The 57,671-nt window shown below is 53.1% G+C and carries 38 protein-coding genes and 1 tRNA gene (2 of these 39 cut by a window edge); 23 read left to right on the top strand and 16 right to left on the bottom strand.

Translation table 11 applies throughout. From position 1 onward, the window contains the following. A protein-coding gene (gene accD, locus H6G13_RS19090; protein WP_190485724.1) for an acetyl-CoA carboxylase, carboxyltransferase subunit beta crosses the window boundary here: on the bottom strand, positions 1-794 show its 5' portion. It extends 133 nt beyond the left edge of the window; only the first 794 of its 927 coding nucleotides appear in the window; it begins with the start codon at positions 792-794; its stop codon lies beyond the left edge, outside the window. Between the two features lie 152 nt (positions 795-946). Beyond that, positions 947-2,704, bottom strand: a complete 1,758-nt coding sequence (gene argS / locus H6G13_RS19085) for an arginine--tRNA ligase (protein WP_190485722.1) — start codon at positions 2,702-2,704, stop codon at positions 947-949. 39 nt (positions 2,705-2,743) lie between these two features. Here argS and H6G13_RS19080 point away from each other — a divergent pair, with 39 nt between their 5' ends. The 3 genes from H6G13_RS19080 (at position 2,744) to H6G13_RS19070 (ending at position 4,083) form a co-directional block, all read left to right on the top strand. Beyond that, positions 2,744-3,253, top strand: a complete 510-nt coding sequence (locus tag H6G13_RS19080; protein WP_347277508.1) for a cupin domain-containing protein — start codon at positions 2,744-2,746, stop codon at positions 3,251-3,253. Further along, positions 3,250-3,651, top strand: coding sequence for a GFA family protein (locus H6G13_RS19075; protein WP_190485720.1), 402 nt, complete (start codon positions 3,250-3,252; stop codon positions 3,649-3,651). Before H6G13_RS19080 ends, H6G13_RS19075 begins: the two co-directional genes overlap by 4 nt. Before the next feature lie 111 nt (positions 3,652-3,762). Beyond that, a complete protein-coding gene (locus tag H6G13_RS19070; protein WP_190485718.1) occupies positions 3,763-4,083 on the top strand; it encodes a Uma2 family endonuclease in 321 nt (106 codons plus the stop codon). Here H6G13_RS19070 and H6G13_RS29225 read toward each other — a convergent pair. Further along, positions 4,052-4,558 carry a DUF1643 domain-containing protein gene (locus tag H6G13_RS29225; protein ID WP_190485716.1) on the bottom strand — a complete coding sequence of 169 codons (507 nt, stop codon included), beginning with the start codon at positions 4,556-4,558 and terminating at the stop codon, positions 4,052-4,054. The genes H6G13_RS19070 and H6G13_RS29225 overlap by 32 nt on opposite strands. A gap of 120 nt (positions 4,559-4,678) precedes the next feature. On the opposite strand from H6G13_RS29225, the gene H6G13_RS19060 reads away from it, so the two are divergent. Continuing rightward, positions 4,679-5,971, top strand: a complete 1,293-nt coding sequence (locus tag H6G13_RS19060) for an MFS transporter (RefSeq protein WP_190485714.1) — start codon at positions 4,679-4,681, stop codon at positions 5,969-5,971. Between the two features lie 260 nt (positions 5,972-6,231). Here H6G13_RS19060 and H6G13_RS19055 read toward each other — a convergent pair. After that, positions 6,232-6,305: transfer RNA gene (locus tag H6G13_RS19055), tRNA-Arg, on the bottom strand. A gap of 65 nt (positions 6,306-6,370) precedes the next feature. Between H6G13_RS19055 and moaC the strand changes: the two genes are divergently transcribed. The 4 genes from moaC (at position 6,371) to H6G13_RS19035 (ending at position 8,236) form a co-directional block, all read left to right on the top strand. Continuing rightward, the gene (gene moaC, locus H6G13_RS19050; RefSeq protein ID WP_190485712.1) at positions 6,371-6,868 is read left to right on the top strand and encodes a cyclic pyranopterin monophosphate synthase MoaC; all 498 of its coding nucleotides are present in this window, start codon (positions 6,371-6,373) and stop codon (positions 6,866-6,868) included. Positions 6,869-6,905: 37 nt separating this feature from the next. After that, positions 6,906-7,187: a 2TM domain-containing protein gene (locus H6G13_RS19045; RefSeq protein ID WP_190485709.1), complete on the top strand. Its 282-nt coding sequence runs from the start codon at positions 6,906-6,908 to the stop codon at positions 7,185-7,187. Between the two features lie 3 nt (positions 7,188-7,190). Then, positions 7,191-7,499 carry a DUF3181 family protein gene (locus tag H6G13_RS19040; protein ID WP_190485707.1) on the top strand — a complete coding sequence of 103 codons (309 nt, stop codon included), beginning with the start codon at positions 7,191-7,193 and terminating at the stop codon, positions 7,497-7,499. A 359-nt stretch (positions 7,500-7,858) separates the two neighbouring features. Continuing rightward, a complete protein-coding gene (locus tag H6G13_RS19035; protein WP_190485705.1) occupies positions 7,859-8,236 on the top strand; it encodes a hypothetical protein in 378 nt (125 codons plus the stop codon). Between the two features lie 98 nt (positions 8,237-8,334). Here H6G13_RS19035 and H6G13_RS19030 read toward each other — a convergent pair whose 3' ends face one another. After that, positions 8,335-9,129 (bottom strand): aspartate/glutamate racemase family protein, encoded by a 795-nt coding sequence (locus tag H6G13_RS19030; RefSeq protein WP_190485703.1) that lies wholly within the window; start codon positions 9,127-9,129, stop codon positions 8,335-8,337. A 228-nt stretch (positions 9,130-9,357) separates the two neighbouring features. On the opposite strand from H6G13_RS19030, the gene glmS reads away from it, so the two are divergent. Then, positions 9,358-11,265 carry a glutamine--fructose-6-phosphate transaminase (isomerizing) gene (glmS, locus tag H6G13_RS19025; RefSeq protein WP_190485701.1) on the top strand — a complete coding sequence of 636 codons (1,908 nt, stop codon included), beginning with the start codon at positions 9,358-9,360 and terminating at the stop codon, positions 11,263-11,265. A 111-nt stretch (positions 11,266-11,376) separates the two neighbouring features. Here the strand turns inward: glmS and H6G13_RS19020 are convergent, their stop codons facing one another. Beyond that, entirely contained in the window at positions 11,377-12,726 is a 1,350-nt protein-coding gene (locus tag H6G13_RS19020) for an acetamidase/formamidase family protein (protein WP_347277507.1), read from the bottom strand. Between the two features lie 406 nt (positions 12,727-13,132). On the opposite strand from H6G13_RS19020, the gene H6G13_RS19015 reads away from it, so the two are divergent. From H6G13_RS19015 to H6G13_RS18995, 6 genes are all read left to right on the top strand, one after another. Continuing rightward, positions 13,133-13,810: a hypothetical protein gene (locus H6G13_RS19015; protein ID WP_190485699.1), complete on the top strand. Its 678-nt coding sequence runs from the start codon at positions 13,133-13,135 to the stop codon at positions 13,808-13,810. A 60-nt stretch (positions 13,811-13,870) separates the two neighbouring features. After that, complete coding sequence (locus H6G13_RS19010) at positions 13,871-15,763, top strand: hypothetical protein (protein ID WP_190485697.1); 1,893 nt, start codon at positions 13,871-13,873, stop codon at positions 15,761-15,763. Between the two features lie 26 nt (positions 15,764-15,789). Next, on the top strand, positions 15,790-17,178 hold the full coding sequence (locus tag H6G13_RS19005; protein ID WP_199306373.1) for a DUF1802 family protein: 1,389 nt from the start codon (positions 15,790-15,792) through the stop codon (positions 17,176-17,178). Between the two features lie 86 nt (positions 17,179-17,264). Beyond that, positions 17,265-17,603: a hypothetical protein gene (locus tag H6G13_RS19000; protein WP_190485692.1), complete on the top strand. Its 339-nt coding sequence runs from the start codon at positions 17,265-17,267 to the stop codon at positions 17,601-17,603. Positions 17,604-17,920: 317 nt separating this feature from the next. Continuing rightward, the gene (locus H6G13_RS29220; RefSeq protein ID WP_277882535.1) at positions 17,921-18,052 is read left to right on the top strand and encodes a hypothetical protein; all 132 of its coding nucleotides are present in this window, start codon (positions 17,921-17,923) and stop codon (positions 18,050-18,052) included. After that, complete coding sequence (locus H6G13_RS18995; protein WP_190485690.1) at positions 18,042-18,221, top strand: hypothetical protein; 180 nt, start codon at positions 18,042-18,044, stop codon at positions 18,219-18,221. The genes H6G13_RS29220 and H6G13_RS18995 overlap by 11 nt, the downstream gene beginning before the upstream one ends. A gap of 259 nt (positions 18,222-18,480) precedes the next feature. Here H6G13_RS18995 and H6G13_RS18990 read toward each other — a convergent pair whose 3' ends face one another. Next, on the bottom strand, positions 18,481-18,681 hold the full coding sequence (locus H6G13_RS18990; protein WP_190485688.1) for a hypothetical protein: 201 nt from the start codon (positions 18,679-18,681) through the stop codon (positions 18,481-18,483). 125 nt (positions 18,682-18,806) lie between these two features. On the opposite strand from H6G13_RS18990, the gene H6G13_RS18985 reads away from it, so the two are divergent. After that, complete coding sequence (locus H6G13_RS18985; protein WP_190485687.1) at positions 18,807-20,879, top strand: DNA phosphorothioation-associated putative methyltransferase; 2,073 nt, start codon at positions 18,807-18,809, stop codon at positions 20,877-20,879. A 55-nt stretch (positions 20,880-20,934) separates the two neighbouring features. On the opposite strand, the gene H6G13_RS18980 is transcribed toward H6G13_RS18985, so the two are convergent. Next, positions 20,935-21,798, bottom strand: a complete 864-nt coding sequence (locus H6G13_RS18980) for a bile acid:sodium symporter family protein (protein ID WP_190485685.1) — start codon at positions 21,796-21,798, stop codon at positions 20,935-20,937. A 747-nt stretch (positions 21,799-22,545) separates the two neighbouring features. Here H6G13_RS18980 and H6G13_RS18975 point away from each other — a divergent pair. Continuing rightward, positions 22,546-36,234, top strand: a complete 13,689-nt coding sequence (locus tag H6G13_RS18975) for a cadherin-like domain-containing protein (protein WP_190485683.1) — start codon at positions 22,546-22,548, stop codon at positions 36,232-36,234. A gap of 245 nt (positions 36,235-36,479) precedes the next feature. Continuing rightward, entirely contained in the window at positions 36,480-44,816 is an 8,337-nt protein-coding gene (locus tag H6G13_RS18970; RefSeq protein WP_190485681.1) for a cadherin-like domain-containing protein, read from the top strand. A gap of 99 nt (positions 44,817-44,915) precedes the next feature. Here H6G13_RS18970 and H6G13_RS18965 read toward each other — a convergent pair whose 3' ends face one another. Next, positions 44,916-45,866 carry a methyltransferase domain-containing protein gene (locus tag H6G13_RS18965; RefSeq protein ID WP_190485679.1) on the bottom strand — a complete coding sequence of 317 codons (951 nt, stop codon included), beginning with the start codon at positions 45,864-45,866 and terminating at the stop codon, positions 44,916-44,918. Between the two features lie 200 nt (positions 45,867-46,066). Here H6G13_RS18965 and H6G13_RS18960 point away from each other — a divergent pair, with 200 nt between their 5' ends. After that, a complete protein-coding gene (locus H6G13_RS18960; RefSeq protein WP_190485677.1) occupies positions 46,067-46,576 on the top strand; it encodes a hypothetical protein in 510 nt (169 codons plus the stop codon). 89 nt (positions 46,577-46,665) lie between these two features. Here H6G13_RS18960 and H6G13_RS18955 read toward each other — a convergent pair whose 3' ends face one another. The 5 genes from H6G13_RS18955 to H6G13_RS18935 form a co-directional block, all read right to left on the bottom strand. Then, a complete protein-coding gene (locus H6G13_RS18955; RefSeq protein ID WP_190485675.1) occupies positions 46,666-48,153 on the bottom strand; it encodes an alpha-amylase in 1,488 nt (495 codons plus the stop codon). Between the two features lie 121 nt (positions 48,154-48,274). After that, positions 48,275-48,904 carry a DUF1003 domain-containing protein gene (locus H6G13_RS18950; protein WP_190485673.1) on the bottom strand — a complete coding sequence of 210 codons (630 nt, stop codon included), beginning with the start codon at positions 48,902-48,904 and terminating at the stop codon, positions 48,275-48,277. A gap of 372 nt (positions 48,905-49,276) precedes the next feature. Continuing rightward, positions 49,277-49,897: an antibiotic biosynthesis monooxygenase gene (locus H6G13_RS18945; RefSeq protein ID WP_190485670.1), complete on the bottom strand. Its 621-nt coding sequence runs from the start codon at positions 49,895-49,897 to the stop codon at positions 49,277-49,279. Between the two features lie 184 nt (positions 49,898-50,081). After that, entirely contained in the window at positions 50,082-50,549 is a 468-nt protein-coding gene (locus tag H6G13_RS18940) for a GNAT family N-acetyltransferase (protein WP_199306372.1), read from the bottom strand. Between the two features lie 343 nt (positions 50,550-50,892). After that, positions 50,893-51,402, bottom strand: a complete 510-nt coding sequence (locus H6G13_RS18935; protein ID WP_190485666.1) for a GNAT family N-acetyltransferase — start codon at positions 51,400-51,402, stop codon at positions 50,893-50,895. Positions 51,403-52,040: 638 nt separating this feature from the next. Between H6G13_RS18935 and H6G13_RS18930 the strand changes: the two genes are divergently transcribed. The 3 genes from H6G13_RS18930 to H6G13_RS18920 all read left to right on the top strand — a co-directional run bounded on the left by H6G13_RS18930 (position 52,041) and on the right by H6G13_RS18920 (position 54,415). Next, positions 52,041-52,286 carry a hypothetical protein gene (locus tag H6G13_RS18930; protein WP_190485948.1) on the top strand — a complete coding sequence of 82 codons (246 nt, stop codon included), beginning with the start codon at positions 52,041-52,043 and terminating at the stop codon, positions 52,284-52,286. Between the two features lie 297 nt (positions 52,287-52,583). Continuing rightward, positions 52,584-53,639 carry a Rieske 2Fe-2S domain-containing protein gene (locus H6G13_RS18925; protein ID WP_347277506.1) on the top strand — a complete coding sequence of 352 codons (1,056 nt, stop codon included), beginning with the start codon at positions 52,584-52,586 and terminating at the stop codon, positions 53,637-53,639. After that, positions 53,627-54,415 (top strand): TIGR04283 family arsenosugar biosynthesis glycosyltransferase, encoded by a 789-nt coding sequence (locus tag H6G13_RS18920; protein WP_190485664.1) that lies wholly within the window; start codon positions 53,627-53,629, stop codon positions 54,413-54,415. The genes H6G13_RS18925 and H6G13_RS18920 overlap by 13 nt, the downstream gene beginning before the upstream one ends. Before the next feature lie 110 nt (positions 54,416-54,525). Here H6G13_RS18920 and H6G13_RS18915 read toward each other — a convergent pair whose 3' ends face one another. Both H6G13_RS18915 and H6G13_RS18910 read right to left on the bottom strand, forming a co-directional pair. Then, complete coding sequence (locus tag H6G13_RS18915) at positions 54,526-55,146, bottom strand: TIGR04282 family arsenosugar biosynthesis glycosyltransferase (protein ID WP_242028418.1); 621 nt, start codon at positions 55,144-55,146, stop codon at positions 54,526-54,528. 192 nt (positions 55,147-55,338) lie between these two features. Next, positions 55,339-55,761: a VOC family protein gene (locus H6G13_RS18910; protein WP_190485661.1), complete on the bottom strand. Its 423-nt coding sequence runs from the start codon at positions 55,759-55,761 to the stop codon at positions 55,339-55,341. A 151-nt stretch (positions 55,762-55,912) separates the two neighbouring features. Here H6G13_RS18910 and H6G13_RS18905 point away from each other — a divergent pair, with 151 nt between their 5' ends. After that, positions 55,913-57,671, top strand: the 5' portion of a protein-coding gene (locus H6G13_RS18905) for a GTPase (protein ID WP_190485659.1). It continues 146 nt past the right edge of the window; the window shows 1,759 of its 1,905 coding nt (coding positions 1-1,759); it begins with the start codon at positions 55,913-55,915; its stop codon lies beyond the right edge, outside the window.

Genomic DNA, 57,671 nt, shown 5'->3' with positions numbered 1-57,671 from the left:
ACATCGACAAAACCGTGATTGAGCAGATACTCAGCGGTCTGGAAATCGTCGGGCAACTTCTCGCGCAGGGTTTGCTCGACTACCCGCCGTCCGGCAAAGCCGATGGTGGCCTTCGGTTCTGCCACGATGATGTCGCCTAGCATGGCAAAGCTAGCAGTGACGCCTCCAGTAGTCGGGTGGGTCAGCACTGGCACAAACAGCAGTCGGGCTTCTTGGTGCCGGTGCAGCGCCCCTGAGATTTTGGCCATCTGCATCAGGCTGAGCATGCCTTCCTGCATTCTTGCGCCGCCGGAAGCGCAGACAATCACCACGGCGCGGCCTTCTTCGGTGCCGCGCTCGATCATGCGGGTCAGCTTTTCGCCCACGACCGAGCCCATGCTGCCGCCCATAAAACGAAAGTCCATCACTCCTAGAGCCACGGACTGGCCTTCCATCTCGCCTACTCCGGTCTGGACGGCATCGGGCAGCTGAGTTTTGTTTTGGGTTTCTCGAATGCGGTCGGCGTAAGCTTTGCGATCGCGAAACCGCAGGGGGTCTTTAGGAGAAAGCTGAGTGTCTAGCGGCTGCCAGGTGTCGGCATCAATCAGCTGGCGAATGCGCTCTTCGCTGAAAATCCTGTGGTGATGGCCGCAGTCCCCACAGACCCACTGGTTGGCCCGCAGATCCTTGGTGTAGGTGAGAACGCCGCAGGATTCACACTTGGTCCATAGTCCATCGGCAATCTCACGCTCTTGGCGCTCTTCGCTGATCGGACCAGATTTTCGTCGGTTGGCAAACCAATCAAACAGGGACATTTTAAAGAGGGATACTTAAGAAACAACCAATGCTGCTTGGGGCTGCTTGGGGCTGCTTGGGGCGGGCCTCAATGCAAAAACATGCTTTTCATCCTATCTGGTTTGGTTCCCCCCCGATATAGGGCCTAGGGTAGGGGAACCGAACCGAGGGACTACATCCGTTCCAGCACCTGAATTCCCAGGAGCGACAGGCCCAGCTTTAGGGTGCGGGCGGTCAAATCGCAGAGAATGAGCCGAGAGGTGCGTTGAGGCTCCTCGGCCTGGAGCACCGAGCACCGGTCATAGAACTGGTTGAACTTCTGGCTCAGCTCAAACAGGTACTGGCACAGCCGGTTAGGGAAGAGTTCTTTGGCGACTTCCTCTAACACTTCATCGAGCTGGAGCAGGTGTCGGGCCAGGGCAAACTCGGCCTCGTCTTCTAGATGCACCGTGGCATCGGGGGGCAGGTGCTCGAAATCAATGCCGCCCCTACGGCTAATGCCTCGCACCCGCACGTAGGCATAGAGCATGTAGGGCGCGGTGTTGCCTTGGAGGGCCAGCATTTTGTCGTAGCTAAAGATGTAGTTGCTGGTGCGGTTTTGGCTCAGGTCTGAGTACTTGACTGCGCCAATGCCCACCTTCTCAGCGACATCTTGAACAAACTCTGGCGACTCCTCCCGACTTTCTGCCTGAATTCGGCTGTTCATATCTGCCTGGGCGCGCTCGACTGCTTCATCCAGCAGATCCTTAAGCCGCACCGTTTCGCCGGAGCGGGTCTTAAACTTCTTGCCGTCTTCGCCCTGCACCACGCCAAAGGGAACGTGGATCAGCTCAACATTTTCCGGCACCCAGCCAGCCTTCTCGGCCACCTGAAACACCTGCTCGAAGTGGTTGGACTGGCCTGCATCTACTACGTAAACGACTCGATTAGCGCCTTCCTTATCGGTGCGCTGGCGAACTGCGGCCAAATCGGTGGTGGCATAGTTGTAACCGCCATCAGATTTTTGAATGATCAGGGGCAGCGGATCGCCGTCCTTATTAATGAAGCCTTCGGCAAAAACAACCTTGGCACCCTGGTTTTCTACCAGCAAACCCAGGTCTTCTAAGTCTCGCACTACGGCAGGCAGCAGGGAATTGTAAAAGGACTCACCCCGCTCCTCAATGCGAATATCGAGCCGGTCATAAATTTTCTGGAACTCTCTGCGAGACTGCTCACAAAGGGCATTCCAGGCTGTGCGGGCGGCTTCATCGCCTGACTGAAGCGCTACCACGGCCTCGCGGGAGCGGGTTTTGAAGGCGTCATCTTCGTCAAAGCGCTTTTTGGCCTCTTTGTAAAAGGCCACGAGATCGCCCATATCCACAGATTCTGGCGAGGTCAGCGCCTCTGGGGATGACTCTTTGAGGTGCGTGATTAGCATGCCGAACTGGGTGCCCCAGTCGCCGACGTGGTTGAGCCGCAGCACATCGTGGCCCATAAACTCCAGCACCCGCGCAATCGAGTCGCCAATGATGGTAGAGCGCAGGTGGCCCACGTGCATCTCTTTGGCAATGTTGGGGCTGGAGAAGTCTACAATCACCTTCTGTGGCTGCTTGGCCGGTTCTACGCCGAGCCGATCGCTGCCCTGGATAGCCTTGAGCTGGTGTTCTAAATACTCAGTTTTGAGGCGCAGGTTAATAAAGCCAGGGCCCGCTATTTCTGGCGGTTCACACAGATCGCTGACGTCGAGGTGGGCCAGGATTTTTTCTGCGATCGCACGCGGTTTATCCTTCAGCTGCCTGGCCAACGATAGGGCACCATTGGCCTGAAAGTCGCCAAACTTAGGATTGCTGGCGGGCACCAGCATGGGGTCAGCCCCTGCTAGGTCGGGGCCAAAGGCCGCTACCAGAGCTTGCTTGAGCCGGGCTTCTAGGGTTGCGATCGCAGCTTTCATGGATTAGCGTCCGCTTTACTAAAACTCTCGATTACAGTTGTGAACACCGTCATCCAGGCAGCCAATATGACCCCCGGAGATAACACCTTACCCCATCCCCTGCTCACTGCTGACGCCATTGCCCAGATGCCAGAGCAGGTCTTTGTTCATCCCCTCAATCCTAGAGCAATCCGTCAGACAAAGTCTTTAGGCGATGTCGTGGGCTTTCACCATATTGGGGTGCATTGGGTGCGCGTGGCTCCCGGTCACAATTCCACCGAGCAGCATGTGCATCAGCTAGAGGAGGAGTTTATCTATGTTCTGTCGGGCCGGGGCGAGGCTGATATTGGAGAAGAAACCTTTACTGTGGGGCCAGGAGATTTTCTGGGCTTTGCAGCCAAGGGAGTCGCCCACAGCTTGCGAAACCCTTATGACGAGGATCTGGTTTACTTGGTGGGCGGTATGCGGCTGGAGTATGACATCTGCGACTACCCCAGGCTGGGCAAGCGAATGTACAGGGCCGGAGAAAACCGGGATTATGTCGATTTAGAGGATAGCGGTTCTAAATGACTGAACTAGTAGGCGGCTGTTTTTGCGGAGCGGTGCGCTATCTCAGCACAGCCCCCGTCATTGATGCGGGCTACTGCCACTGCCGAATTTGCCAGGGCACCTGTGGGGCTCCTGCCGTTGTTTGGATTTCCGTTCCGGCTGCTGGATTTGCTTTCACTCGGGGAAACCCCTCAGCCTTTGAGTCTTCCCCCCGAGGCATTCGCTATTTCTGCCCGACCTGTGGCACTCAGGTCACCTTTCGCCGCCCCGATAGCGATGAGGTAGATATCAACTCGCTGTCGCTAGACGATCCGGAAGCGGTTTTGCCTGAATATCATGTTTGGATTAACACCCAGCTTTCCTGGTTCAAACTGCAGGATTCCCTGCCCCGCTATGAGGACGATGGGCCAGATCGGTAACGCTATCGAGACGGAAACTCGGAACCCGAACTGATCCCCCAACGGCTGCAGAAGGCTTTTCAGTCTTGTAGGATGGGCGAAGCAGAGCGTGCCCATCTTTGAAGGCTACAAGTGCTTGCGGTGCTGATGTGCGATCGCATGCGCCTAAACCACGAGAGCGACCCCCCACCCGATCTAGCAATCGAAGCTGATGTGACCTCCAGGACAACCCTTGACGTGTATGAAGTCATGGGCGTACCTGAGGTCTGGATTTACGAAGAAGGCAGGCTGAGAGTCTACGTTTTGCAATCAGGCGAATATGCAGAATCTTCGGCCAGCTCCACCTTTCCCTCTTTGGATGTGAGGGAGCTGATTCCTCAACTGGTGCAGCAGGCTTTTACAGAAGGCACTAGCACCATGCTTAAAGGGCTGCGTCAACGCCTGTCCCAATAAGCTGCCAGGGCAGGAGCTGGCTGTCTCGCTTGACATAGAGAGGATGCCGGGGCAGGCCGGTTTGGTTCAGCCCTAGCGAGCAACACTTCACCCAGTGCGGTTCTAAGAGAGTGAGGACGGTGCGATCGCGACCTAGCCGGCTGCCCCAGTTGCCCCAGGCCAGCAAGACTCGCTCCGCCTGCTCACAGGTAGAAAGAAGATACTGGTCATTCTCTGGCCCGATTGGGTCTTTGACCTGGGTTAGATCGCGAGGATGGGCGCTGCAGTAGGCAAACAGGTTGACCACCTCCAACCTGCCGTAGCCCCACTGCTGTGCTAAACCAATGCATCGCCGGATCGTTGGGTCGTTGTAGGCATCGTTGGCCTGACTCGGGTTGAGCATGACAAAGGCGATGGTTGGTCTGGCCTCATCCCACCTGCGGCTGAGGGTGTAGCGATAGGTGCCGCTGGTGTCAAAGCAGGCCGTTCCGTACACTGGGCTACCAATTCTGCAACGAATGTTTACAATTCCAGTATGGATAGGGGAGCGTCGTGAGCCGGAAACAACTCTCCTACTCCTATTGGAACAGGATGCCCTGCCAGGAGTTGAGCGACCTTGAGAATCTTCACAACCTTTAGTCCAGCCCTGCGGCGGGAGTTGCTGTTGCTGTTTGCGGCGGGCCTGTGTTTTTGGGCGGGGCTGGCCGGGCTGCTGCCCACCCTGCCCCTGTTTATCGAAACACTGGGGGCCAGCGGCCAGCAAATTGGTATCGTTATGGCCTCTTTTGCCGTTGGGCTGCTGCTGGCCCGACCTAGCCTGTCGCGGCTGGCCGATGTGAAGGGGCGCAAGCTGGTGCTAATTATTGGGTTGGTTGCGATCGCAATTGCCCCCTTCGGCTACCTACTGGTGCAAAGCCTGCCCCACTACACAACTCAGGTCTTCCTGTTTGGGCTGCCCGTTGCCGTAGACTTTTCCCTGCTGGCGATGATGCTGATCCGGGCCTTTCACGGTCTTAGCATTGCTGCTTTTGTCGTAGCCTACAGTGCTCTGGTCGTCGATATTTCTCCGCCCGCTAATCGGGGTGAGTTGATTGGCTACATGAGCTTGGTCAACCCGATTGGTCTGGCGTTGGGACCTGCCCTAGGCGGCTTTCTCTACGAAGGGTCGGGCTTCTTTTGGGCATTCCTGACCATGGGCATTTTGGGTATCGTCGGCTTGGTGCTGATTAGCCAGATTCAGGAAACTTACGAGCCTAGTCCTGCTGTGGCGGCGGGTGGACAGCCCCAACTTTTTTGGCGGCTGCTCTGGACGCCCCGCGTTCGCACCCCAGCTATTATCCTGCTGCTGGTGGGTCTAGCCTTTGGCACAATCAGCACCTTTATCCCGCTCTATGTGCGCGAGGCCGGAATTAGCCTGAATGTGGGCCTGATTTATGCTGCCTCTGCAATGGCCAGCTTCGGCAGTCGCCTGCTGGTGGGGCGGGCATCTGACCGTTATGGTCGAGGGCGCTTCATCACGGTGAGCTTGGCGCTTTACACGGTGGCTATGCTGGTCTTCTGGACGGCTCGCACAGCGCCCATGTTTTTGCTGGCGGGGCTGCTCCAAGGGGCTGCAGGCGGCACTCTAATCCCCATGATCGCAGCGCTGATGGGCGATCGATCTCACCCGGATGAGCGAGGCCGCATCTTTGGCCTGGTGATGGTCGGTTTTGATGTGGGGATTGCTTTAGCTGGGCCGATCTTTGGCGGTATTGCTGACCTGCTGAGCTACCGGGGAATCTTTGGCCTCTCTGGAATAATGACTCTGCTGGGGGTAGCAATTTTTGTGACGACTTCTAGCAAGGACTTGCTGCACTCGCTGCGGTTTTCGCTGAGTCGGGGGCAGGATGTGTATTCCGTAGATCCGTAGTTTTTGAGGGACTTGAGTTTATCCAGGCCCACCAGAACTGTAGGATGGGCAATAGCCCGTGCCCATCACAGCATGGGCCGCTAAAGATGGGCACGGGCTATTGCCCTTTGCCTACAAAAGCCTGAACCGCGCCTCAGCCCTATGCACCCCTCAGAGTGGGGATAGGCTTTTAGCGTTGCTGAATGGCATTTCTTTGCACAATGAAAATGCCAGAGCGTCAAGATGACCTCTGGCATTAGCACTATCAATTCAGGTTGTAACGGGCGAGGAGGGATTCGAACCCCCGACACCGTGGTCCGTAGCCACGTGCTCTAGTCCACTGAGCTACACGCCCTCATCGGCTCCTTATCATAACATACAATTTCCGTGGCCCAAAAGGTTTTTCTGAGAGATTTTGTCATGACCCATTCCGACGCCGATTCTCCCGCCAGTCTCAGCCATCTTGATGCTCAGGGGCAGGCCCACATGGTAGACGTTTCGGCCAAAGACCAGACGGTGCGAGAAGCGATCGCAACCGCCCACGTCAAAATGCAGCCCCAAACCCTAGCCCAAATCGAAGCAGGCAATGCCCCTAAAGGCGATGTTCTCGGCACCGCCCGCATCGCTGGCATTATGGCAGCCAAACAGACCTCAAACCTGATTCCTCTCTGCCACCCTCTACCGATTCAAAAAGTCGAGCTAGAAATCACTCCCGATCCCGCCTTACCCGGCTACCAGATTCAGGCCACCGTCAAAATCAAGGCCGAAACCGGCGTCGAAATGGAAGCCCTCACCGCTGTCTCTGTCGCTGCTCTCACGCTCTACGACATGGCCAAAGCCCTAGAGAAGTCGATGGAGATCGGCGGCATTCGGCTGCTGAAAAAGACGGGAGGGAAGTCGGGGGAGTATTGGGCGTGAGTACAATAAAAGAGGAGACATCACTGACAAATAAACTATGCCCCCTCGTTGGCCCCGTAAGCCTGACCGTAACGATCCTGCCTTTCGCCGGTTGGATGACCGGATGAACTTTGCAATTCATGTGGCGGTGTTTTCTGCTATCAACTCAGGGCTGTGGTTCTTTCATCAGATCGATCCGATGTGGGTGCCCTGGGTGAGCCAGTTTACGCCGATTTGGCTGGTAGCGTTAGGGGCTCATGCGGTGTATGTATTTGCGATCGCAGATTACTCAGGCACTTACACCCCCGAGGAGGATGCTGCGAGTAACAAAGGATCTTGAGTTATGGCTTATTCCACGACTTCAGAAGCGATCGAAGCCCTAGCGGCTGAGATTGGCGAAAATATCTACCTCGACATTGCCAAGTGGCACCTGTACTTGCGTGATGCCAAGCTGCACACGCCTTTAGCTGAGCGGCTTTATCCCCTGCTGCAAAACCGCAGCCTGTCCGAAAACGCGATTAGCGAGGCCCTGCAAAGCATGGTTGTGGCGATCGGTGGCGGGCGACGTCAGCTGCCTCTGGCTGAATTTCTGCCGTCGTCTGCTCAGCGTGACCTGCTGCGACTGTTGGAGGATTATCAGGACAAACTCTAGGGTTTGTTTGGAGGCAGAGGCTGTAAGGCAGAGAGCAGAAGGAAAAGCCTCTTTTTGAGGTGTGCTCTCGTTGCCATTTTGGTTAACCCCGGATCAGCTCGATCCGGGGTTTTGTTTTGGGGTGGAATTAATGTTCCTTTATGGGGCTTAACACTCCGGGGCGGGGCTCTCATCTTGGGTAAAGCTTCAGGGCCAGCCGGCAGACAGTGAGAAAAGACTGCGACAGCGAGGATTTCTATGCAGAACTGTCTGAAAAAAGGAAAATTTTGCCTGGGTTGTGTCTCAGGAAACCATTATTCGATGGGCAAAAGTTAATATAGAGACAAGTTGATTGTTGAGAGCGGACGCAGGAGAGGTTCATGACCGGATTTATTCGCGGTTTGTTTGGTGGTAATGGCAAAAAGAAGGAAGAGCAGCGGCCTCTTACCCCACAGGAAAAGGCAGCTTACTTTTTAGATGCTGATGATGCCAAGTCCTATGGCAACATCGAGTACATGCGCACCAGCAAGACGGTGAGGCGCACCTTTGCCCGCAAGAAAGGAGTGGCCGAGGAGCTAGCTAGCGTCAAGCAAATCTCTGCTATGCAGATGCAGCGTCTGCTTGAAGATGGCTCTCCTGAAATCACCTTGAATGGTCAGTCCAACGGATCTGCTGCGCCCAAGCAAGAGCAGTCTAAGCGGCAGCTCGACAGCAGCATGGACATGTTCCGCAATATGGCCCGGGACATGAAGAAGTAGGCATTTCGCTTACCCCAGCTTGAGGGCGAGGTATTGCAGAATGAGTCCACGCAGTTTTGCAAGGGTTTCATCAGCAGTGTTTCGCCCCTTTTTTCCCATTATTTTCCTAAAAACTGCTGCTCCTGCAGACATTTTGGCTGCATGTAGTCTGGATATCCCTGAATTGGCTTGAGTTCAGGGGAACGGTAAGTGAGCTGCTTGCTGGTGGTCTTGCCTAGCGCGACCAGCGACTCTGCTAGCTTGACGGCTGCCGCCACGGCATCAATCACAGGGACTTGTAGAGCGGCTTCTAACGCCTGATCGAGCCCGCTCATGCCGGCACAGCCTAGGCACAGCGCCTCGGCCCCGTCTTCTTCAATGGCGCGGCGGCCCATGTCAATTAAGGCTGCGAGGGTGGCAGTGCGATCGCACGTCTCCAGCACCGCTAGGTCTGTCGTTCTAACTGAGGCGCAACGGCTGCCAAAGCCCGTTTTTTGCACTGTTTTCTCAACCATGTCTCGCACCCGATGGGTGGTGGTCACCACGCTCCACTTAGCGGCCAGCATATTGGCAACGTACATACTGGCCTCAGCAATGCCGATCACTGGGCGGCGGGTGATTTCGCGGGCCGCTTCAATGCCGGGGTCACCCCAGCAGGCCAAGATAAAGGCGTGGGAGTCGGTATCTAAAATGATTTGCTCTAGAATGCCGGGAATCGCCAGATATTCGTCGTAGTAGCACTCAATTGAGGCAGGGCCGCTTTTGGGCTGTACGGTGGTGAGGGTGGTGGTGTGCGATCGCACCGCCTGTGCCGTTGCGTCAATGCTCTGGGTCATCTCCTCGCAGGTGTTGCCGTTGATAATCTTGATTTGAAAAATGGGCCGGTCAGCGACTTGTGCAGCTTGATCAAACATCGATATCTCCAGCCCCTTAGGGTTTCTATCGGGCTGATCTTTTATCTAGCAGGTTTGCCCCTTCAGAGAAGTCAGGCGAGAACAGTTGGCATTTAGATACCTCTATAAAACTGTCTCTCGATTAATCTTGAGGTCCAGTGCAGCGTGTATCCTATTGAGCAGCTAAAAAATGTGACGCAACGTTACTCATTAGGAAGTTCAGACATTCCATTTATTGAGGAATCTGCCATGTGTGGAATCGTAGGCTATATCGGTACTCGCGCCGCCAGCAACATCTTGATGGAAGGTCTCCGCAAGCTGGAGTACCGGGGCTATGATTCTGCTGGTATTGCCACTGTCTTAGAAGGCGAGCTGCACTGTGTGCGGGCCAAGGGCAAGCTGCAAAACCTCCAGGAAAAGCTAGACGGGCTTGATAATCCGGCTCGGCTCGGCATCGGCCACACCCGCTGGGCCACCCACGGCAAGCCGGAGGAATACAACGCCCATCCCCACCGAGATACCGAGGGCCGCATTGCGGTGGTGCAGAACGGCATTATCGAAAACTATCGAGAACTGCGAGAAATCCTCAAGGCCAAAGGCCACGAGTTTCGCTCCGACACCGACACCGAAGTGGTGCCCCACCTAGTTGCCGACTATTTAAACAAGCCGGTTGCGGGTGCCCAAGGCTTGACCGCTCAATCTGCCCTACTAGAAGCGGTGCGGCTAGCCTGCAAGAATCTGGAAGGAGCCTTTGCTCTGGCAATTATCTCGGTAGACTTCCCTGATGAGCTAATTGTGGTGCGGCAGCAGGCTCCTCTAGTCATTGGCTTTGGCCAGGGCGAGTTTTTCTGCGCTTCTGATACGCCTGCGATTGTGCCCTATACCCGCGCCGTCTTGCCGCTAGAAAATGGTGAACTGGCCCGTCTGACGCCGCTAGGGGTTGAGGTCTACGACTTTGAAGGGGTGCGGCTACGCAAGCATCCCCTCACCCTCAACTGGAACCCCATCATGGTCGAGAAACAGGGGTTCAAGCACTTCATGCTCAAGGAGATCTACGAGCAGCCCGGCGTAGTTCGCACCTGCCTGGAAACCTATATCGACAGCACCTGGACTGCGACTAACGCCGGTGCTTCACCGATGAAGCTAGGGCTGGCTGACGACTTGCTAGAGGGGCTAGAGCATGTTCAGATTGTGGCCTGTGGCACTAGCTGGCACGCCAGCCTGGTCGGTAAATACCTACTAGAGCAGCTGGCAGGCATTCCGACGATGGTGCAATATGCCTCTGAGTTTCGCTACGCGCCGTCGCCCCTAACTCGCCATACGTTGACCATCGGCGTTACTCAATCGGGAGAGACGGCTGATACGCTGGCGGCGCTAGACATGGAGCAGCAGCGGCGCACGCTCCACAGCAATGCAGATCTCAAGCCGCGTATGCTCGGCATCACCAATCGCGCAGAAAGCTCCCTCTCTCGCCTGGTGCCCCACATTATCGACACCCACGCTGGCATTGAAATTGGGGTGGCCGCTACCAAAACCTTCACCGCTCAGGTGATGGCCTTTTACTTTTTGGCGCTGGAGCTAGCCTATCGCCGTCAAACGCTGTCTTCCCAGCGCATTCAGGAAATTATTGAAGGGCTTTGGCAGCTCCCAGCTCAGATTGAGCAGGTGCTAGAGAGCCAGGAGCGCTATATCGAAGACCTGGCTCACAATTTCGCTGACACTCAAGACTTTATCTTCCTGGGCCGGGGCATTAACTTCCCCATTGCCCTAGAAGGGGCACTCAAGCTCAAGGAAATCAGCTACATCCACGCTGAGGGCTATCCGGCTGGCGAGATGAAACACGGCCCCATTGCGCTGCTAGATGCGAAGGTGCCGGTGGTTGCGATCGCAATGCCCGGCAGTGTCTACGACAAAGTCCTCTCCAACGCCCAAGAAGCCAAAGCCCGCGATGCTCAGCTCATCGGCGTTGTTCCCATGAATGACCCAGAGGCCGAAGAAACCTTTGATGAGCTGCTGCCGGTGCCTGTAGTGGATGAACTGCTCTCGCCTCTGCTGGCGGTGATTCCGCTACAGCTATTGGCCTATCACATTGCGGCCCGCCGTGGCCTAGACGTGGATCAACCTCGCAATCTAGCTAAGTCAGTAACAGTGGAATAGAGCTATGCTGAAGCCCTAGATCTCAGGCAAAGCAAGGATCTAGGGCTTTACTAGCAGCGGAGCATCTGCTGTGTCGTTCTTATGGCGGATTCAGACGAAAACCCGCTCAGACTAAGAAACCCAAACAGATTTGGGCATTAGGCAATGAACGTTTTGTGCTCCGGGTTCTAAAATACCGATGCGAGCATCTAGCGCCAGACTCGCCAAAGAGTAAGCATCTAGTGGGACTAGCCCTTTCTCTTCCTGAATCCGTTCGATCAGGGCTAGTGCAGATACGTTCATGGCCTCCATTGCGTCTGCATTTACTGCGTGCGTGACGTAATAGTCACGCGTGTCTGCTTGAGGGAGTGGCGGTAAAGCTGGGCTGGCTTCTTTAGGCAGCATGCAATAAACCCCTTTGAGTTGGTTTACCACTTCAGCAACTCGAATATCGCCATAGGTAGTCATATACTGACGCGCTTCACGGCTGTTCATTCCTTTCCATTCGGAGATGAACTTGATGGTTTCCTCCTCCAAAATCCGAATGGCGGTATTCATATCCCGGTCATAGCCCAAGGTCAACCAGTGTGTAGGCGATTCTACTCTAGGCCAAGTTAAAGGTTGGCCTTTGATTACCTCAACGGTGAGATTCAGCTCATTAAATGCCGACTCTACTGCAGTTAAGTTAATCTCACCATTTCCTTGAACAGCATGGGAGTCTCCCGACCAAAGCAGGGCACCCTCTACGAAAACTGGGATGTAGACGGTGGTGCCTTCTACTATTTCCCGGCAGTCCAAGTTTCCACCAAAAGGACCCGGAGGAACGGTACTATACTGGCCACTTTCAGGTCGAGCAACACCCAAAATGCCTGGAAAAGGGCGCACCGGTAATTCAATACCGGGTAGAAATTCTGTGACTCCCCGCCTCAAGTCAAGGTAGAAGTGTTTCGCTTGTGGTTCAGGAAAAAGCTGCGGAAATTGCCCTAGATTCAACTCACCTGGCAAGTTCCAGTTAGTGCCATAGGAGCGCGGTACAATCCGGTTGATCTTGATCTTAAGGACATCGCCAGGCTGTGCACCCTCAACGAAAATTGGCCCTGTCACAGTGTGTGGTCCGCGCCCTGGGTGATCTACCCGCAGTTTTGTAATTTCTTCAATAGAAACGCCTGGTAGAATTTGGTTCTGAGAAGCCATCATGGTTTCAAGAATGATGGTATCTCCAGACTGAATGCGAGCACGGGGAGTTTCAGCGTTATTAAACCAGCCCCATTGCACAGTTTCATTCGTCGCGGGAAGAAGATAAACTCCGCCTTGATACTGCCCGACAAAACCCTCTTGTAAAGCTTTAATTTCTTCTCGTTTGGTTTGAGCTTTAACGTTTGTTGTATGCAGTAGAGAAGTGGCAGCAGCAGCAGCAGCAGCACTGCCCACCAGAAAGTCGCGACGCTTTGGCATAAAAGTTTGGACGATAGGATAGAGCACTGGTCTTAGACCAAGCTTAATTATTTGTAGATTTGCGGAGGTAAAATGTATCTTTTGATACCGTTTTGGCTATAGCTGCGGAACTCAGCAGTTGAATCAGCAGACCTTCTACTCCTGCGCCCGACTCCTGCTTTCAAAGCTCTGGCTCTGCGATGCCCTATAGGCACTCCACAAAAAACTTGATAACAACGGCTCGATTCTAATTAAAACCTGATGTGTGAGGGCTTCTGCTTCAACAACGTCAGTACAATTGGCACTGTTGCCCCTCAAAACAAAATCCCTTATTCTAAGCTTTACAAAGACTCATCTAGACTTCAACAACTTTTGAAGTTTGTTCGTGATTTGATGGATGAACAGGGGCATTCTACTGAAGAAAGTGCTTGTCACAGGACTCAGGAGAATTGCTATGACATCAGCAACAGTTGCAGCCAAGAAATCTACAAGTATAAATACTCAAACTGCTAATAGCTCAACTCGGTTACTTCTAGCTTTATGGTCCTGGGGAGAGACAGAGGTTCCTAAAGGGAAGTTGACTGAGCGGCTTAAGCGTAAGGGCGAAAAGAGCAGCGATTACAATGATGTATTTTCTCAACTAGAAGATAAAGGCGCAATCAAAATCACGGCAGGGAAAGTCGCCCTTTTAAATGAAGGGAAAGACCTGTTGGGTCAGCACTTGAAGAACTCTGGCTTGGCGATTGAGGGAACCATCGTAGGAGCCTGGGTAGCAAGAGCACTAAACCAGTGGATTCAGCAGACAGGCGCAACGGCACAGGGAGCGGCAACAAACGGTAAGGCCGTAAGCGATGCCATTGGCTCTTATGAAGAATTCAAGCAGGTTGCACTAGAGATGTTTAATCATCTCAATCAAGATTACAACATGGGCAATATGGTGCCTGTTTACCGCATTCGTAGGGAAATCGGTAATCGAGTCTCGCGGTCTCAATTTAATGAGTGGCTGTTTGAAATGCAGTCTGAGAATCTTCTTCAGCTATTGGAAGAGAGCGTGGAAGATGGCGCTCCCGACAAAATCGAAGACTCTGTTACGACCAAACTGGGCAAGCTGCGCTGCTATGTGAAGCGTTAACAAGCTAGCTCAATCCTTTTACCGCTTAGCCATTCCTAGCCCACCTCCTCGCTAAATATTATGTCGGCCTATTCTTCCCCTGAAGCCCTCAACGAAGCTATTCAGGAATGCAATCCGTTTGAGAGCAATTTTGTTACCAAGTCTTACCATGTTTGGGATGACAATTTCCTAGACTTGCCCTGCTTGCATACCCATGCTTCAGAAAGCATCTTGGAAGCAATTCAAAAAATCAATTCTGGACAGTTGCAGAGTGGAACAGTTGGGTTTGCCATTCTAGCTCCTAAAGGGGTGGGGAAGACTCATGTTCTGAGTAGAATTCGTCATCACCTAAAGCGTAAGGGTGAAGGATTCTTCATTTACATGTGTGAATATGGCAACCTAAGCCTAATCAAGCACCAGTTTTTGCAAAGCCTAGCCTTCAGCTTGAGAAAGCTAGGAAATCAGGGAGTGATGCAGTGGCAGGAGTTGGCTACAGCTTTAGTCAATCTGGGAATGGAGAAAAACCTTGCACCAAAACAGCTAATTGAGCAGTTTCCAAAAGCGCTGGCAAAAAATCCTAAAGTTATTAATCACTTAACCCAGAAGATTCTGCAAAAATGTCCAGACGTTGATAACCCTTATATTGTCAAAGCAATTCTCTGGACTTTATCTCAGGCCCATGCTCCCTTTGCGGTTAACTGGCTTGCTGGTCGAGATCTATCTGAAGCGCAGGCAAACATGATGGACTTGCCTGACCTCAGCAAAGATGACAGAGATGTAGAGGCATCTAATACTGCTCGTCAAGTATTGGCTCTAATTAGCTACTACACAACGCCCGTCATCTGTTTTGATGAGCTAGATGGGACAGAACTAGCAGATGAATCAGATCCCATGCTAGGAGGCTACACCAGGGCGCAGGTAGTTGCTAGCTTGGCAAAGGACATCTATAACAGCCTAAAGCGTGGCATTCTGATAACTGCTTTGTACGCTCAAACTTGGAGAGAAGAGTTTCAAACTATCTCTAAGAGCAGCAGTGTCAAGGATCGAATGGCCCAAAAAGAAATAGGATTAAGCTATTTAAAGTCCAATGACGTTGTCATGTTAGTGGCGTTTTGGCTTGAGAAGTTCTATTCCGAAAGAGGCTTAACCCCTCCTCATGCTGTTTATCCCTTTGAAGAGAGCCAGCTTCGAGAATTTGGAGATGGAGCAGCGGTTAGAGATATTTTACAGTGGTGCGCTCAAAACTTTAGCTCGGTCAAAGCTGATCCAACTGAGAAGCTTGAAAGAATTTACCAACAAGTTGAAGCTACATTAGATGATTTCTTAGAGGACAATGAAAAGATTGCGAATGCCTTAGCTTTTGGCTTACAGCATTTGCAAGGAAAAACAGTAGAAGGCGTTACTCTCAAAGAATTAGATCGAGAAGTTTACCCTCGCTCAAAACATAGCAGACGTATTAACTTTAGAATTCTTGGTGAGGAGAATGGGAAAGAAGTCAAAATTGGCGTTTCTGTTGTGCAAGATGTTCACGGTAAAAGCGTTGGAGCCTGTATTAAGTATTTAACTTTATACAAGGACTTTGACTTGACCCGTGGTTGCTTAATTAGGTCAAAGTCAATCAAAAAACATTGGCAAGTTGCGAATGCGGGCTTAGAGCAACTTTTGGGAAGACAGGGTGGGGAATGGGTGTCTTTCAAGGATGAGGAAATCAAACCCCTTCTCACGCTTCATAAAATGTCTAGAGAACTAGATAGAGACTTTTTTACTGAGGCAGATTTTCACCGCTTCATAGATGAAAAACGGCCAATTCTTAAAAACCCGCTTATTCGTGATATTTTGAGTGACCCCTCAGGACAAAGTCCTCAGGAAGTCATTGACGAAGATAGTGGGCTTGGAGAACTGCTCTCTGGAGAGACTGCTGGTACATCTGATGATGAAGCATCTGAGGCTTTAGAGATTTTGTCGGTCGCTTAACTGCATAAATACTGATGAGTAACGCGATGTCGATCAACACTGCGCTTTGTTTGCCAGCTTTAGATGTCGCAGCACTCGGCAAAGGGCGAATGATTGCTGCTTTATCTCGAACGTTTATTGGTTCGATGCAGCAGTTTGCCCTTTGCCCTATTGAAGAACGAAATAGTAATCCCACTATTTCTATTAACCTTTGGGCAAAGCTTGAGTCCTGCAAAATCTATAGCAATCCTGAAGACATAGAAAAGCTTGCGCGGTTAACCATTTGGTCAAACGAAGAGCTACAGAGCGCTTTGCAGGAACGCCACAAGCTTTTTCTACTGTGCTTGCGTGTATTTCAAATACCCCAACCCGTTGAGCTGAAATCGGGAAACCTCAACTCTAACCGGATAGGGAGTTTTATTAAACTGCCTAACTTCCCATCAACTATTCAAAATAATCCTGTGTTGCCTGATGACTTCTTTTATCAGCGCAAGCAACAGCTAACGAATCTAGAGCTACCTCCACACCCTGAATTAGAAGAACTACAGAAGTCTATTGCAGAATTGGCTGCTAGAGACGAGAGAGCTAAGAGCCTAGACGATCTCGTCCAAAGTTTTCTAGGCTGGAAGAGTAAAACAGCTCTGAAGGAAAAAAAGTCAGAGTTGGACTGGATTCATGAAATTGTCTCTTTAGGCAATCGTAGTAAGGAAGACGACACAGGAAAAAGTAACTATCAGGCAGGTACAGACTTTGAGAACATCGTGCGGGATAGCCTTACCTTCCTCGGTTTTTCCATTGATCAAGCCCACAGGGGTGGGGCGGGCGGCCTAGATTTATATTGCTCGAAACCGTATCCCTTGGTGGGTGAATGCAAAGCGGGCAAAAAAATTCCTAGCGGAACAACTCAGGAATTGATTAGGCTTGGAGGAATGCATTTAGATACGGAGCAGTTCCTTAACTCTGCAAAGTTAGTTATTGGCCCTGGTCAACCTACTCAAGATGTTTTGACCGCAGCAGCAAAGTGGAGAGTTAGTATCATTAATCCTATGAGTTTGCAAAAGCTAGTTGAATTACAGGCCAAATATCCAGGTTCAGTAAACTTGATTCAGTTAAAGGACTACCTAGAGCCGGGACAGATTGACCATAAGATCGATGAGTATATTGAAAAGGTTTCAAAGGAAGTAGAGTTAAGATCATATATTGTTCAGACGGTTAAAAAGCACTTAGACTTGGTTGAAGAAGCAGACGTCAATATAGATGTGCTCTTTGGTGTTTATACTGCTTCCAATCCTCCTAAACGTTTACCTCAAAAGCAGTTTCACGAAATACTGATAGAGCTTTCCTCACCACTATTGGGCTACTTAGGGCGAGTGCAAAGTCAAAACTCGCAGAATGATCGCTTTTACTTCTTGCGTAATCTGGCCGAGTTCGATTGAAGCCTGATTGCAAGATGAGTAACTACGTAAAAGTCTAGGCTTTAGCCAATTTCAATAATCTACCCATTAATACCTGTGAAGGCATTATGCGATTTTTTTCCTACATCTTTGGACTAGCGTTGATTTTGTTGGGTATTTACTTCTTGGGTAAGAACATTGTATTTACTACCCATGCTTACCCTTGGTGGCGAGGTATTGCTGCCGACGTCTCGGTTCTTTCCCTCTGTATCGGTGTCTTTGCCCTGGTGTTTCTGCCATCGGCTGTTAAGTCTTTGGGTTGGGTAGCAGTGGCCTTTGGCATTATTTGTGTGTTTGCTAGCAGTCGCGCTATTTTGAGCCCCACTAGCCTGTGGCAGTTCTTTCTGTCGCTGACGATGATGGGCATTGGCTACAAGATGCTGACCAGACGGAGAAGATTGTTTTAGCCTTAGCCCAGCCTACGATTCTGGCTCCGGCTTCCACAGGTAAAACTTTGAGCTTCTGTGTCAATTGTTACTTGTGTTTGAGGATCAGATGACCTAATATCGATCCTCATAGCTGTTGCAGAGCAGCTTGCTTTTCCCCGAAAACTGAGTCCGACGCTACCGGCAAGTGCGACCAACACAAACCGGCAGCTAACCCGAAAGACAGTCCAAGCTGTCGCACGGGCTGTGCTAATTTTAGCCGCCCTGCTACTCGCTCATGTCATGGGTGGCCAGATTTCGGGGATTCCTACCCATTGATTTGAAGGAATCCCCTGATCATGCTGCAAATTCAATATTTTCTGTCGTCTCCCCTAGAGCCTACCTGGGGGGCGGCGACTCAGCCTGCTGCGCCCCAGATTCCTCTGGTGCAGCCCCGGCGTAGACGGTTACGCCTATTTAGTGGGATCTGATGCTGATACGCGAGGTGCGATCGCAAGTCTGCATCACCTCGGCTATGCCGAGCAGTTTGAGTGGAGCCACGTCGTTGACATCCCCGAAGGCGGCCTGCTGGTACGCCCCGATCCTGGTGATGTGCTGCGCTACCTCCAGCGCTATCCGTCAGTTAGGCCGCAAGCATAGTCTTGTAGCAGTGCGCCCACGTTTCAATTGTGGTTGAGACACTCGCTATAGGCTTTGCTGGGCGCGCTTTGCTTTGTCTGTCCTGCTAGTAGCGTGTCGAGACCCTTCTTGTAGGTTGGTATCGAGCTTGCGAGCCCCAACAAGCCCCTTAAACTGTTGGGTTTCGCCAAGCTTTAACCAACCTATGAGAGGCCGCTTGGCAGGACAATGTTCACCCTATGAATTAATTAACAGGCCTGTGGAAAAGCAGATAACTCAGTTAACTGGTCAACTCATCGATCAATGCGCCTGCAATGATGCCCGTTGCTAAAAGAGCCAGGATAAATAGAGCTGCATACCGCTCCAGCTCACCGAGGTCGCCTAGCAGCGTATTTGGCGAAATAGAAGCCGATATTGAAACGAAGGAAACCGGAAATGCCAAAGGAAACCAGGGGATAGGTGACGGCTGTCTCTGATTCATCTAATCCACTCCTTACGTAAGTGCCCCTCAGAGTTCCCATCTGTCTGCTTCAAGAAACATTCCCAATGGTTCGATAGGATAGGGAGCAGCTTAGAGATCCTTTAGAGCAGAGCTTTTCCAGAAACATGGTGAGCGTACCCGTTCAGTTAGAGTCCTATGTGGAGCTATGCCAGCGCAGCCCTGTGGGAAAGCGACTGCCGGAGGCGCTCTATGTTCATCTTTCTGCTCTAAATGCTCTCGCCTCAGAACTCCAGACTTTAGAGCAGCAGGCCAGAGCGGCCTCTCCTCAACTTAATGAAGCGACCCTCGTTAAGTTCAGCTTCAATAAGCCTCAAATTGTCTACCTTTTCTACCCAGATTTTGATACTGAGGCTCATCCTGCTTTGCAAAGCAGCATTCAGGTCAATCTAAAGACGCTGACCATTGGATCACGAGATTACAGTACGACCGACAATCCCCCGGTGCTTCACCGCAAGGAAGCCTTTGTTACCCCTGACTACCCGCTCTACTCGACCTTTGCCTGGTTGACCAAGCAGGAGGAAGTGCTGGGGCTGCTGGAGGAGTCTCGCGGTATTGGGTTTCGGCAGGCTTGGGAGAAGCGGGTGTGCGATCGCAACCTGATCATCCACGACCATGCCCTCGCCTGCCCCCTTCAACCAGGAGCCATCACACCGACTCAAGCTAAGCCCAAGATTCAGCGGCACAAAGCTGCGATCGCCCGCGTCACCGCCTCCAAACCCGTTCGCCTAGCGGTTGAAGCGGGCTTGTTTGAACCCAACACCACCTACTTTGACTATGGCTGCGGTCATGGGGCCGATATTGAGTACATCAGCCGTCTGGGGCACACCAGCGCCGGATGGGATCCCTACTTCCGCCCCGACAATCCCCGCACCGCAGCAGGTGTAGTGAACCTGGGCTACGTGATCAACGTCATTGAAGACACTGCCGAACGGCGAGAAGCCCTCATTAACGCCTGGAAGCTGGCTCAAAAGGTGCTGATCGTCGCCGCCCAAGTCTTGATTGATGACCGCACCCGTGGCGTGATTGCCTACGGCGACGGCATTATTACCAGCCGCAACACCTTCCAGAAATACTACGAACAGGAAGAGTTAAAGACCTACATCGATCAGGTGTTGGGGGTAGATGCGGTGCCGGTTGCGCTGGGCATCTACTTTGTATTTCGAGATGAGGCCCAGGCAGAGACGTTTCGCGCCTCTCGCTACCGCTCACGGGCCAAGGCTCCCCAAATCCGCTTAAAGGTCAGCCGATTTGAGGAATACCGGAACCTGCTTCAGCCCTTGATGGATTTCTATACCGAGCGGGGGCGACTGCCTGCCGTTGAAGAAGTCGACACCTATGGCTGTGAGCCATTACAGGCGCAGTTTGGCAGCCTCAAGCAGGCCTTCAAGATTATTCTGCAGGCGACCGATACAGGCGAGTGGGATGCGATCGCAGACAAGCGTCGCAACGATCTCTTGGTCTATCTCGCCCTCAGCCACTTCGGCAAACGCCCCAAATTCAAAGACCTATCGCCCACCATCCAGGCAGACATCAAGGCGCTTTTTGGCAGCTATCAGCAAGCCTGTACCGCAGCAGACCTAATGCTGATGAGCCTGGGCCGAACCGAGGTGATCGCAGAGCACTGCCGCAATAGCCCCATTGGTCAGCAGCGCCCCAACTCACTCTGGGTTCACGTATCAGCCCTAGAGCAGCTTGACCCACTCCTACGCCTCTACGAAGGCTGTGCCTCTCGCACCTTGGGGCGACCCGATGGAGCAACGGTTGTAAAGTTCCATATCCACAAGCCGAGAATTACCTACCTGTTCTATCCAGACTTTGATACAGACCCCCATCCGGCTCTGCACACCAGCATGTCTATTGGCCTGCGGGATTTACACGTCCGCTATCAAGACCACGACCCGGAGGATAATCCGCCCCTGCTGCATCAAAAAGAACAGCTCATCACGCCAGACTACCCGGGGTATGCCAAGTTTGCCAAGCTCAGTGAGCAAGAGCGGAAATGGGGCCTGCTAGATGACGTGACGAAAATTATGGATCGACGTGGCTGGCTGCGGTGCTTAGAGGATCATTGCGCCGATCTGCAAGGCCACCGTATCGTTTGGCGCAAAGATGCCGACCCTTATCAAAAGAAGGTAATCAGTGCTGCAATGCGCTCAAAAGGTGCCGCAAAGCAATAATCCCCACTATTAAATAGTGGCATAGCAGCTCAAGCCGATTCTAACGGGCAAAAGATCATCTCTGCCTAGCAGCCCAGCCTGCAAAGAGACCTCCCGTGACAAACATCAGTAGGCTATAGATAGCAGCAGGAATTGCCAAAGTGGGTTGATTGAGCAGCGATGGGGCGCTGGCAATTGCGATCGCAAGTGTCCCGTTCTGAATTCCCACCTCCAGGGTAATCGCTGTAGAACTGGGCCGATCCAGCCTGGCCAGCGTCGCAATCAGGTAGCCCAACGCCATCGCCACTACGTTCAAAGCCAGCGTCACCAGCCCCACTTGGGCAAAAAAGGCCATCACATTGGCTCGCTGCTGCAGCAACAGGCCAACGATAATCAGCCCCAGCAAAAACAGTGACAGCCATTTGACGCCGCGTTCAGCTTTGGTCGCAAACTGCGGTAAGTAGCGGTGCAGCACCATGCCCAGCGTAACTGGAATAACAGTAATCACGGCGATTTGCAGCACCGTGGAGAGAAAGGGCAGCTGCAGGGAGGTGCCTTCTCCCAAAAAAGCGCCCATCGCTAGGTTAACCACCAATGGAATAGTCAGCACTGTAATCAAGCTGCTGATGGCCGTTAACGTAATCGACAGCGCCACATTTCCCCCAGCCAGATAGGTCACCATATTAGAGGTAGGGCCGCCAGGGCAAGCAGCTAAAACCATCACCCCAACCGCTAACTCTGGGGGAAGCGGAAAGCTTGAGACCAGTATAAAGCCCACTATTGGCAGCATCACCACTTGGGCAAACAGTCCAATCATCACCGCTTTTGGATAGCGCCAAACTCGGGTAAAGTCGGCTGGCTTCAACCCCAACCCCATACCTAGCATGATCACAAATAGTGCCAGCGGTAAAAACACGGCCGTTAAAAAGCTTGACTCCATGGCTACCCACGTCCTGCTTCACGTTGTCGGTAGTTTAACCCGAGTTCGATGAGCAGAGAACAGACTCAGCCGCAGAACATTGGCTCATCAGACGGTTGCAGCTCAACTGCCCCAAACGCTATCACCGCGATTTTTGAACCAAGCCGAAACCTGCCGCTAAAGAACGGGTATCAGAAGGCCTCAGATTCACAAAAATAAATCGAGGCGTCTAACAACTCTAGAAAAAAGCGATATTCAACGAGCCGAACGAGTAAACATCTGTAAAAAAAGAAACGCTTCACAAGGCTTTGATGATTCTTTCACCTGTTAGCCGGGAACTATCATCTAGGTTCATAATTCCGCATAGCAAGTCAGCTAGCGGTTTATGAAAGCTGAAAAAGGAGGATCAGTAAATCTACCGATCTTTAGAGGGTAGAGGTTCTTAAGACTATCTCATCTCTGAGCCATTTGTTAGTGCATCTCTCTCGGTTTACTCGAACAGCTATTTGAGCACAGTCTACTGCTAAAATTTCACGCCTCATTGGGTATAGATAGTCTACGTTCCAAACATAAGGTTTCAGGGGTGTATTTAACCTCTGGCGGTAAAGACTAAAAGCTTTCTAGTTTGAAGCGGTAGAGGACAGCATGTTCTCTGCCACAGTTCATGCTGGATTTCTAGACAGGGATGATCGATGATTTCCCTCTAAATTAATTGGTTGGGGAATTGATGGAGTACACATTTTGATAAAGCGATCTGGGATGCGAATCATGGAAAATCACACGAACTCTCTTATCTTTATTGATGCAAACGTTGATGCACACTTGCAGTTGGTAGAGAGTATTTCACTGCCTGGAGAGGTGCTGATTTTAAGGTCAGACGAAGATGGAGTTGAGCAGATCACCCATGCTTTGCGGCAGCATCCTGGAACCACTGAAATTCACATTGTTGCTCACGGCTTGCCCGGATGTTTAAACCTGGGTAAGAGCCAGTTAAGTCTCCACTCCCTCGACCACTACGAGCCTCAATTAAAAGACTGGTTTACTACCCTTAGCAGTGAATCAGTCTTATTTCTGTATGGCTGTAATGTAGCCGCAGGAGATGCCGGAGCCCAATTTTTGCAGGCGCTGCACACACTGACAGGAGCCTGTATTGCTGCCTCCGAGCGTCTAGTGGGCCATACCAGGCTCGGCGGTGACTGGCACCTCGACACTCACCTGGGAAACTGTGCCGCTAAACCCCTGCTTTCGGAGACAGCGGCTGCCGCTTACTATGCGGTCTTAGCTGCTCCTGCCAACGACAACTTCAGCAACGCTCAAGAACTGACTGGAACCAACGCAACAGCGACGGGAACCAACGTTGATGCCACTCAGCAAATGGGTGAACCGATTCATGACCCTACCGTAAGTGGGTTAGCGCCAACGTTTCAGCAAGATTTAAACGACTCTGCCTGGTGGAAATGGACAGCTCCCGTATCAGGGCCAGTCACGGTTGACACCTTTGGCAGCAGCATTAACACGGTGTTGGCTGCCTACACCGGTTCAGCACCCAACAGCCTGACCCAAGTAGCCAAAAACGACGATGCCAACGGCACTCTTCAAAGCAGCGTCACCTTTACGGCCAGTGCTGGCACCACCTACTACTTTGCGGTAGACGGGGTAGGCAGCAGCCAAGGCGCGCTCAAAATCACGTTGAATACACCGGCTGCAATTGATCCGGGCCAAATTTTTACCGTGAGTGAGTCGGCGTTACCAACTGATGCACCCTTTGGCACCGTCAAGGCCAACGAAACAGGGCTAACGTGGTCAATTGTTGGCGGCAACCCCGACAATGACGGCGATGGCAAATCGGCTTTTAGCATTAACGCTGCAACCGGCGCGCTTAGTATTAATGATGCGGGTGATCTGGACTACGAGAAGTATCCCCAGCTCTACACGCTGCAGGTTGCAGCCAATGATGGCTCTTTCACATCGGCTGGAACGGTTTTTGTCAACGTAACAGACGCTCCAGACAAGCCCGTTTTCAAAAGCCTAACGCCGAACCTAACGACGATTAATGAAGGGTCGAAAATCAGTCTGTCGGGTCAATTCAATGATCCAGATCAGAGGGATCAGCAAACCGTCACGATCAATTGGGGCGACGGCACCTCCACGATTATCGACAGCGACAATCTCAGCCTACCAGATGCCGACGGCAACCGCTCCTTCACCGGGGTCAATCATACCTACCGGGATAATGGAGCCTACTCCATCAACGTCACCGTTGTAGACAGCACTGGCAACACCGATAAAGCAACAACGGCAGTGACGGTCAACAACGTCGCCCCAACCATTACTCAAGGGGAAACAACCTCGCTGACGCTCAACGAGGATACGTCTACCACTTTCCTGCTGAATGCGACCGATCCTTCCAACTTGGATGTGCTGACCTGGAGCGTTGCCAAGGGAGCGGCCAACGGCACGGCCAAAGTTTCCCTCAGCCCCAACGGCAACAACCAGATCGTTACCTACACGCCGAATGCCAACTTCAGCGGCACCGATACCTTTGAGGTGCAGGTCCGGGATGATGATGGCGGCATTGACATTATCACCGTCAATGTCAATGTAGCCGCTCAGCCTGATGCTCCAGGCAATCTGGTTCTGGTTAAGAGCGCTGCCACTCTAAACGAAGGGCAGGCCCTGACCCTGACTGGCAGTTTCTTTGACCCCGATGCGGGCGACTCTTTCACTGTCAAGATTCTGTGGGGCGACGGCAGCCCAGAGACGGTGCTGCCCAACTCGGCTCTAGTTTCCGATGGCAAGGGCAACTACTCCTTTAACGTCAATCACGCCTATACCGATGACACTGCAGGCGCTCCGGTAGGTATCAACGTGGTGGTGCAGGACAGTACGGGTGCGATCGCAAGTGCCTCAACTCCCATCACCGTCAACAACGTTGCGCCCACTGTCACACCGGGCCCCGTCACCTCCTTCAGCACCAAAGAAGACACCGCCGGTACCCTGACCTTAACGGCTAGCGACCCAGCAGATACCAGCTTTGCCTGGCAGGTTGCCTCCAAAGCAACCAATGGCACGGTCAGCTTGTCCCCTAACCCCAGCGGCAGCACCCAAGTCGTCACCTACACGCCCAATCTCAACTTCAATGGCGTTGACAGCTTCAAGATTGCCGTTGACGACGGCGATGGCGGTGTCAATATCGTTGAAGTCTTTGTTGGTGTTGATCCGGTTAACGATGCACCTCAGGCCCTTACCCTCACTCCCAGCGCCACCAAGCTAGATGAAGGCCAAACCCTCACCTTAGCCGGAGCTTTCCAGGACGTCGATATCACCGACAAACACACTGTCACGATCGACTGGGGCGATGGCAGCCAACAGACCCTCAGCGCCGTTAACAACAGTGGCGGCAGCTTTGCTCTGCCCGCTGGCCTCAATCACCTTTACAAAGACGAAGGCAATTTCAACGTCAAGGTGACAGTGACCGACAGCGCTGGGGCGACTTTGGTAAGCACAACCTCTATTCAGGTTGCTAACCTTGCTCCCGTCATCACCACGCCTGCGGGTCCTGTCTCGATTGAGTCTCTGACCGTCGCCGAAGACAAGTCCGTCACCCAACTCATTACCGCAACCGATGCTGGGGTACTCGACATCCTGCAGTGGAGCCTAAGCACACAGCCTACCAACGGCACCGTTGAAATCGTGTCGACTGGCCTGGGCAATCAGCAGCAGGTCAAATACACGCCCAACCCCAACTTCTCTGGCACCGATACCTTCGTTGTCCAGGTCTCCGATGGCGATGGCGGTATCGACACCCTAACCTACAACGTCACAGTTCAAGACGCCAACGACCCGCCCCAGATTCTGGCCAACCAGTTCAAAGTCACCGAGGGCGAAACTCTGCTGGTAACGACCAGTGTGCTTGATGCGATCGACATCGAAACCCTGGAAGACAACAAAATCACTTTCACCATCACTGGACTGGCTACGGGCGACGTCTTCAAGGTGGATGGTGTCGTCAAAAATACCTTTACCCGCGCCGACATCCTCAATGGCCTAGTGACCTTCACCGATAATGGCGATGAAGCAAAGCCCACCTTCTCCATTCAGGTGTCTGATGGAACAGACAGCGTCACTGTGCCCGCTGCTGTGGAATTTACCAAAGTCAACGACGCACCCACCTTCGGGCCGACCAACACGCCGTTTACGGTAGTCGAGGGAGGTACCGCCCTAATTCGCTCAAATCACCTCAGTGCTGTAGATCCCGACTCACTGGCCTCTTCGCTGGTCTTCACTGTCAGCAACGTGGTTGGCGGCGACTTTATCCGGGGCGACGGCAGCAAGGTGACCCAATTCACCCAGCTCCAGATCAGCGCCGGAGAGATCAGCTTCCGGCATGACGGCAGCGAGACTGTGCCCAGCTACACGGTGACCGTCAGCGATGGCGACAAGACCTCGACCCGCACTGACACGCCGACCTTCATCAACATCAACGACGCTCCTACCTTCCTGGCCAACAGCCTGACCATTGGAGAAGGCAATACGGCCAAGCTCACGCTCTCTGACCTCAACGCCACCGATTTCGAAACCCTGCCCACTGACCTGCAATTTACCATCACAGGCATCCAGGGCGGCACATTCTTGCTCAATGACGTAGCTCAGGGGGCCACCGCCACCTTCAAGCTAGAAGACATCATCCTCGGTCGCGTCAGCTTCCGACAAGACGGCAGCGAAACTAAACCTGCCTACTCGGTAACCGTGACTGATGCTGGTACTTCAACGGGTGCGCCGCCGAAGTCTGCCACCAGCCAGCCCACTGTCGTCTTCAACCGGGTTAATGACAACCCCACGATTACGGCCAATACCTTCAGCATCAAAGAAGGCGAAACCATTCTGTTGAGTCAGGCCAACATAAACGGAGCCGATGAGCCGGGCGAGACCCCTCGACTGTCGTTGAGCTATACCGTTAGCAATGTGGTGGGTGGCCGATTCGCCCTAGGCTCTGCTCAAGGAACCGCAATCACCAGCTTCACCCAAAGCGATATCGACGGCCGGAGGATCGTCTTTGTCCACGACGGCACCGATATCACCCCCTCCTACACCCTAACCGTGCTCGACACCGAGGGCGGTAGTAGCACCAGCACGACGCCCAACATTATCTTGACCCGGGTTAATGAAGCGCCCACCCTCAAGAACAATACCCTCACCCTAACTGAAGGGGCGACGGTCACTTTATCTCAGGCCAACCTGCTAGCAACAGATGAGGAATCGACGCCTGAGCAGCTAACCTACACCATTTCGGGCCTCGCTGGTGGCCAGTTCAGGGTTAACGGGGCAGCCAAAACCAGCTTTACCCAGGCCGACGTAAACAATGGGTTGGTCAGCTTTGTCCACGACGGTAAAAATACTGCCCCTCAATACACAGTGACCGTCACCGATACGGTACCTGCTGGCCCAGTGGCCCTACCCTTCGGGCCTTTCACAGCAACCGGCACCCCAACCATCCAGTTCACGGCGGTTAATGATGCGCCTACTCTAACGGCCAATGCGTTTGCCATTAAAGAAGGCGAGACTATCACTCTATCCTCGACCAGCCTGCTGGCCAGTGATGAAGAAACCACCGATCCAACCAAACTTGTCTACACCGTGGACAAGGTCAGTAATGGCTCTTTCCGCCTGAGTGCGGGGGGGGCTGCGCTATCAACCTTCACTCAGGCTGATGTCAATACGGGCAAGGTGCAGTTTGTCCACGACGGCAGCGAAGCTGCTCCGAGCTACACCTTAACTGTCAAGGACAGCGGCATCCCCGGCGACACAACGCCCAAGAGCGCCACCCAAACAGTGGTCTTTGACGGCAACTTTACCAACCTCAATGACCTGCCCGAAATCCTGGCAAACAACTTAGCGATTTCTGAGGGTGGCCTCGTTACGCTAACCACGAATCACCTGAATGCCTCCGATCTAGAAACCCTCAGCAACGACCTGAAAATCACCATTACTGGAATTCAGGGCGGTTCTTTCCTGCTTGACGGAGTTCCCTTCGGTGGAGCGGTACAGTTCACTCTGGCCGATGTGGTACTACAGCGGATCAGCTTCCAGCACAATGGCACAGAAACGGTGCCAACCTATCTAGTAACTGTGCAAGATGCCGACGGTGGCTCTAGTAGCCCAGTGCCGGTAACGGTTACCAGGTTTGAGCGCGTCAACGATAATCCTGAGATCCTCAAAAACACCTTCAGCATTACTGAAGGTGGGCGGGTGATCCTCGGCAAGGCCAATTTGGATGCCGCCGATGAGGTGGGCGAAACGCCTCGGTTAGCCCTCAAGTACAACGTCAGCAATGTTGTGGGTGGCCGATTTGAGCTGGGCAGCACCTCAGGCACTGCCATTACCAGCTTCACTCAGACTGATATCGATGCTGGTCGAATTATTTTTGTTCACGACGGCAGCGACACAACACCGAACTACACGCTGACGGTTACCGACAGCGAGGGCGGCACCGATGTCGAGAGCAGCCCGACCGTGACTTTCACGCGGGTGAACCAGGCTCCAGAGTTGGTCAACAACAAGCTGAGCATTCTTGAAGGCGGTACCGTTGTCCTGAGTCAGGCCAACCTACTGGCCAACGATGAAGAGTCAGCACCTAACCAGCTAACCTATCAAGTGAGCGGGCTAAGCGGCGGCGAGTTCAGAGTCAATAGCGTTGCAACTACGACCTTCACCCAAGCCGACATCAACGGTGGGCTGGTGAGCTTCGTCCACGATGGTGCTAATGTCGCACCGCAGTACACCGTAAGCGTGACCGACAGCGTGCCGAGCGGCCCCGTTCTAGCTCCTGCCGGTCCTTTCACTGCCACTGGTAAAGCCACCATTGAGTTCACGGCCGTTAATGACGCGCCGATGCTGCAGGCCAACGTCTTCACCGTCGATGAGGGCAAGGCCTTTGTACTGAGCAGCAGCCAACTGTTGGCCAGCGACGAAGAGACCACCGACCCGAGCAAGTTGGTCTACAGCGTAGACCAGGTGAGCAACGGCAGCTTCCAGCTGGTATCAACTGGGGCGACCATCACCAGCTTTAGTCAGGCTGACGTTGATGCAGGCAAAGTGCAGTTTGTCCACGATGGTAGCGAAGTAGCTCCGAGCTACACCGTGACGGTCAGAGACGGCGATAGCACGCCTAAGAGCGCCACTAAAACAGTGAGCTTTGAAGGCAGCTTCAATAACCTCAATGACCTACCGGTTCTTCTAGCTAAGAATCTGAGTGTCAACGAAGGGGGCCGCGTCACCCTAACAACCGAGAACCTGAGCGCTGAAGATCTGGAGACGAATCAGGTAGATTTGGTCTTCACCCTCAGCAACGTAGTGGGCGGTAAGTTCCAGATAGACGGTGCCGATTTCCCAGTTGGGCCAGTCAGCTTCAGCTTGGCTGAAGTGGTACTGGGTCGTATTGGCTTTGTTCAAGACGGCACTGAAACCAAGCCTGACTACATGATTTCTGTTTCAGATGGTGTTGCTTCGACTGCTCCGGTCGCAGCTGAGGTGACCTTCAACCGAGTCAACGACAACCCCGAGATCACTATCAACGGGTTCTCTATCAGCGAAGGCGGCACGGTGATTTTGAGCAGTGCCAACATCAGCGCTACTGACGAGGTAGGAGAAACGCCGCAGGCTGAACTGAAGTACACGGTGGGCAACGTTCAGGGCGGCCGCTTCGCCCTAGCGACAGCGACTGGCGCAGCGATTACCAGCTTCACACAAGCTGACATCGACAAGAGCCGAGTTGTCTTTGTGCACGATGGCAGTGACACAACACCGAACTACACGCTGACGGTTACCGACAGCGAGGGCGGCACCGATGTCGAGAGCAGCCCGACCGTGACCTTCACGCGGGTGAACCAGGCTCCAGAGTTGGTCAACAACAAGCTGAGCATTCTTGAAGGCGGTACCGTTGTCCTGAGTCAAGCCAACCTGCTGACCAACGATGAAGAGTCAGCACCTAACCAGCTAACCTACCAAGTGAGCGGGCTAAGCGGTGGCGAGTTCAGAGTCAATAGCGTTGCAACTACGACCTTCACCCAAGCCGACATCAACGGCGGGCTGGTGAGCTTCGTCCACGATGGTGCTAATGCGGCCCCTGAATACACTGTGACCGTAACTGATACGGTACCCGCTCCACCTGTGGTAACTCCGGCAGGACCTTTCACTGCCACTGGTAAAGCCATCATTGAGTTCACGGCCGTTAATGACGCGCCGATGCTGCAGGCCAACGTCTTCACCGTCGATGAGGGCAAAGCCTTTGTGCTGAGCAGCAGCCAACTGTTGGCCAGCGACGAAGAGACCACCGACCCGAGCAAGTTGATCTACAGCGTAGACCAGGTGAGCAACGGCAGCTTCCAGCTGGTATCAACTGGGGCGACCATCACCAGCTTTAGTCAGGCTGACGTTGATGCAGGCAAAGTGCAGTTTGTCCACGATGGTAGCGAAGTAGCTCCGAGCTACACCGTGACGGTCAAAGATGGCGACAGCACGCCTAAGAGCGCCACTAAAACAGTGAGCTTTGCAGGCAGCTTCAATAACCTCAATGACCTACCGGTTCTTCTGGCCAAGAATCTGAGTATCAACGAAGGGGGCCGCGTCACCCTAACAACCGAGAACCTGAGTGCTGAGGATCTGGAGACGAATCAGGTAGATTTGGTCTTCACCCTCAGCAATGTAGTGGGCGGTAAGTTCCAGATAGATGGGGCTGACTTCCCAGTTGGGCCAGTCAGCTTCAGCTTGGCTGAAGTGGTACTGGGTCGTATTGGCTTTGTTCAAGACGGCAGCGAGACCAAGCCTAGCTACACAATTTCTGTTTCAGATGGTGTTGCTTCGACTGCTCCGGTCGCAGCTGAGGTGACCTTCAACCGAGTCAACGACAACCCCGAGATCACTATCAACGGGTTCTCTATTAGCGAAGGCGGCACGGTGATTTTGAGCAGTGCCAACATCAGCGCTACTGACGAAGTGGGAGAGACGCCGCAGGCTGAACTGAAGTACACGGTGGGCAACGTTCAGGGCGGCCGCTTCGCCCTAGCGACAGCGACTGGTGCAGCGATTACCAGCTTCACACAAGCTGACATCGACAAGAGCCGAGTTGTCTTTGTGCACGACGGCAGTGACACAACACCGAACTACACGCTGACGGTTACTGACAGCGAGGGCGGTACTGATGTCGAGAGCAGCCCGACCGTGACTTTCACGCGGGTGAACCAGGCTCCAGAGTTGGTCAACAACAAGCTGAGCATTCTTGAAGGCGGCACCGTTGTCCTGAGTCAGGCCAACCTACTGGCCAACGATGAAGAGTCAGCACCTAACCAGCTGACCTACCAAGTGAGCGGGCTAAGCGGTGGCGAGTTCAGAGTCAATGGCGTTGCAACTACGACCTTCACCCAGGCTGACATCAACGGTGGGCTAGTGAGCTTCGTCCACGATGGTGCTAATGTCGCACCGCAGTACACCGTGACTGTGACCGACAGCGTGCCGAGCGGCCCCGTTCTAGCTCCTGCCGGTCCTTTCACTGCCACTGGCAAAGCCATCATTGAGTTCACGGCCGTTAATGACGCGCCGATGCTGCAGGCCAACGTCTTCACCGTCGATGAGGGCAAGGCCTTTGTACTGAGCAGCAGCCAACTGTTGGCCAGCGACGAAGAGACCACCGACCCGAGCAAGTTGGTCTACAGCGTAGACCAGGTGAGCAACGGCAGCTTCCAGCTGGTATCAACTGGGGCGACCATCACCAGCTTTAGTCAGGCTGACGTTGATGCAGGCAAAGTGCAGTTTGTCCACGATGGTAGCGAAGTAGCTCCGAGCTACACCGTGACGGTCAGAGACGGCGATAGCACGCCTAAGAGCGCCACTAAAACAGTGAGCTTTGAAGGCAGCTTCAATAACCTCAATGACCTACCGGTTCTTCTAGCTAAGAATCTGAGTATCAACGAAGGGGGCCGCGTCACCCTAACAACCGAGAACCTGAGTGCTGAAGATCTGGAGACGAATCAGGTGGATTTGGTCTTCACCATTGATGGCGTAATCGGCGGCAAATTCCAGAGGGATGGTGCCGATTTCCCGAGTGGGCTAGTCAGCTTCAGCCTAGCTGACGTGGTACTGGGTCGTATTGGCTTTGTTCAAGACGGCAGCGAGACCAAGCCTGACTACATGATTTCTGTTTCAGATGGTGTTGCTTCGACTGCTCCGGTCGCAGCTGAGGTGACCTTCAACCGAGTCAACGACAATCCCGAGATCACTATCAATGGGTTCTCTATCAGCGAAGGCGGCACGGTGATTCTGAGCAGTGCCAACATCAGCGCTACTGACGAGGTAGGAGAGACGCCGCAGGCTGAGCTGAAGTACACGGTGGGCAACGTTCAGGGCGGCCGCTTTGCCTTGGCGACAGCCAGCACGGTCGCGATTACCAGCTTTACCCAGGTTGATATTAACAAGAGCCGAGTTGTCTTTGTGCACGACGGCAGCGACACAACACCGAACTACACGCTGACGGTCACCGACAGCGAGGGCGGCACCGATGTCGAGAGCAGCCCGACCGTGACCTTCACGCGGGTGAACCAGGCTCCAGAGTTGGTCAACAACAAGCTGAGCATCCTTGAAGGCGGTACCGTTGTCCTGAGCCAGGCCAACCTGCTGACCAACGATGAAGAGTCAGCGCCCAACCAGCTGACCTATCAGGTAAGCGGGCTAAGCGGCGGCGAGTTCAGAGTCAATAGCGTTGCAACTACGACCTTCACCCAAGCCGACATCAACGGCGGGCTGGTGAGCTTCGTCCACAATGGCACCAATGCGGCCCCTGAATACACTGTGACCGTGACTGATACGGTACCCGCTCCACCTGTGGTAACTCCGGCAGGACCTTTCTCGGCAACGGGCAAAGCTGCGATCGCATTCACCCCAGTCAACGATGCGCCGGTGGTAACCGCTAGCGCCTTTGAGATTCAGGAAGGGGCTGCAGTAGTGCTCTCTAGTGCGGTCTTGTCGGCTGCGGATGAGGAAACTACCAATCCAGCTCAACTGATCTACACCGTTGACCAAGTGAGCAATGGCGAGTTCCAGTTTGTTGCAACGGGGGCAATGACCACCAGCTTCACTCAGGATGACATCAACAACAACCGAGTGCAGTTTAAGCATGACGATAGTGAACTTGCGCCCAGCTACACCTTAACCGTCAAGGACAGCGGCCTTTCTGGCGATGCAACCAGCCAGAGCACGACTACTACTGTGACCTTCCCAGAAGGACCAGGCGGATTCATTAATGTCAATAACCTGCCTGTCTTCCTAGCTAACCAGTTAGAGGTGCAAGAAGGGAACAAGATTGTTCTGTCAGCCAGCAACCTGAGTGCCACAGATGACGACGACATTGTCAGCCAACTCACCTTCCGCATCTTCAACGTCAGCGGCGGCACCTTCTACTTAGATGGAAAAGTTCTCGACGATAAGACGACGTTCACGACCTCATTAGTTTCTTTTGGCAAGCTCAGCTTCCAGGACGATGGGGATGAAACGCCAGCTACCTACACCGTTGAGGTTACTGATCCATCGGGTGGAGTGAAGACGCAAGCGGCAACGGTGAAGCTAATCCCGGTAAACGACAATCCGCGCTTGATGACAAATGCCTTTGTCATTAATGAAGACGGATTGCTGGAGCTGAGCAGCGCCAATCTGCTGGCCCAGGATGATGAGACCATCGACCCCACTAAGATTACTTACACCATCAGTAACCTGACGGGCGGTACGTTTGTCCTGTTCTCTGGGGGCGAGCCTATCACAACCTTTACCCAGGCTCAGGTCACCCGCAAGGAAATCGTCTTCCTTCAGAACGGCTCTGAAGTGGCTCCCAGCTTCACGATCAAGGTTAGCGATCCAGAGGGTGGTGAAACGACGACCAAGGCCAATATCACCTTTAACGCCACCAATGACTTGCCGGTTCTGGGCGCGAATAGCCTGACGATTTCAGAGGGTGGGACAGTCTTGCTGACTCCCAGCAACCTTTCCGCATCTGACCCAGATAACCTACCGTCGGAGTTGGTCTTTACCATCAGTGGTTTAGCTGCAGGCCAGGGACAGTTTGAGGTAGATAAGGATGGAGACGGCACCTTCGAAACGGTAGGGGCGACCAGCTTTACGCTGCAAGACGTCACCAATGGGCGGGTTCGATTTGTGGACGATGGCGACGAGACTGCGCCCACTTACGGCGTCAGCGTTAGTGACGGGACGATATCGACTGCGATCCAGGCTGCTCAAATTGCCTTTACCAACGTCAACGACCTGCCTGTGGCTAACGATGACAGCGGCACTGGCTTTACCACCAACCAAAATACGACCTTCACCACAGCCAACGTCCTTAAGAACGACAGCGACGGCGATCCGGGAGCTGTGTTGACAATTACTCAGGTTGATGGCAAAGCGATCGCAATGGGAGGACCGGCTGTCGAACTGGCTTCTGGCGCTCTGATGATGCTAAACAGCAACGGCACCTTCACCTACAACCCCAATGGCAAGTTCAATTCACTGGCAGCAGGAACCAACAAGGTAGATAGCTTTACCTATACCTTGAGCGATGGCCAAGGCGGCAGCGATACGGCAACGGTTCAGATTGTGGTCAACGGTGTCAATGACAATCCGGTAGCCAATGACGACAGCGGCCAAGGCTTCTCAACCAACGAGGGCACACCGCTGACCACGCCGACAGTGCTGGCCAACGACTCAGATGTTGACCTCAACGATACGCTCACGATTACTCAGGTGGATGGCAAAGCCATCTCGGTGAATAGCAGCGTCACGCTGACTTCGGGAGCCAGCGTGACTCTCAACGCCAACGGCACCTTTAACTACAACCCCAACGGCAAGTTTGAGTCCCTGGGTGCGGGTAAGACAGCCGTCGATAGCTTTACCTATACCTTGAGCGATGCCAATGGCGGCAGCGACCCAGCGACGGTCAGCATCGTTATTAATGGGCTCAATGATGCTCCAGTAGCGGTGAAAGACAGTGGGGTCGGCTTCTCCACCAATGAAGACACGCCGTTTAAGACGGGTAGTGTGCTCGCCAACGACACCGATATCGACGGGGATACCCTCTCGATTATTCAGGTCAACGGCAGCACGATTGCGGTGGGTGGCCCTGCCATTACCATTGCATCGGGGGCGAAGGTTAGCCTAAACAGCGATGGCACCTTTAACTACGACCCAGCAGGCAAATTCGAAAACCTCTCTAATGGCGACACCAAGACCGACAGCTTTACCTACGCCATCAGCGACGGTAACGGCGGCACGTCTACAGCCACGGTCGAAGTTGCCATCAGTGGTCTCAATGATGCGCCGGTTGCTGGAAATGACCAGGGTGCTGTCAGCGAGCGGAGAAGCCTGAAGCTCAATGTGCTGGCGAATGACAGTGACAGCGATCCGGGCGATACCCTAACGATTGGCAAAATTGGGGAGACTGCGATCGCACCCGGTGGACAGGTGGCCCTTGCCTCAGGTTCTCTGGTCATCCTTAATAGCGACAGCACTCTGACCTACGTACCCTTTGGCTTTGCCGGGCTGGCTTCTGGCCAAGTGGGAAGCGACAGCTTCACCTATAGCCTAGTAGACAGTCAGGGGCAGTCAGCTACGGCTACCGTGTCGCTGCAGATTGCCGGTTACACACCACCTGCTGCCGTCAATGGTGTGTTTGACTACGAGCAGTTCGCCCGTTACGCCCTCTTAGATGCTAATACGGAAGTCACCTTCGCCCCCGTCGAAGTGGGCGGACTGGCACTTGATCAGCTATTTGATGAGGGCTACTACTTGAGCCAGTACTCAGACATTGCTGCGGCAATTGATGCTGGACTGATTAAGTCAGGCTACGAGCACTTCGTCACCGCTGGCTGGTTAGAGGGCCGCAATCCCAGTACCCTCTATAACGAAACTTTCTACCTGAGCCAAAACCCCGACATTGCCCAGGCAGTTGGGGGAGGCGCGTTCAGTAGTGGCTTTGCCCACTTCGCCCAGTTTGGCCACAAGGAGGGCCGCAACCCCAGCGCCCAGTTCAACCAGCAGGACTACCTGCTGCGCAACCCAGATGTGGCAAACGCAGTGTCGGCAGGGGTTATTAGCAGTGGCTTCGAGCACTTTGTGGAATCGGGCAGCGCCGAAAACCGAGCTCCTTCCCTGTACCTGTTCAACGAATCCTACTACCTGCAGCAAAACCCGGATGTTGCCCAGGCTGTAGCTGGTAAAGCCTTTGCGAGCGGTTTTGAGCACTACGTCAAATTTGGGCAGAGGGAGCCCCAACGGAGCCCCAGCGCCCTCTTTAACGAAAGCAGCTATCTGGCTCTCAACTCTGATGTGCAAGCGGCTGTTAACAACAACATCGTGTCTAGCGGTTTCGAACATTACGTGCAGTCAGGCCGGTTCGAAGGACGGCAAGTGTTTGCATAACGATGCGATCTGCCATTCACAAATGTGAGCGGTAGAAGCGAAGAATGTCCCTGAGTTGAACTCAGGGATGTTCTCTTTCAACCAATGGCTAGCTCAATCAACTCAACTTCTGTTGAAACCCCCTTTTTAAATTGAAAGCACCCCATTGCCTTGTGTTTTCCTCAAAGCACATTCTGTCGAGGTGCTTGTCAGAACTAATCTTTATTACCCGGCGGTAATACCGTAAAGCTGAAAGAGACTATCCCATGAATGCAATTCCTCAATTTCTAAACAACAGCCTCACGATTAGCGAAGGCCAAACAATCCCCATCACGCTCAGCAACTTAGATGCCAACGATGCTGATGATGCGGCTAATACCCTGAAGTTCACTATCACCAACTTGGTGGGCGGGCGGTTTGAGCGAGTTGAGCAGGTGAATGGGCAGGAGAAGATAACGGTTCTGGCAGATGCTAGCGCTAATCCTTCGGTCGCTCCAGTTTCGTTTACGCGAGCTGATATTGCTAGCAACCTGATCCGATTTGTCCATGATGACAGTGAGGTTTCGCCCAGCTATGTAGTAACGGTGGCTGATAACAAGGGAGGCAGCACCAGCACTCCAGCTGCGGTGGTTTTCTCCGCTGAAAATGATGCGCCTCTGTTTGAGGTCAACCAGCTAACTATTACCGAAGGTGGCAGTGTTGTTCTCAACCAGAACGTTGTTGGTGGAGTCACTCAGGTCAATTTACGAGCAACCGATGAAGAAACCGACAGCGCTATCCTGACCTACACAGTGACCTCCGTTAAGGAGGGACAGTTTGAACTGATTGAAGCAGGTGGCACTTTTAAGATCGTCACGGAGTTTACCCAAGGTCAAGTAGATGCGGGTCTGATTCGATTTGCCCACCGGGCTGATAGTGAGATTCCGCCTAGCTACACCCTTGAAGTGAACGATGGCCAGGGCAGCACAGCGGTTCGAGAAATGAACTTGCTCAATCCCGCTACCTTTGCGGTTAACGATGCCCCTACTATTACGACGAATACGCTCAGGGTTAGCGAAGGGCAAGCGGTCACCATTTCGACCCTGAATTTAGATGCGACTGATCCAGATAATTTCAGAGACGGCCTGCTCTTTTCCATTGCACCTGCTACGGATCTCAACACAGGGGCTTCTCTGCTAGCAGGGCAGTTTTTGGTGAAAAACCAGAGCGGGCAGTTTGGGCCTAAATTAACCTTCACACGGGCCGATATCCTGGCCGGTCGGGTTAAGTTTCAGCATGATAGTACTAACAGAACGCCGCAATATAGCGTGACTGTTTCTGATGGTAGCCTGACCAGCGAGGCTAAATCTGCCCAGGTTACGTTCACCCCCATTAATGACCAACCAATCTTTCTCACCAATACGCTCCAGATTACGGAGGGAGAGACGGTCATTCTTAACCAGGGCAGCTTGAACCTGGTGGCTACTGATGAAGAGTCTGCTCCAAACGCCCTGATCTACAGGATTAATCAAGTGGTGCGGGGTAACTTTGCGATCCTTGATTCCAATACTGGAACGGCTCAAGTTCTGGCAGTTGGTGGCACCTTCACTCAGGCCCAGGTGAATGCTGGGCAGGTGCAGTTTACCCATGACGGCAGTGAACTTGCGCCAAGCTACACACTCACTGTGCGCGACGCAGGTATTAACAACAACCCGGCCACAGCTTTGGGCGTGACTCGTGAGGTTTTCATTCCAATCGGTGGGTTTGTTTCTATTAACGATGCACCCGAATTGGTGACCAATCAGCTGACGCTGAAGGAGGGAGATGCACTCTTTCTCACGACTCAGAACCTGCGGGCAACCGATGCTGAAGACAACGCCGACAATCTGGTCTTTACCATCACCGGGCTTACCGGAGGCCGCTTTGAGCGGGTGGAGCGAGTCGGTGAGGCAGAGACAGTCGAGATCTTGGCAGCTGATACCGATCCGCCCACTGCGTCAGTTGAGTTTACTCAAGCCGACATTTTGATGGGCAAAATTCGCTTTGTGCACATCCCCGATACCAACACAGCGCCCACCTATCAGGTGCAGGTCAGGGACTTGAGCGATCCGGCAGCAGTTGACAGTGGGGTTGCCACAATCAACTTCACACCAATTAACGATATTCCTGTGCTAGAAACCCTGGCCCTCGAAATTGCAGAGGATCAGACGGTATTTCTCAATCCCACCATCCTTAACGTTAGCGATGAAGAGACGGGTGCAGCGGACGTTGTCTACACCGTGGACAGTGTGAGCGGCGGCCAGTTTGTGGATGCAAATGGCACTGCAGTTACTCGCTTCACTCAGGCCCAGGTGAATGCGGGAGATGCGATCGCATTTCAACACGACGGCAGCAACTCTGCACCCAGCTTTACCCTAACCGCAGCCGATGGTCCGGCGGCAGAGGGCGGCCAGTCAATCACTATCGAAAGCGGTGATCGCATCGTCTTTACGCCCATCAACGACCTGCCTATAGTTCAAGTCAGCCAGTTCTCTGTCACCGAGGGCGGCACTGTCAAGCTCAGTAGCGCTCTGCTCAACACCATTGATGAAGAGGCAACAGCAGGTCAGCTAACCTACACCGTCACCCTGACTCAGGCCGACCCGACCAAGCCCGACGGTTTTATGATCGACGGCACACTCCAGACGACCTCTCCAGTAACCTTTACCCAGGCCCAGGTCAATGCTGGGCTAGTGCAGTTTGTCCACGGCGGCTCCAATAGCGCGCCTCAGATTGCCCTAACGGTGAGTGATGCCTCGACGGGCAGTTTTAACACCGTGCCGGTTGACCTGAAGATTGCTTTCACAGCCACCAATGACGCGCCTCTTTTTAACACCAACACCCTGAGCATTAGCGAGGGCGGCACCGTCATTTTCAACCAAAATCCGCTGGCCCTCAACTTGGTCACCACTGACGAAGAATCGGCTCCGGAGGATCTGGTCTACACCATTGATAAAGTGGCGCGTGGCCAGTTTGAGCTGATTGACGCCACCTCACAGACGACGGTGCTGAAGGTGGGCGACAGCTTTACCCAGGCCCAAGTAAATGCTGGACAGGTGCAGTTTGTTCACGGCGGCGACGAGCTGGCCCCGACCTACACTCTGACGGTGAAGGACAGCGGGATTAACGGTGATTCGACAACGGTTCGCACCGTTACCCGCGAGGTGACGATTCCTCCCGGCGGCTTTACCCAGATCAACGATGTGCCAACCCTGCAGGTCAATACCCTGACATTGGAGGAGGGTGGCACCGTCATTCTGACCAGTGACAACCTGCAGGCCATCGACCCTGAAACCAACAGCGCCGCTCTGGTCTTCACCATTACTGCAGTTACAGGCGGGCGCTTTGAGCGGGTGCGCTTAGTAGAGGGAGAGGAAGTCGTTGAGCTGCTAGCGGCAGAGACCGACCCACCAACTTCGCCCGTTTCCTTTACTCAGGAAGAGGTGCTGTTGGGGCTGATCCGTTTTGTGAATGACCCAGCTATCGACACCCCGCCGACCTACCGCGTGGAGGTACGTGATTTGAGCGATCCGGCGGGCGTGGACAGCAGCGATGCCGTCGTAAACTTTACCCCGATCAACGACGTGCCTATCTTGGAAACCTTGGACCTGCAGGTGATCGAGGGGCAAAAGGTGCTGCTTAATGCCAGCAGCTTGAGCGTTGTCGACGAAGAAACTGCTGCTGAAGGCGTTGTCTACAGTGTTGACCAGGTCAAGGGCGGCAAGTTTGTCTTAAATGCTGATGGCACTGAGGTTAAAAGCTTTACCCAGGCTCAGGTGAATGCGGGAGATGCGATCGCATTTCAGCACGACGGCAGCAACACTGCACCCAGCTTTAGGCTGACAGCTGCTGATGAGGGTGGCCAGACGATCACCTTTGAGAGCGACAGTAGGCTTGTTTTCACGCCCACCAACGACACCCCTAAGGTCAGCGTCAGCCAGATCACCCTGAGCGAAGGCGGCACCATCAAGCTCAGCAGCAGTCTGCTAAACACTACTGATGAAGAATCGGGCCCCAACCAGCTGACCTACACCGCCAAAGTCACCAACGCCGACCCGAGTAAGCCTGATGGCTTCATCGTCGATGGCAAGTCTCAGAGTGAATCTACCGTTACCTTCACTCAGGCTCAGGTCAATGCCGGGCTAGTGCAGTTTGTCCACGGTGGCTCCAACAGCGCCCCTCAACTAGAGGTCACCGTGACCGACACCTTCGACAGCAACCCAATTACGGTACCCGTCGATCTCAAGATTGCCTTCAATGCCGTTAATGATGTGCCTGTCTTTATTACCAACAGCCTAAAGATTGCCGAGGGTGAGACGGTGATTTTCAACAGCGATCCGGAGCACCTGAACTTAGTCGCCACCGATGAAGAGTCCAGCTCAGATCAGCTGACCTATACCATCGATCAAGTGGCACACGGCCAGTTTGGCCTGATTAACCCTGATACCGGCACCGTGGCTTTGCTGGAAGCGGGGCAAACCTTCACCCAGGCCCAGGTCAATGCTGGACTAATTCAGTTCACCCATGACGATGGCGAAGCGCCGCCTGCCTATACCCTCACCCTCAGCGACAGCGGCACCGCAGGCGACACTTCACCCAAGCGCGTGACCAAAACGGTAGAGATTCCCGCAGGCGGCTTTACCCCCATCAACGATGCGCCGGTCTTTGATGCTAAGAACGTGCAGCCCTTCGCCTTGACCGAAGGCGGCACCGTCACGCTCAGCAATGCCAATCTGCTGGCCACCGATGCTGAGGGGCAGCCCCTGACCTACACCGTTACCCTGATCAATCCTCCGGCTGACCCAGCCCAGCAAGACAAGTTTGTCGGTCAGGGCGTGGTTCAAGTTGACCCGCTGACCTACACCTTTACCCAGGCAAACGTCAGTGCGGGGACGGTGCAGTTTGTCCACGGCGGCTCCAACCAAGCACCCCAATTTAAGGTCACCCTAACCGATACCTTTGCTCCGGCCGACCAGCAAATCACGATTGAAGTGCCCTTGGCCGCTGAGTTCCAGGTCGTCAATGATGCACCTGTCTTTGCTACCAATACGCTCAAAATTGCTGAAGGCGGCAGCGTCGTGCTCAATGCTGAGAGCCTCAATTTGATGACTACCGACGAAGAGTCTGGGCCAGAAGCGCTGGCCTACACTGTCGATGCGGTTACCTTTGGTAAATTCGAGCGAATTAACCCGCTCACGGGCACAGCCCTTGGAGACATTCTCACAGGGGGCACCTTTACCCAGGCAGAGGTAAACAGCGGCACAATTCGCTTTGTCCACGACGGAGGCGAAAAAGCCCCTAGCTACACGCTGACTGTTGCCGACACCGGCACCCCCGGCGACTCAACCCCCAAGAGCATTACCAGAATGCTAGAGATTCCCGCAGGTGACTTTACCAACGTCAATGATCCGCCCACGATTGCGGTGAATAAGCTGGTGGTCACTGAAGGCGAAACCGTTGTGCTGACCCTAGGTAATCTCAACGTCACCGACCCAGACAGCACCCTCAGCCGCATTAAGCTGCAGATTAAGGACGTGGTGGGCGGCCAGTTCCTTCTAGACGGCAAACTCCTCACACCTGAGGCTTCCTTTAGCCTGTCAGCCATTGCCTTTGGTCAGTTGAGCTTTGTCGATGATGGGGAGGAAGGCTCTCCTAGCTATACCGTTGTGGCCCTTGATCCTCAAGGTGGCACCACGAGCTTGCCCGCACAGATTGATTACACCCCGGTCAACGATCCGCCCCGGCTGACAATCAACTCCTTTGTCATTACTGAGGGCGGGCTGCTGACTCTCAATGACCCCGATCAGGCTCTAGCCAATCTAAAAGCTGAAGACGATGAGACTACTGCTGATCAAGACTTGCTTTTCAAGATCAGCAACGTCAAGGGAGGGCGCTTTGCCGACTTCTTGAACCAGCCGGTTGAGAGTTTTACCCAAAAGCAGCTAAACGATGGCGACATTGTTTTTGTGCATGACGGCAGTGAAACGGTGCCCAGCTTCGACATTACCGTGCGTGATAGCGACGGTAGTGAGATTACCGAGGCGGCTAAAGTGGCGTTTGTCCCGGTGAACGATCCGCCCAAGCTGACGGTTAACCAGTTCAAGGTGCAGGAAGGCGGCACCGTCGTCTTGACCTCAGAGAACCTGTTTGCCTCCGATCCAGATACAGACCCCGCTAGCCTTACCTTTGTCATCAACGGCCCATCTCCAGGGCAGGGACAGTTTGAGGTAGACACCGATGGCGATGGCATCTTTGAGCTGAAGAATGCCGGCAAGTTTACCCTGGCTCAAGTCAGCAAAGGCCAGGTGCGTTTTGTTGACGATGGCGACGAAACGCCTCCTAGCTACACAATCAGCGTCAGCGATGGGGAGTTTGCTACTGCGCCTGTGGCGGCCAAGATTGAGTTTGTCCCGGTCAACGATGCGCCTGTTGCCACTGACGATGGTGGGCTTGACTTCTCTACTAATCAAAACACTAAGCTGACGACGCCTAACGTTTTGACCAACGATACCGATTCCGACTCGGATGATGTGTTGACGATTGTACAGGTCGAAGATCAGGCCATTACGATTGGGGGGCCAGCGGTGAAGCTGACCTCTGGGGCTTTGGTGAGCCTTAACGAAAATGGCACCTTTACCTACGACCCTAATGGAGCATTTGTAGCCCTGGCAGCGGGTAAGACAACAACTGATGCTTTTGCGTATACCGTAGGTGACAAGGCGGGGGCAACTGATACGGCAACGGTCTCTGTGCAGGTGATGGGCGTCAACGATGGCCCCACGCTCAAGACTAATAAGCTCTCTGTCGAGGAAGGCGGTTCAGTCGTGCTGACGATGGCTGAACTGGAGGCAGCTGATCCTGACAATGGGCCAGATACGCTGACCTTCACCATTAGCAGCCTAACCGGCGGCAGCTTTAACCGAGACTTAGACGGCGACGGCAAATTTGAGCAGGAAAATATCACAGAGTTCACCCAGCAGGAGGTATTGGATAAGCGCATTGTCTTTGTCCACAATGGCAGTGAGGTGCCGCCTACCTACAGCGTTAGTGTCAGCGATGGCGATCGCACCCTCGATACCCTGCCCTCTCCTGTTGCTATCGGCAAGTTCACTAACGTCAACGATGCGCCTACTGCCCAAGACGATGAGGGCGAGGGATTTGCTACCAACGAAGACACCCCCTTTGTTACCCTCAGCGTCTTAAGCAACGATGTTGACCCGGATGCTGGCGACACGCTGACGGTTACTCAGATCGACGGCACTGAGGTGACGGTTGGCGGCCCTGCGGTCAAGATTGGCTCGGGTGCGCTGGTCAGCTTAAAGGCAGATGGCACTTTCGAGTACAACCCCAATCAGGCCTTTGAATCGCTTCCTACAGGTGAGATTGCGGTAGACACCTTTGCCTATACCGTTAGTGACGGCAAAGGCGGTACGGATACAGCAACGGTCAAGATCCAGGTTAGTGGTCTAAATGACGCACCCGTGGCCGCTGACGACAGCGGCACCGTCAGTGAGCGGCGCAGCCTTAAGCTCAACGTGTTAGCCAATGACAAAGACCTGGATCCGGGAGATACTCTCAGCCTCCATCGCGTCAATGATGCCATTTTGGAAGGGGGCAAGATTGCCTTCCTCAAGTCTGGCTCAATGGTCATTCACAATAGCGATCGCACCTTTACCTACGTCCCCCTCGGCTTTACCAGCCTGCTGACGGGCCAGACGGCAACCGATAGCTTCACTTATTCAATTCTGGATAGCCAGGGACAGGAAGATACGGCAACGGTGAGTATTGAAGTCACCGGCTATACTTCGCCCAGCGAAAACCTGGTGAAGGGGGTGTTTGACATTGGCCAGTTCAGCCGCTACGTGCAGCTAGATTCAAATACCCAGCTGGGTTACACGCCTTTTGAAGTGAACGGGCTGCCCTTTGATCAGCTCTTTGACGAAAGCTACTACCTCAGCCAGTATTCAGATGTGGCGGCAGCGGTTGATGCCGGGCTGTATAAGTCAGGCTACGACCACTTCACGAGCAATGGCTGGTTCCAAGGCCGTAACCCCAGCGTTTTGTTCAACGAGGCGTATTACCTCCAGCAAAATCCGGATGTGGCTCAGGCAGTTACTAACCGGGCGACCAACAGCGGGTTTGAGCACTTTGTGCGGTACGGTCATCTAGAGGGACGCAACCCCAGTGCTGGGTTCAACCAGCAGGAATACCTGCAAAACAACCCGGATGTGGCCGCTGCGGTTGCTAACCGAGCCATCGGCAGCGCTTTTGAGCACTACATCGAATTTGGCAGTGCTGAAAACCGGGTGCCTGGGCTGTTCTTATTCAATGAGGGCTTTTACCTACAGAACAACCCGGATGTAGCTCAGGCCGTAGTGGGTGGAGCTTTTGAGAGTGGCTTTGAGCACTACGTCAAGTTTGGGCAGAGGGAGCCTCAACGGATGCCTAGCTCAATGTTTAGCGAGAGCAGCTACCTGGCGTTGAACCCGGATGTGCAGGGTGCGATCGCAAACAACGCTTTCTCCAGCGGCTTTGAGCACTACGAGCAGTTTGGCCGGTTTGAAGGGCGGCAAGTTTCTGCTTAATTAATGCCTAGGCGGTCGCTCGTCTCACTCTAGAAATGGGTTGACCCCTAGGTTCAATTTCCTCAAATCCCCCTGCTCAAGGGGGATTTTCTTTTGGGGTCAAGGCAGCGGGTTGGCTCGAACTGCACGGAACATGCCGAAGCGGCAAAGACCTGCACCAAAGGCTAGCCGCATTAGGAGCAAGGTCGGCACTTCTCTTAAGGACTTAATCAGGCCCGGTAGCCCAAACCGCACTAATCCGTCAGGCCGAGCTACGCCCTGCCAGATCGAGTCTAGCCAAGACGGTAAGGTGGGCTTTGTCCAGTCTGCGGTATCTACGCAGCCTTCGACTAATCCGGTTGCTTCTAGCAGTTCGGAAAAGCCCTCAATGCTTGAGAAAGCGGGATGCGCCCACTGATCGAGAAGCTGCTGCATGACGGGCTTTTCCCAGAAGTTGAGCGGCTTTTTGCGATCATCTCGCTGGTTCCAGTCAGCGACAGCCAGCACGCCCCCCGGTTTGAGCACCCGCATGAGTTCTTTGGCAAAAATGGCTTTGTCGGGCATGTGCGGCCCAGCTTCAATCGACCAGACCACGTCAAAGCTAGCGTCTGGAAACGAAAGCGCCATAGCATCGTCTACCTGAAACCGCGCGTTAAGCTCTGGCGGAGTCAGCTGCTGGGCGCGTTTGACCTGCTGGGGGCTAATGGTAATTCCCGTGACTGCAAATCCGTAGTCTCGGGCCAAAATCCGGCTGCTGCCGCCAATGCCACAGCCCACATCCAAGACGGTGGTGCCAGGGGGAAATTTGTCTAACCCGCTCCAGCGAACCATCTCGTGTACGAAGTCTGACTTGGCCGCTAGAAAATCCTTCCGTCGAGGCGGCGAGCCGTAGTGGCCTAGGTGGATGTGCTCGCCCCAGTAGAACTCCAAAATTCCGTCTTCGGTCCACTCGTCGTAGGAGGTGGCGACGGAGTTGGCGGACTGGTAGCGGCGAGCCGTCATGAGATAAATTGCGATGCCCAGCGCCAATGCGGCAAGGAGCAGGCCAAGCGCCCAGAGAAACAAACTCATTGAGATAAAGTCTTAATATTCTGTAACAATTTTATCTCATTCCTAGACCTGGGTTTTAATCCGTATCTTGCTAGCTTAGAGGCAGTTGCAGCGTTAATGGATTTGGTTAAGCGGTTGCACAAGGCTCGATTTGAGTGCTGTAATTGCATGAACCCTTTCTTCTCTTACCTTCACGCGCTTTTTTATGCGGAGGCTGAAGTATGCGAGTACGACAAGCGCTGACAGTGCCTGATTTAGAAACTACAGAGACTCGGAAACTCGCGAAGAAGAATCTTTGGGTAACGGGTCTTCTGACCTTTCCCCTACCCTTTGTCGGGTATTTATACACAGCCCGCTATCCGCTGGCCTCTATTACCTGTGCCATTTGGCTGATCTGTTCCGCAGCGGTCGATGAGGACTTTGCTGGCCCCATTGTGGGGTTCCTGATGATTGGTTCGACAATAGAGAATATGGTTGCTGTACTGAGAGCCCGCTCAGAACGTGGAGAAACTGGGCTGCAACTGCAGCAGTACCCGCAAGTTCGAGACGTACGGATTGAGCTACTAAAGCTAGCCAAAAGTCAGGGGGAAGTAACTCTGGCAGATTGCGTGATTGCAACGGAGCTGCCTGCTGATGAGGTACGCTTACTTCTGTCAGAATTTGAGTACCAAGACCTGATGCGGTCAAGCAATCGCGAAAGTGACGGGGCTATTGTGTACCGCGTTGTCTAGCTCAGCTATGGGGCCTAGCATTCAGTGAATGACCGGACGAGTTTGCCGAGAATGCATTCACTGAATGCTGTACCTGCATCGAAACTACCTTAGCTCTCAGACTGCTGAGGCACCCATACTGAAACAGAACCCGCATTGCAACGAAAATCAGCCCACCCTTCATCGTTGGTTGTAATGGGTTCACTGATGTGTTCAGTGATGTCGATGTACGTGCAGTTGGGGCGTCCTACTTCCATGTACTTGCTTCCCTCCGCTCCATTGCTCAGCACAACGGCCATACCACCTGGGTGTTCTTCATCGCCTAAGCGAGTCCAGCCGAGGGTATTTGCATGATCAAAGTAGTCGTACTGGTCGCCATAGCCATATGTTTGACGAGCGTACAGGAATTTATCGATAATCCACTGATGACTGTCGAGCCAAATTTCATGCTCGTTGCCATCTCTGCCTTTATCTTTGTAGTGGGCACCGTAATAATCTGCGTAGAAGATACAGGGATAACCTTCATTTCGCAGCAGGATCAACGCATATGCTAACGGCTTAAACCAGCTTTCTACTACAGACTCTAGCGCCTGTAGCGGCTGGGAATCGTGGTTGTCAACTAGAGTAACCGCTAGAGCGGGTTGGTGTTGCACTAGGGTGTTATCAAAAATCTGCCGCATATCGTAGTCATTGCCCTGGGTACTGGCAACGCAAAAGTTGTAGTGCAAGGGCGCATCAAACAACAACACGTCGCCACCCGTAATATCAATGAAGTGGTGCAGCGCCTCGATTTCGTATGACCAGTACTCCCCTACCGCAAACAAATCACGGCCTGCATATTGACGGCAGTGGTTTAACCATTCGGGAAAAAAGCCGGCCTTAACGTGTTTCACAGCATCAAAGCGAAAGCCGTCTACGTCTGTAGTATCAATAAACCACTCGCCCCAATACTTCAATTCGCCCCGAACTTCTGGATGCTCCATATCCAGATCGCACCCCATGAGGTAGTCGAAAGCGCCTTTTTCCAGATCAACGTTGTCGTCAAACTTCTTGTCTTTGAATAAGTAAACAGCGTTTTCTCCATCGTTATAGGCGTTGTAATCTACGGCATCAAAGTGCCACCAATGCCATTCCAAAGTGGAGTATTTGCCCTGCCGACCTGGAAAGGTGAAGTGAGTCCAGGCTTGGATTGTTTGCATATCTCCAATCGGCTGATGACGGTCGTCAGGATTGTAGGGAGTGGCTTCTACGTCTTCCGCTTCGTCTGCCCCTAGCTTGTGGTTGAGAACCACATCTGCATATACCCGCACACCCGCTGCTTTGGCAGCCTTGATGGCAGCAATATATTCTTCTTTTGTGCCGTACTTTGTCCGAACAGAGCCCTTCTGGTCAAACTCGCCCAGATCGAACATATCGTAAACGCCGTAGCCCACATCATAGCCACCGGCTGTGCCTTTATAGGCAGGCGGCAGCCAAACGGAGGTAATGCCTGCTTCTGCTAACCCTTGGACGCGTTCTGCAAACTCATTCCAGAGGTTGCCGTCTGGAGGGATGTACCAATGGAAGTACTGCATCATTACGCCATTTAGCTGGGCCATAAGTGTCCTTTTAGTAACATGGTATGGATAAGCTCGACTGCTACTGTAAGGACTTTACTAGAGGCGCTAATGGGTGTCTCTCTGCCCAGGGAGAGAAACAGTTTCTTGCTAAAAACCGCAGTTAGCCTTTGGTGTCTTTCTCTTCATCCTTGGGAGATAGTTCTTGAGCTAAAGTTTCTTGAAGTGCTGCCAATACTGCCAGTGGGTTAGCCGCTTCTTGCATCATTTCGGCTTCTGGGTCAAGCCGATCGTCTACAAAGGGCAGATCGGCGCGGAGTTCTTCCAAAAGCTCAATCATTTTGGCAATTTTCTGCTCGGAGAGTAGGTTTAGCTGGAGCATCAGTTGCGCTCGCTGTTCGGCAAAGTTTTCTTGGCGCGTTTGTCGCACCAGCACGCCGGTTGAAATGATTAATGCAGCTGCATCTAAACCTTGTTCTGACCAGCTAAACGGGGGCAGGTCAAAAGGTAAATAGGGATCTAGAACGCTCCCGCCCATCCACAATGCCAGGAGAAGTAGCAAGATATACAAAAAGATGAAGCGGCCAAAGAAAGTTGCGATCGCTTCTAGTAGCCGCTGGTGAGCAGGGATATCTCGAACTTCTTGGGTATGGAGGGAGGTAACCGCTTCAATGTTTCTGGTAATGGGGTCTGGTAAGGGAGCGGTAAGAACTTGATTTCGAGATGATTTTGGGTTGCGCGCATTAGTTCTTGCATCGAACCTTGAGTTAGCGATATCTTCTGCGCCGGGCATGGGACAGCTGCTCCTGAATCTGAATCCCCTGATTATTGCGTATCTTCAAGAACTGCTGCGATAAGCCTTGAGAGCAGGGAAGTCAGGAATTCCTTGATAGGACAAAGCAATCTCTACCCGTTTGGATGTGGGAGGGGGTGGCAGTTGAATTGTTTACCCCGAAAGTCAAATCGACGCAAACTCACTGGGGCTGAAATCCTGAAGGGAGGATTGCGATTCGCAATCTTACAAGCCACCGCTACAGCAATAAAAGTTGCTCGGACTTGGGTCTCATAAAAATAAGCATAAACGTTCTAGCGGCTTGCTTGAGCGGCGGCAGGTTGTCTATACAATTTAACTAACCGATCTCAGCAGACTGCTCCAAGCAAATTGTTATTCTGCTGTCTCTGTGTGTACAACGTGGTATAAGTGAAATTCGTTTCGTGCTAAGCCTTCCCAATACGGCTTGTCTGGATTGAATCCTGGTTGTTTCAAGATCGCCTCAAATGCCTCTTTACTCTCCCACTGCCCGTAATTGAACATCCGCGTTCCGTCTAGACTGCAATGAAAGCTTGCCGAAATTAGTCCTGGTGAATTGCTCATGGCTCGGTCAAGTTCTGCTGTTGTCCGTTTCACCATTTCCGGTTGATTTGACGGCACCATGCGAAACTCTGCAAGATGAGTAATGCGATCGCCCACAGCAATCTCAACTTCTGTTGTTACCGATCTGCTTGCTGTCACCTCTAACTGCAAGGAGTCTAGCGGAAAAAACTCACCGAATACGGCAGAACGCTGTAAGCTACGATGATCAAACTTGGGTTGCCATTGACTGTAGGTGAAAACGCGCACCCCATCTAAACTTTGATGCACACTTGCTGACACAAAGTAGGAATTGGACTTCCAGTATTGGATTTGCTCTTTGATCGCATCCACTAACCCTAACTGATGTCGCTCTGCGACTGTATACAAGTCCAATCCGACAATTGCGGTATTTGACCGATCAAGCTGAATCATAAGCGCTCCTCAACTTTTGTTGGTTTGCTGACCTAAACTTGATGCTAACTAAGCAACTTGACAACTACTGCCAACTTGACTAAACGAAGCAGAATAACTGACTAAGGTATGGCTGAAAACCACGCTCCAAACACTGAGTGCCCATACATTCCCAAATCATAAAAATTGATTATTTCATTTTTCCTCAAATGAGACTGAACACCATTTCGTTGCTCTCTGTGTAGCCAAGATTGGAATAAAGTAGCTTACCTTCATGAGAAGCGTGCAAAACTGCTTTGGTGCAGCCAATTGCCTTTAGATGAGCCATTGCCTTCTTCATCAATTTTGTCGCAACTCCTTTCCTTCGAAAGGATGGAACTACGTACACTCCCCAGATGTATCCTTTCTGATATTCCCGACTGACCCTTGGGTAGAGTTCAAGGAGTTGGCAACTAGCTGAGCCGATTACTTGATCATTGATCTCTGCAATGAATCCCTTGTATTGCAATTCATGACGAGCACGATCAATAAATTTAACAGTCTGGTCTAGCCAGTCTTGCCGAATGGATTCGGTTGAAACACCAAGTTCTAAAGCAATATGACATAGATGTTCAGCAATTAAAAATTCATCACTTTGAGTCGCTTCACGAATTATAAAACTACTTTCTTTCACGACAAATAGCTCAAAATACTGCCTCAACCAAGTTCGAAGCCAGCTAATGCTAGGCATCACTCACCCCGTAGGGACTTTTATAATAAGAGACCTGCTGATTTGTAGTCGGGTACATGCCATCGTTAGGTTTTAGCGGCTAATGTCAAGGTGCTTCTTGAAAATCTTACGTGCTGGCTCAAGTTTTGATGATGTCCAAGTTAATTCCTTGTGCTTCTCCTCAACTACTTTGTCATGATCGTATCCTTCAGCAAAAGTAGGATGTGTTAGGCGTAGCTGTAACGCATTTTTAAGCTGTAAGTGAATGCGTTACGCTGGTGCTAACGCACCCTGCTGGGCTGAAATGCTATTGTACGTTAGCTCCATATTTCTTTTCAAGATAGTGAACTTCAGGATCATCTTCTCGTTGTCCTAAATCAATCCATCCGTGTTTGAGATAAAATCTCATTGCCACTCGATTAGTGGGACTGACGTTCAAACGGGCTGACTGACAACCTAGACTCTTGAAAAAATGAGCTGCGTGTTGATCCAATTGCTGACCAAAACCGTGACCTCGAAACTCTGAAGTCAGGTAAAACAAGTTGACGTAGCCAACACTTGAATCGTGTTTCCAGCGCGTCATCTCAATTTGCCCAATAATTTGCTCTCCTTTCCAAACGTGTACACAACTGTTCGGGATTTTTGTCATTCGCTGTCTCAGCCACTGCAAATATTCCTCAGCTCCGCTTCCATCCTCTTTATAAAACCGAGCGGCTGAACCAAAACTGCAAATGAAAGAGTCTGCTCTGAACTGAACGCATAAATCTTGCTCTTGCTCTAGATTAATAGGTTTGAACTCGAGTGTAGGAGATTGCAATATTGTTTCTCCAGGCTAAATTTGTACGTTGTTTCGGTAACGAACTGGCTGTAACGTCGCCTTTGCCAACATTGCTATAAATCTGAATATTCTGCATTGACAGACACCTTTCAAAGTACTGTCAACACCGATAATTCAAGCAGTCTAATTATGTATTAAGCGTTAGATCTGCTGGATAAGATTCTCACTAGTTTGCATATGTTAACCCAGCAAAAGTGATGGATAACACCTCTGATTCTGGGGTTATCTAGCATCTACCTGTGCCACGATCTTAACTAAGGCTTTGCGAAAACCTGATGGTGGGATAAGTAAGGGGTTAGGAAATTTTGCCTATCGCTCCCGCTGCTCCCCCACCTCAAAAAATTCCCCTATACAGTTGACGCCTGCTTAGTGCAGACCGTATTCTCAATCATTAAGCTGTCGTGCGCGGCAGCCTAGACCCGGAACTCATTGACTTAGCGCCGCCTGCAAGTGTGTCCAGCACAAACAGGCGACTAGTCCCCCGAAGCTGATGCGAGCAGTTCGGAGGCGTGGAGGCTAGTTTACCTCCCCTGCCGCCCCGATTGCACACAACCACGGGGCTGCTAGGAAAGTGAGTTCTGGTTTCCTAGTTCACACTACATAGGGACCAGAACCACATGTTTCAATCAAACGATTTGGGTGCTCAGCCGCCCACAGTTCCGCCTGCCCAAACTGGAAAGCGTAAACCCAGGCGAGAGAAGGTGACCAACGTGCTCTACGGCAGCTTAGAGGTACTCGACCGTACCATTAAGCATCTGCACACTCTCCACTATGCCGACCCCGATGACTGGAGCGACCCCATTCCCAGCGGTAAAGACAGTCAGTGGATGGCCGTGTTGATCAAGCATCTGCTGATTGAATAGATTTCCGCATTAGTTTGACGAGATTAAAGACGTGTATTCACTAGGTTAGTCACTGTGAGTGTAGCGAAGCAGTCTCGGTGGAGTAATTGCTCTACAGGATTGCTTCGCTGTCCTTGCAGTTATGAAGGCTGATCACAAGGTTTTAATCGTATCGTTTGGTAGGGCCGAGCACCTCACAATCGGCTCTTAGGGTCAAAGGTTGACCTGTCACAGTCAGCATTCCTGTTTCAGGTTTACTTTTGGTAAAGTATTGAGTGCTCTGAATGAAAGCATCCATCACGGAAAGCTGGGGGAAGCGTGGTCGCAGTTGACGAAATCTATTTCTTGCGGAATATCTGGTATCACGCCATGCCCAGCCATGAGCTGAAGCCAGGCAAAATGATGGCTAAGGTATTGCTCAATGAGCCGGTTCTGTTTGGTCGCACCAAGGGCGGTAAGGCATTTGCCATGCGAGACATTTGCCCACACCGGGCAGTGCCGCTGAGCTGTGGCTGGTTTGATGGAGAGCAGGTGCAGTGCTGCTATCATGGCTGGCGCTTTGCCTCCAACGGGCAGTGCACCGAGATTCCCTCGCTGATGGAAGATCAGCAGATGGATTTGAACCGCTTCAACGTGCAGTCTTACGAGGTTCGAGAGGTTCAGGGCAATATCTGGATTTATATGCCTGATCCTGATCGCAACAAAGCCAAGTCGTCAACCTTAGACGTGCCCCGAGTGCCAGGGTTTGCTGATGATGTGAAGCCCAACATCACCTACACCATGCGCTTTCCCTGCTACATCGACCATGCGGTAGTGGGCCTGATGGATCCGGCGCATTCGCCCTTCGTGCATCGCTCTTGGTGGTGGCGCGGCGGCGATCTCAACCCCGAAATTAAGTGGTTCGACCCTTCGCTCTTGGGCTTTACGATGCGGAAGCACCGAATGGGGAATATGGGCCGGGGTTACTGGCTAATTGGCGGCGTGCCCGACAACGAGATTATCTTCTACCTGCCGGGGGTGCGGACGGAGGAAACCACCACTGCCAAGTACCGAGCCGTGAACCTGACCACCGTAACGCCTCTGACCGACGATCAGACGGATGTAACCTTCGAGCTGTACTGGGATATTCCTTGGGGCAGCTTGCTGAAGCCGATTTTGCCCGCCATGATCTGCTCTTTCTTGGGGCAAGACCGGGATGTGGTGATCAAGCAGCAGGAAGGGCTGAAGTACGAGAAAGTGCTGCGGCTGATTAAAGACTCAGACACACCAGCGCGGTGGTACTACCAGCTTAAAAACGAGTATCGCCGCTCTCAAGAAGAGAATCGGGAGTTTGTCAGCCCAGTTAAAACTCAGCAGTTAAAGTGGCTAGCCTAACTAGCGACTTTGAGGCGACCTGCAAGGTTTCGATTATCATTCCAGCGTTGAACGAGGCGGCATATCTGGAGCGAACACTGCGGCACCTGAGCCTGCTGCAGCCGCCTGCCCATGAGGTGATCGTGGTAGATGGGGGCAGCCGGGATGAGACGGTTGCGATCGCACAAGCCTTAACTAAACAACCCGCACCCCACTTTCCCCTGCAAGTTATCTCCTCCGAGCAAGCAGGCCGCGCCATTCAAATGAACCTGGGCGCAGCCCAAGCCAGTGGCGACTACCTCTGCTTTCTTCACGCCGATACCTACGTGCCCGACGACTTAGTGAGCGTGATTGCACAGACCCTAGCCGATCCTGGTGTTTCCTGTGGCGGCTTCATCTCCATCATGTCGGGCAACCTAACGACCCGCTGGGGCGTGATCCTCAATAACTATCTCAAGACCTACTATGCGCCCCTACTGTTTCGGCCCCACCTGTTTTTTGGCAAGGGGCTGCGGCTGCTGTTTGGAGATCAGGTCATGTTTTGCCGCCGCGCCGACTTCCAAACCTGCAACGGCTTTGACCCAGCCCAGCCCATTCTAGAAGAAGCCGACCTATGCCTGAAGCTGTGCCGCTTGGGACGGATTCGCCAGGTCAATCGGGTCGTGCAAGCCTCTGATCGACGAGTAGCTGGGTGGGGACCGGTGAAGGCTAACGCCATTTACTTTATGGTGGGCTTTCTCTGGGGATTGGGCGTGCCGGGGGAGCGGCTGAAGCGGTTTTATGAGGATGTGAGGTGAGGGGGTAGCGGGTGGATGGGTAGGGAGGACGTGGGGACGCGAAGATGCAGAGAGGAATTCCTTTACCCTTTACCTTCTACCCTCTATCTTTACTCCTCTCTCTTCTCTCTTTAAACCAAAACCTTCGTCCCACTTCCCGCCCAAATTTTTTCCCAAATCGGCAGATCCTCGGGGCGGTCGATGTCGGGGAGGGGATCGAGGAAGGCGGTTGAGAGGTTGAGGTGGGATGCGATCGCAACCGTCTCCCCCAGCACCCGATCGCTTCCCCAAGAAATGCCTTTGAACAGTTCGGGGATGGTTCGCCGCAAACCAATCAGGTAATAGCCGCCATCTAGGGCTGGCCCCAGCACTAGATCGTGCTGTCGCAACAGTCGAAATGCTGCGGTAACTTGAGTGTCTCCGATGGCCGGACAATCGCTGCCGATGGCCAGAAGCCTTGCTCGACCGGCAGTAAAGCCTTGGTGAAAAGCAAAGGTCAACCGCTGGCCCAAATCTCCCTCGCATTGAGGTCGATAGGTAAGCTCATGACCTAACCAACTACGAATCTGGTGTAGGCTGCTGCCTGTGAAGTGAACCTCAAAACCGAGGCTGTGGTGTCGCCTCAGCTCCAAGCCCTGCCGAATCAGGTGTTCTGTCATAAGTCGTTGGATCTGGGCTGCGCCCTCTGGGCCTAAGTGCGGAATCAACCGAGTCTTGGTCTTTCCCGGCTGCGGATACCGGGTCAGGAGCATCAATCCATCCTTCGGGGCATTCGCGGGGGCCATAAAAGATCTTTTTGGGAAAGGTTTTTCCCTTTTAGTGTTTCGCGGCAGGCTGATTTAGCCAAGAAGCTTACGGAATAGATCTGTGGACAGAGAAAATTACAGAAATTGAGACATGAGCCACCCGATCGCCGGGGTTTGGCTGATGGGGCTGACCCATTGTCAGGCCGTCGCAAAAATCATGGCATCGTCTTGAAAAGCCTTGAATTCCAGGGCGTTGCCGCTGGGATCGCGGAGAAACATTGTCGCTTGTTCACCAGGTTTACCCTTGAAGCGAATGTAGGGCTCAATCACAAAGCGGGTTTGATGCTGCTTCAGCCGCTCCGCCAGCGTCTGCCATTCTGACATCGTCAAGATTACGCCCCAATGGCTTACCGGAACAGCATGACCGTCCACCGGATTAGTGGCCTCTGAAGTTTCATCAGCAGCGGTCAGGTGGGCGGTGATCTGGTGGCCGAACAGGTTGAAGTCGATCCAGCGCTCGTCGGTGCGGCCAATGGGACACCCTAGAACGGTTTCATAGAAGTGCCGGGTGGTGGTCAGATCGTGTACCGGAAAGGCAACGTGAAAAGGTCTGATTGTCATAAGTTGGGCGCGTATCTGAGGATTCCCTGATCATGCCCTAACCTCAGCCCAATCAGTAGGCTTCAGTTCGGTTACCTGCGTTCCCGCTTTGGCTCCACCTGCCTAGACTGAAGACAGCGTTGACTCAAGACAGTATTGGCGGGTAGAAACTATGATCCGACTCAAGCCGTGGCAGTGGGGAGTGCTGGTGTTGCCGATCGCAGCGGTGGTGGGCTTTGTCCTAATCGCTGCTGGGGCCCAGATTCATACCTGGGGCCTGAGCTGGATTTGGGCGGTATTTGTGCTGTTGCTGGTGGGCTGGCGCTGGCTGCTGGTGCGGTGGACCCAGCCGGCCTTTGCCCAGCTAGAGTCGGTGGTGGCAGAGGTTCAAGAGGAGCTAGAAGCGGCCACGGAAGAGGCTGTGCCCGTGGGGAGCCGGGCGATTCAGCAAGCCGAAGCGGCGCTGGAGCAGATTCTTCAGCAGGCTCAGGCCGATCCGCCCCTGTGGCAGGACTGGAATGTGTTTTGGCAGCGCTGCCGGGACGTGGTAATCGCAGTCTCCCGCGTCTACCATCCTGAAGTTAAATACCCGTTGCTCAACATCTATGTGCCTGAAGCTTACGGGCTGATGCGCGGCACCGTAGACGATCTAGATCAGTGGATGGAGAAGCTGACTCCCGTTTTAGGGCAGTTAACCGTCGGGCAGGCAGTAGAGGGCTACGAGGTGTACCAGCGGTTAGAACCGTCGGCCCGTAAGCTTTGGCAAGCCTGGAACTGGGCGCAGTGGGTGTTTAATCCGGCGGTGGCAGTGGCCCGGACGGTTTCGCAGCCCGCCAACAATCAGGCAACTCAGCAGCTCCTGGGCAACCTCAGCCAGCTCTTGCGAGAGGCAACCCTGCGGAACCTGTACCGGCAGGCGGTGGCGCTGTATGGAGGGAAAATGCCTGTAGCGGTGGAGCTGACGACAGCAAAAGCGACGTTGCCCCAAGCCAAAACGCAGACCCTGCGCGAGATTCTAGATCAGGCCGAACCCGTTAAGAAGGTAGAGCAAAAGCCCATCAACATCTTGCTAGTAGGCCGCACTGGGGCGGGCAAGAGCAGCCTGATCAATACTCTATTTGAAGCCGACCGAGCAGAGGTTGATGTGCTGCCCAGCACCGACCAGATCAAGAGCTACTACTGGCAGGGGGACAATGGCGAAACCCTTACCCTGTGGGATTCTCCTGGCTATGAGCAGGTCAGCCGCTCAGACTTTCGCGAGCAGGTGTTGGACTATGCTCACGAGGCCGATCTGCTGCTGCTGGCGACGCCTGCGCTTGACCCGGCCCTGCAAATGGACGTGGACTTTTTGCGAGATATGAAGATTGAGGTGGCGGATTTGCCTGCGATCGCAACCCTCACCCAGGTCGATCGCCTTCGCCCTCTGCGCGAGTGGGCTCCGCCCTACGACTGGCGCTGGGGTGAGCGGCCCAAAGAAAAGTCGATTCGCGAGGCGACCCAGTACCGCATTGAGCAGTTTGGGGACTATTGCGATCGCGTGCTGCCTATCGTCACCGCCGATGCCAAAGCCGGACGCACCGCCTGGAATGCCGATGCTTTGTCCTTGCTGCTAGTAGAGTCCCTTGATCCGGCCAAGCAGTTACGGTTAGCCCGCTTCTTGCGCAATCGTGAGGCCCGCATCGTCTCAGCCGCCAAAACCATTGACCACTACACCTTTCAAATGACCACCACCCAGGGAGTCGCCTCCCTGCTCAAAAGTCCCGTCCTGCAGTTCGTCGCTATCATGACAACCGGCAACCCCGCCCTGGGCTATGCTCTGGCTGAGCAAATTCCCATCGAGCAGCTGCCCACTGTCATCGGCAAGCTCCAGATGGCCTACGATCTAGCCCAGCTCCTTGGCCCCGAAAACGCCAAATTTGACCTGCTCGCCC

Origin of the sequence: Pseudanabaena sp. FACHB-2040, from assembly GCF_014696715.1 — a bacterium.
Taxonomy (GTDB): Bacteria; Cyanobacteriota; Cyanobacteriia; order Phormidesmidales; family Phormidesmidaceae; genus JACVSF01.
The sequence above is the reverse complement of the archived record's forward strand: the minus strand, read 5'-3'. Positions and strand labels throughout refer to the sequence as shown.

Excerpts from the sequence above, each read along its gene's own strand:
- H6G13_RS19075 (WP_190485720.1), top strand. The coding sequence starts at position 3,250 with ATGACTGAACTAGTAGGCGGCTGTTTTTGCGGAGCGGTGCGCTATCTC.
- H6G13_RS18975 (WP_190485683.1), top strand. The coding sequence starts at position 22,546 with ATGGAAAATCACACGAACTCTCTTATCTTTATTGATGCAAACGTTGAT.
- H6G13_RS19030 (WP_190485703.1), bottom strand. The coding sequence starts at position 9,129 with ATGTTTGATCAAGCTGCACAAGTCGCTGACCGGCCCATTTTTCAAATC.
- moaC (WP_190485712.1), top strand. The coding sequence starts at position 6,371 with ATGACCCATTCCGACGCCGATTCTCCCGCCAGTCTCAGCCATCTTGAT.
- H6G13_RS18980 (WP_190485685.1), bottom strand. The coding sequence starts at position 21,798 with ATGGAGTCAAGCTTTTTAACGGCCGTGTTTTTACCGCTGGCACTATTT.
- H6G13_RS18915 (WP_242028418.1), bottom strand. The coding sequence starts at position 55,146 with ATGCTCCTGACCCGGTATCCGCAGCCGGGAAAGACCAAGACTCGGTTG.
- H6G13_RS19005 (WP_199306373.1), top strand. The coding sequence starts at position 15,790 with ATGTCGATCAACACTGCGCTTTGTTTGCCAGCTTTAGATGTCGCAGCA.
- glmS (WP_190485701.1), top strand. The coding sequence starts at position 9,358 with ATGTGTGGAATCGTAGGCTATATCGGTACTCGCGCCGCCAGCAACATC.
- H6G13_RS18965 (WP_190485679.1), bottom strand. The coding sequence starts at position 45,866 with ATGAGTTTGTTTCTCTGGGCGCTTGGCCTGCTCCTTGCCGCATTGGCG.
- H6G13_RS19010 (WP_190485697.1), top strand. The coding sequence starts at position 13,871 with ATGTCGGCCTATTCTTCCCCTGAAGCCCTCAACGAAGCTATTCAGGAA.
- H6G13_RS19000 (WP_190485692.1), top strand. The coding sequence starts at position 17,265 with ATGCGATTTTTTTCCTACATCTTTGGACTAGCGTTGATTTTGTTGGGT.
- H6G13_RS18955 (WP_190485675.1), bottom strand. The coding sequence starts at position 48,153 with ATGGCCCAGCTAAATGGCGTAATGATGCAGTACTTCCATTGGTACATC.
- H6G13_RS19035 (WP_190485705.1), top strand. The coding sequence starts at position 7,859 with ATGACCGGATTTATTCGCGGTTTGTTTGGTGGTAATGGCAAAAAGAAG.
- H6G13_RS18960 (WP_190485677.1), top strand. The coding sequence starts at position 46,067 with ATGCGAGTACGACAAGCGCTGACAGTGCCTGATTTAGAAACTACAGAG.
- H6G13_RS18970 (WP_190485681.1), top strand. The coding sequence starts at position 36,480 with ATGAATGCAATTCCTCAATTTCTAAACAACAGCCTCACGATTAGCGAA.
- H6G13_RS18985 (WP_190485687.1), top strand. The coding sequence starts at position 18,807 with ATGGTGAGCGTACCCGTTCAGTTAGAGTCCTATGTGGAGCTATGCCAG.
- H6G13_RS19040 (WP_190485707.1), top strand. The coding sequence starts at position 7,191 with ATGGCTTATTCCACGACTTCAGAAGCGATCGAAGCCCTAGCGGCTGAG.
- H6G13_RS18945 (WP_190485670.1), bottom strand. The coding sequence starts at position 49,897 with ATGATTCAGCTTGATCGGTCAAATACCGCAATTGTCGGATTGGACTTG.
- H6G13_RS18930 (WP_190485948.1), top strand. The coding sequence starts at position 52,041 with ATGTTTCAATCAAACGATTTGGGTGCTCAGCCGCCCACAGTTCCGCCT.
- H6G13_RS18990 (WP_190485688.1), bottom strand. The coding sequence starts at position 18,681 with ATGAATCAGAGACAGCCGTCACCTATCCCCTGGTTTCCTTTGGCATTT.
- argS (WP_190485722.1), bottom strand. The coding sequence starts at position 2,704 with ATGAAAGCTGCGATCGCAACCCTAGAAGCCCGGCTCAAGCAAGCTCTG.
- H6G13_RS18910 (WP_190485661.1), bottom strand. The coding sequence starts at position 55,761 with ATGACAATCAGACCTTTTCACGTTGCCTTTCCGGTACACGATCTGACC.
- H6G13_RS29220 (WP_277882535.1), top strand. The coding sequence starts at position 17,921 with ATGCTGCAAATTCAATATTTTCTGTCGTCTCCCCTAGAGCCTACCTGG.
- H6G13_RS19015 (WP_190485699.1), top strand. The coding sequence starts at position 13,133 with ATGACATCAGCAACAGTTGCAGCCAAGAAATCTACAAGTATAAATACT.
- H6G13_RS19045 (WP_190485709.1), top strand. The coding sequence starts at position 6,906 with ATGCCCCCTCGTTGGCCCCGTAAGCCTGACCGTAACGATCCTGCCTTT.
- H6G13_RS18950 (WP_190485673.1), bottom strand. The coding sequence starts at position 48,904 with ATGCCCGGCGCAGAAGATATCGCTAACTCAAGGTTCGATGCAAGAACT.